Annotated in this window: 53 protein-coding genes, 1 tRNA gene and 1 pseudogene; 34 read left to right on the top strand and 21 right to left on the bottom strand. The window is 68.1% G+C overall.

Annotated features, from left to right (window positions below; translation table 11 throughout):
* Positions 1–119: 119 nt before the first annotated feature.
* The 9 genes from A3Q37_RS22595 to A3Q37_RS36845 all read left to right on the top strand — a co-directional run bounded on the left by A3Q37_RS22595 (position 120) and on the right by A3Q37_RS36845 (position 5,307).
* Positions 120–452, top strand: a complete 333-nt coding sequence (locus tag A3Q37_RS22595; RefSeq protein WP_065487456.1) for a hypothetical protein — start codon at positions 120–122, stop codon at positions 450–452.
* Positions 453–695: a hypothetical protein gene (locus A3Q37_RS22590; RefSeq protein WP_065487455.1), complete on the top strand. Its 243-nt coding sequence runs from the start codon at positions 453–455 to the stop codon at positions 693–695.
* A gap of 5 nt (positions 696–700) precedes the next feature.
* Positions 701–835 carry a hypothetical protein gene (locus A3Q37_RS37945; protein WP_255311906.1) on the top strand — a complete coding sequence of 45 codons (135 nt, stop codon included), beginning with the start codon at positions 701–703 and terminating at the stop codon, positions 833–835.
* Positions 836–872: 37 nt separating this feature from the next.
* Complete coding sequence (locus tag A3Q37_RS22585; protein WP_065487454.1) at positions 873–1,094, top strand: hypothetical protein; 222 nt, start codon at positions 873–875, stop codon at positions 1,092–1,094.
* Positions 1,095–1,233: 139 nt separating this feature from the next.
* Positions 1,234–1,392 (top strand): hypothetical protein, encoded by a 159-nt coding sequence (locus A3Q37_RS37310; RefSeq protein WP_176711484.1) that lies wholly within the window; start codon positions 1,234–1,236, stop codon positions 1,390–1,392.
* Positions 1,393–1,398: 6 nt separating this feature from the next.
* Complete coding sequence (locus A3Q37_RS22580) at positions 1,399–3,597, top strand: type IV secretory system conjugative DNA transfer family protein (RefSeq protein WP_141693595.1); 2,199 nt, start codon at positions 1,399–1,401, stop codon at positions 3,595–3,597.
* A 124-nt stretch (positions 3,598–3,721) separates the two neighbouring features.
* Entirely contained in the window at positions 3,722–4,399 is a 678-nt protein-coding gene (locus A3Q37_RS35900; protein WP_079137934.1) for a replication-relaxation family protein, read from the top strand.
* 50 nt (positions 4,400–4,449) lie between these two features.
* A complete protein-coding gene (locus A3Q37_RS36850) occupies positions 4,450–4,785 on the top strand; it encodes a hypothetical protein (protein ID WP_141693594.1) in 336 nt (111 codons plus the stop codon).
* 3 nt (positions 4,786–4,788) lie between these two features.
* Positions 4,789–5,307: a hypothetical protein gene (locus tag A3Q37_RS36845; protein WP_141693593.1), complete on the top strand. Its 519-nt coding sequence runs from the start codon at positions 4,789–4,791 to the stop codon at positions 5,305–5,307.
* Here A3Q37_RS36845 and A3Q37_RS35895 read toward each other — a convergent pair.
* From A3Q37_RS35895 to A3Q37_RS22540, 8 genes are all read right to left on the bottom strand, one after another.
* Complete coding sequence (locus tag A3Q37_RS35895; RefSeq protein ID WP_079137933.1) at positions 5,291–6,685, bottom strand: site-specific integrase; 1,395 nt, start codon at positions 6,683–6,685, stop codon at positions 5,291–5,293. The two genes, A3Q37_RS36845 and A3Q37_RS35895, sit on opposite strands and share 17 nt — an antisense overlap.
* On the bottom strand, positions 6,685–6,912 hold the full coding sequence (locus tag A3Q37_RS22570) for a helix-turn-helix domain-containing protein (protein WP_065487451.1): 228 nt from the start codon (positions 6,910–6,912) through the stop codon (positions 6,685–6,687). The genes A3Q37_RS35895 and A3Q37_RS22570 overlap by 1 nt, the downstream gene beginning before the upstream one ends.
* 74 nt (positions 6,913–6,986) lie before the next feature.
* Positions 6,987–7,811 carry a replication-relaxation family protein gene (locus A3Q37_RS22565; protein WP_065487450.1) on the bottom strand — a complete coding sequence of 275 codons (825 nt, stop codon included), beginning with the start codon at positions 7,809–7,811 and terminating at the stop codon, positions 6,987–6,989.
* Positions 7,812–7,929: 118 nt separating this feature from the next.
* A complete protein-coding gene (locus tag A3Q37_RS22560) occupies positions 7,930–9,939 on the bottom strand; it encodes a type IV secretory system conjugative DNA transfer family protein (RefSeq protein WP_176711485.1) in 2,010 nt (669 codons plus the stop codon).
* Between the two features lie 962 nt (positions 9,940–10,901).
* A complete protein-coding gene (locus A3Q37_RS22555) occupies positions 10,902–12,344 on the bottom strand; it encodes an SGNH/GDSL hydrolase family protein (protein WP_141693592.1) in 1,443 nt (480 codons plus the stop codon).
* 241 nt (positions 12,345–12,585) lie between these two features.
* Positions 12,586–13,074, bottom strand: a complete 489-nt coding sequence (locus A3Q37_RS22550) for a DUF3846 domain-containing protein (RefSeq protein WP_065487448.1) — start codon at positions 13,072–13,074, stop codon at positions 12,586–12,588.
* 174 nt (positions 13,075–13,248) lie between these two features.
* Positions 13,249–13,575, bottom strand: coding sequence for a hypothetical protein (locus tag A3Q37_RS22545; RefSeq protein ID WP_141693591.1), 327 nt, complete (start codon positions 13,573–13,575; stop codon positions 13,249–13,251).
* 330 nt (positions 13,576–13,905) lie between these two features.
* Positions 13,906–15,456: a recombinase family protein gene (locus A3Q37_RS22540; RefSeq protein ID WP_141693590.1), complete on the bottom strand. Its 1,551-nt coding sequence runs from the start codon at positions 15,454–15,456 to the stop codon at positions 13,906–13,908.
* Positions 15,457–15,515: 59 nt separating this feature from the next.
* Between A3Q37_RS22540 and A3Q37_RS22535 the strand changes: the two are divergent.
* Positions 15,516–16,211 (top strand): annotated as a pseudogene (locus A3Q37_RS22535) (AAA family ATPase); the annotation flags it as partial.
* A gap of 114 nt (positions 16,212–16,325) precedes the next feature.
* On the top strand, positions 16,326–17,045 hold the full coding sequence (locus A3Q37_RS22530; RefSeq protein ID WP_065487445.1) for a DUF1707 domain-containing protein: 720 nt from the start codon (positions 16,326–16,328) through the stop codon (positions 17,043–17,045).
* Positions 17,046–17,132: 87 nt separating this feature from the next.
* On the opposite strand, the gene A3Q37_RS22525 is transcribed toward A3Q37_RS22530, so the two are convergent.
* The gene (locus A3Q37_RS22525; protein ID WP_065487444.1) at positions 17,133–18,380 is read right to left on the bottom strand and encodes an SGNH/GDSL hydrolase family protein; all 1,248 of its coding nucleotides are present in this window, start codon (positions 18,378–18,380) and stop codon (positions 17,133–17,135) included.
* Positions 18,381–18,522: 142 nt separating this feature from the next.
* Between A3Q37_RS22525 and A3Q37_RS22520 the strand changes: the two genes are divergently transcribed.
* The gene (locus A3Q37_RS22520) at positions 18,523–19,908 is read left to right on the top strand and encodes a DUF445 domain-containing protein (protein WP_255311905.1); all 1,386 of its coding nucleotides are present in this window, start codon (positions 18,523–18,525) and stop codon (positions 19,906–19,908) included.
* Between the two features lie 260 nt (positions 19,909–20,168).
* On the opposite strand, the gene A3Q37_RS22515 is transcribed toward A3Q37_RS22520, so the two are convergent.
* Positions 20,169–20,480, bottom strand: a complete 312-nt coding sequence (locus A3Q37_RS22515) for a hypothetical protein (RefSeq protein WP_065487541.1) — start codon at positions 20,478–20,480, stop codon at positions 20,169–20,171.
* A 163-nt stretch (positions 20,481–20,643) separates the two neighbouring features.
* Here A3Q37_RS22515 and A3Q37_RS22510 point away from each other — a divergent pair, with 163 nt between their 5' ends.
* Positions 20,644–21,465: an alpha/beta fold hydrolase gene (locus A3Q37_RS22510; protein WP_255311904.1), complete on the top strand. Its 822-nt coding sequence runs from the start codon at positions 20,644–20,646 to the stop codon at positions 21,463–21,465.
* 19 nt (positions 21,466–21,484) lie between these two features.
* Here the strand turns inward: A3Q37_RS22510 and A3Q37_RS22505 are convergent, their stop codons facing one another.
* Both A3Q37_RS22505 and A3Q37_RS22500 read right to left on the bottom strand, forming a co-directional pair.
* A complete protein-coding gene (locus tag A3Q37_RS22505) occupies positions 21,485–21,901 on the bottom strand; it encodes an Ig-like domain-containing protein (protein ID WP_255311903.1) in 417 nt (138 codons plus the stop codon).
* A gap of 489 nt (positions 21,902–22,390) precedes the next feature.
* On the bottom strand, positions 22,391–23,380 hold the full coding sequence (locus tag A3Q37_RS22500) for an endonuclease/exonuclease/phosphatase family protein (RefSeq protein ID WP_079137930.1): 990 nt from the start codon (positions 23,378–23,380) through the stop codon (positions 22,391–22,393).
* A gap of 155 nt (positions 23,381–23,535) precedes the next feature.
* Here A3Q37_RS22500 and A3Q37_RS22495 point away from each other — a divergent pair, with 155 nt between their 5' ends.
* From A3Q37_RS22495 to A3Q37_RS22485, 3 genes are all read left to right on the top strand, one after another.
* A complete protein-coding gene (locus A3Q37_RS22495) occupies positions 23,536–25,041 on the top strand; it encodes a hypothetical protein (protein WP_065487539.1) in 1,506 nt (501 codons plus the stop codon).
* 91 nt (positions 25,042–25,132) lie between these two features.
* On the top strand, positions 25,133–25,624 hold the full coding sequence (locus A3Q37_RS22490) for a DUF2975 domain-containing protein (protein WP_065487440.1): 492 nt from the start codon (positions 25,133–25,135) through the stop codon (positions 25,622–25,624).
* Positions 25,624–25,917 carry a helix-turn-helix transcriptional regulator gene (locus tag A3Q37_RS22485; protein ID WP_255311902.1) on the top strand — a complete coding sequence of 98 codons (294 nt, stop codon included), beginning with the start codon at positions 25,624–25,626 and terminating at the stop codon, positions 25,915–25,917. The genes A3Q37_RS22490 and A3Q37_RS22485 overlap by 1 nt, the downstream gene beginning before the upstream one ends.
* A gap of 238 nt (positions 25,918–26,155) precedes the next feature.
* On the opposite strand, the gene A3Q37_RS22480 is transcribed toward A3Q37_RS22485, so the two are convergent.
* From A3Q37_RS22480 to A3Q37_RS22465, 4 genes are all read right to left on the bottom strand, one after another.
* Positions 26,156–26,704: a hypothetical protein gene (locus A3Q37_RS22480; RefSeq protein ID WP_141693589.1), complete on the bottom strand. Its 549-nt coding sequence runs from the start codon at positions 26,702–26,704 to the stop codon at positions 26,156–26,158.
* A 22-nt stretch (positions 26,705–26,726) separates the two neighbouring features.
* Positions 26,727–27,317 (bottom strand): matrixin family metalloprotease, encoded by a 591-nt coding sequence (locus A3Q37_RS35885; RefSeq protein ID WP_079137929.1) that lies wholly within the window; start codon positions 27,315–27,317, stop codon positions 26,727–26,729.
* Between the two features lie 342 nt (positions 27,318–27,659).
* On the bottom strand, positions 27,660–30,797 hold the full coding sequence (locus tag A3Q37_RS22470; protein ID WP_065487437.1) for a DUF3427 domain-containing protein: 3,138 nt from the start codon (positions 30,795–30,797) through the stop codon (positions 27,660–27,662).
* Between the two features lie 151 nt (positions 30,798–30,948).
* The gene (locus tag A3Q37_RS22465) at positions 30,949–31,953 is read right to left on the bottom strand and encodes an SEC-C domain-containing protein (protein WP_065487436.1); all 1,005 of its coding nucleotides are present in this window, start codon (positions 31,951–31,953) and stop codon (positions 30,949–30,951) included.
* 326 nt (positions 31,954–32,279) lie between these two features.
* Between A3Q37_RS22465 and A3Q37_RS22460 the strand changes: the two genes are divergently transcribed.
* The 4 genes from A3Q37_RS22460 to A3Q37_RS22445 all read left to right on the top strand — a co-directional run bounded on the left by A3Q37_RS22460 (position 32,280) and on the right by A3Q37_RS22445 (position 35,347).
* Complete coding sequence (locus tag A3Q37_RS22460; RefSeq protein ID WP_079137928.1) at positions 32,280–33,002, top strand: class E sortase; 723 nt, start codon at positions 32,280–32,282, stop codon at positions 33,000–33,002.
* A 113-nt stretch (positions 33,003–33,115) separates the two neighbouring features.
* Complete coding sequence (locus A3Q37_RS22455; protein ID WP_065487538.1) at positions 33,116–33,448, top strand: DUF6412 domain-containing protein; 333 nt, start codon at positions 33,116–33,118, stop codon at positions 33,446–33,448.
* Positions 33,449–33,577: 129 nt separating this feature from the next.
* Positions 33,578–34,348 carry a YidC/Oxa1 family membrane protein insertase gene (locus tag A3Q37_RS22450; protein ID WP_065487434.1) on the top strand — a complete coding sequence of 257 codons (771 nt, stop codon included), beginning with the start codon at positions 33,578–33,580 and terminating at the stop codon, positions 34,346–34,348.
* A gap of 138 nt (positions 34,349–34,486) precedes the next feature.
* Positions 34,487–35,347 carry a fumarylacetoacetate hydrolase family protein gene (locus A3Q37_RS22445; RefSeq protein WP_065487433.1) on the top strand — a complete coding sequence of 287 codons (861 nt, stop codon included), beginning with the start codon at positions 34,487–34,489 and terminating at the stop codon, positions 35,345–35,347.
* A gap of 102 nt (positions 35,348–35,449) precedes the next feature.
* Here A3Q37_RS22445 and A3Q37_RS22440 read toward each other — a convergent pair whose 3' ends face one another.
* Complete coding sequence (locus tag A3Q37_RS22440; RefSeq protein ID WP_065487432.1) at positions 35,450–35,929, bottom strand: heme-degrading domain-containing protein; 480 nt, start codon at positions 35,927–35,929, stop codon at positions 35,450–35,452.
* On the bottom strand, positions 35,926–37,071 hold the full coding sequence (locus A3Q37_RS22435) for a Gfo/Idh/MocA family oxidoreductase (protein ID WP_065487431.1): 1,146 nt from the start codon (positions 37,069–37,071) through the stop codon (positions 35,926–35,928). The genes A3Q37_RS22440 and A3Q37_RS22435 overlap by 4 nt, the downstream gene beginning before the upstream one ends.
* 73 nt (positions 37,072–37,144) lie before the next feature.
* Between A3Q37_RS22435 and A3Q37_RS22430 the strand changes: the two genes are divergently transcribed.
* From A3Q37_RS22430 to A3Q37_RS22365, 14 genes are all read left to right on the top strand, one after another.
* Positions 37,145–38,254 (top strand): ROK family transcriptional regulator, encoded by a 1,110-nt coding sequence (locus A3Q37_RS22430; RefSeq protein WP_065487430.1) that lies wholly within the window; start codon positions 37,145–37,147, stop codon positions 38,252–38,254.
* A gap of 367 nt (positions 38,255–38,621) precedes the next feature.
* Complete coding sequence (locus tag A3Q37_RS22425) at positions 38,622–39,752, top strand: peptidase (protein WP_065487429.1); 1,131 nt, start codon at positions 38,622–38,624, stop codon at positions 39,750–39,752.
* Positions 39,753–39,922: 170 nt separating this feature from the next.
* Positions 39,923–40,693 carry a GntR family transcriptional regulator gene (locus A3Q37_RS22420; protein ID WP_065487428.1) on the top strand — a complete coding sequence of 257 codons (771 nt, stop codon included), beginning with the start codon at positions 39,923–39,925 and terminating at the stop codon, positions 40,691–40,693.
* A gap of 164 nt (positions 40,694–40,857) precedes the next feature.
* Positions 40,858–41,982 (top strand): TIGR03364 family FAD-dependent oxidoreductase, encoded by a 1,125-nt coding sequence (locus A3Q37_RS22415; protein ID WP_065487537.1) that lies wholly within the window; start codon positions 40,858–40,860, stop codon positions 41,980–41,982.
* 5 nt (positions 41,983–41,987) lie between these two features.
* Positions 41,988–42,719, top strand: coding sequence for a phosphonatase-like hydrolase (locus A3Q37_RS22410; RefSeq protein ID WP_065487427.1), 732 nt, complete (start codon positions 41,988–41,990; stop codon positions 42,717–42,719).
* The gene (locus tag A3Q37_RS22405; RefSeq protein WP_065487426.1) at positions 42,716–43,834 is read left to right on the top strand and encodes an ABC transporter ATP-binding protein; all 1,119 of its coding nucleotides are present in this window, start codon (positions 42,716–42,718) and stop codon (positions 43,832–43,834) included. Before A3Q37_RS22410 ends, A3Q37_RS22405 begins: the two co-directional genes overlap by 4 nt.
* Complete coding sequence (locus A3Q37_RS22400) at positions 43,831–44,763, top strand: 2-aminoethylphosphonate ABC transporter permease subunit (protein WP_065487425.1); 933 nt, start codon at positions 43,831–43,833, stop codon at positions 44,761–44,763. Before A3Q37_RS22405 ends, A3Q37_RS22400 begins: the two co-directional genes overlap by 4 nt.
* On the top strand, positions 44,750–45,547 hold the full coding sequence (locus tag A3Q37_RS22395) for an ABC transporter permease (RefSeq protein WP_065487424.1): 798 nt from the start codon (positions 44,750–44,752) through the stop codon (positions 45,545–45,547). Before A3Q37_RS22400 ends, A3Q37_RS22395 begins: the two co-directional genes overlap by 14 nt.
* A 27-nt stretch (positions 45,548–45,574) precedes the next feature.
* Complete coding sequence (locus A3Q37_RS22390; protein WP_065487423.1) at positions 45,575–46,654, top strand: 2-aminoethylphosphonate ABC transporter substrate-binding protein; 1,080 nt, start codon at positions 45,575–45,577, stop codon at positions 46,652–46,654.
* A gap of 144 nt (positions 46,655–46,798) precedes the next feature.
* On the top strand, positions 46,799–48,340 hold the full coding sequence (locus A3Q37_RS22385) for an alkaline phosphatase family protein (RefSeq protein WP_065487536.1): 1,542 nt from the start codon (positions 46,799–46,801) through the stop codon (positions 48,338–48,340).
* Positions 48,341–48,414: 74 nt separating this feature from the next.
* Complete coding sequence (locus A3Q37_RS22380) at positions 48,415–49,248, top strand: HAD-IIA family hydrolase (RefSeq protein ID WP_065487422.1); 834 nt, start codon at positions 48,415–48,417, stop codon at positions 49,246–49,248.
* 91 nt (positions 49,249–49,339) lie between these two features.
* On the top strand, positions 49,340–49,897 hold the full coding sequence (locus A3Q37_RS22375; protein WP_065487421.1) for a hypothetical protein: 558 nt from the start codon (positions 49,340–49,342) through the stop codon (positions 49,895–49,897).
* 1 nt (position 49,898) lies between these two features.
* Positions 49,899–50,630, top strand: a complete 732-nt coding sequence (locus A3Q37_RS22370; RefSeq protein WP_065487420.1) for a class F sortase — start codon at positions 49,899–49,901, stop codon at positions 50,628–50,630.
* 339 nt (positions 50,631–50,969) lie between these two features.
* Positions 50,970–52,016 carry a glycoside hydrolase family 6 protein gene (locus A3Q37_RS22365; RefSeq protein WP_065487419.1) on the top strand — a complete coding sequence of 349 codons (1,047 nt, stop codon included), beginning with the start codon at positions 50,970–50,972 and terminating at the stop codon, positions 52,014–52,016.
* A gap of 81 nt (positions 52,017–52,097) precedes the next feature.
* On the opposite strand, the gene A3Q37_RS22360 is transcribed toward A3Q37_RS22365, so the two are convergent.
* From A3Q37_RS22360 to A3Q37_RS22350, 3 genes are all read right to left on the bottom strand, one after another.
* Positions 52,098–54,035 (bottom strand): kelch motif-containing protein, encoded by a 1,938-nt coding sequence (locus A3Q37_RS22360; protein WP_065487418.1) that lies wholly within the window; start codon positions 54,033–54,035, stop codon positions 52,098–52,100.
* Positions 54,032–55,963, bottom strand: coding sequence for a glycosyltransferase family 2 protein (locus tag A3Q37_RS22355; RefSeq protein WP_065487417.1), 1,932 nt, complete (start codon positions 55,961–55,963; stop codon positions 54,032–54,034). Before A3Q37_RS22355 ends, A3Q37_RS22360 begins: the two co-directional genes overlap by 4 nt.
* Positions 55,964–56,422: 459 nt before the next feature.
* A tRNA-Lys gene (locus A3Q37_RS22350) sits at positions 56,423–56,496 on the bottom strand.
* Positions 56,497–56,851 lie beyond the last annotated feature (355 nt).

The raw sequence follows: 56,851 nt of genomic DNA, 5'->3' as shown, positions 1-56,851 counted from the left end.
GGACACCAGAGGACAAAGGAAGTGTCCGTCCTGCTGTCCTGTACTGTCCTCCGCCCTCCGTCACACCTTGATGACGCAGGCACGCACGTGCCCGCGAAGAGAACAAGGAGGCGGCGGTCATGGGTAACGAACTGGCTCTCTTCGGAGGTGGCGGAGGACGCCGGGGCGAGATGGCCCGGCGTCCGACCAGGCGGCAGCGGGCGGCCGTAGAACGGGCGGACATCGAGCTGTTCCAGCTTGCGGCGCACGGTCAGCACGAGGAGCTGAAGGCCATGCTCCGCAAGAAGCTGACCGAGGACGGGATGCAGGACGTCACCGACGTGGCCAACCTCGCCCGTGAACTGGCGGGCGAAGACCAGTACGTTGCGTCTCTCCTGATCCCGATCGTCCAGGAGTACGCCCGCACCACGGCCCGCGACATCCGGGATTTCGGCCGGGGCCGGAGTCGGTAGATGTCCTTCTCCGACGTGATCGGCAGCGTGGCGCTGTTCGCTCTCGTCCTTCTTCCGCTCGGAGTGGCGTGGATCGTCGTCACCCTCTCCGAGCGGAAGGAACGTAAGGACGAGGCAGGGCCAACGCCGCTGGAGATGTACGCCGAGATGCGCGCTCGTAAGAACGACACGATGCGCCAAATGCGGGCCGTGGCCCGAAAGAACCGAGGCACCACTTCAAAGCACGACCGCAGTAGGAGGTAGTCGTCATGACGTGGAGGTACTGGGCGCTCATTCTGCGGCCCTGGTTCGTGCGGTACGTGCTGCACAGCCAGACCAGAAGGACCGTGCGCTACGGCCGGGGCGGCAATTCGTTCTGCCGCACCTGCTACGTGGCGGCATGAAGCTCTCGAATACCAACAACCAGAAGGAGCAGGGGTCATGGCGTGGTTGGGATTCATCTGGGTGCTCGTCATCCTCGGAACGCCGGTCGGCATCGGGGCGTACGTCTTCTACCGGCGCGGCGGTGCTGGAGGAGCCGAGCACCGCCGCCGGGCGCGGCTGATCGAGAGGGACGTCCGCAATTACCTCCACGACAACGAGGTGATGGACGACGTCGTGTACCGGATCGCACAGGAACGACAGGGCTACCCCCGCCGGTGAAGGTGCGAACGAGGAAGGCAGCCGCGAGGCCGAAGCCACCTCGACCACCAGAAGGGGGCGTGTCGCCAAGATGCGCCCCCTTCTAACTGCCCGCCGGCGGGTGTGTTTGGTCGGCGGCACCAACTCCCAGGAGGGAAACGTGAAGAAAGCCCGGAGCATATTGCTCACCCTGCTACTGGCCGCCCTGACGTTCCGCGTCTTGTGGTGGGCCGTTCAACCGCTCGTGCCGTACCTCGTCAGCGCCACCGCCGTCGTGCTGGTGCTCGGCTTCATCTACTACCGCATGTTCAAGTGGTGAAAGGGAGTGACCATCATGGCACCGCGGCCCGCAGACCGACGCAGCTTTCATCTGAGCTTCCCGGCCAACCTTGAAGCCGACGCCATCTCGACGTGGCTGCGCTCGGTGAGCGGCACGCTTCTCACCGGGCCGCGGCGCCTGCTTGGTGTGCCGAGCCTTGTCTTCGAGGTCCGGGCGGATGAGTTCGGCATCTCTTACCGGCTCCGCGCACCAGGAGGTCTGGCCGACTTCGTCGTCCCGCAGCTGCGCTCCCTTATCCCCGGTTCTACGGCTACGCCGGCGGGCGAGGAGGAACCGCTCGACCAATGGACGGCCGCGGTGGAGCTAGGTCAGCAGGACCCGCGACGCGGGCTCGGTGTCGTGAGTGCCGAGGGTCTTTCGACGTCCATTTTGGCGAGCCTGCAAGGGCTGCGCGGCGGTGAAGCGGTGCTTCTTCAGTGGGTGGTCTCGCCCGCGCTCCGTGAGCGATCACCGGCACCACCAAGGAAGCGAGAACACGGAGTTATTGGGCTGTTGCAAGGCGACGGTAGGTGGGACGAAATCACCGACCGCCGCGACAAGCTGAGCGAGCCGAACTTCCTCGCGCTGCTGCGCGTTGCCGTGAAGGCCGCCAACCAGGACGAGGCCGGCCGGTTGCTTGGGAGAGTGCGGACCAGCCTCTCCGGCGCGGGCACGGCTTCCAACAGACTCAAGAAACGCGTTGGGCTCCCGAGCCGGATCGTACAGCGGGTCCAGTCCGCCGAGGCACCGACGCTCTTTCCAATGCAGCTCGCCGCGTCGGAGCTGGCCGCACTTCTGGCGTGGCCGCTCGGTTCACCGCATGTGGCCGGACTTCCGGGGCGGCGCACGCGCCAGCTCGTTGCCGCTGCTTCGATTCCTAGGCGGGGCAGGGTGATCGGGCGATCCAACTTCCCTGGAGCGGAACGACTGGTCGCGCTCGACTACGTGGAGTCGGCCAAACACCTGCATGTCGTCGGCCCAACTGGCAGCGGGAAGACGGTACTTCTCGCCAACCTGATAGCTCAGGACATGGAGGCGGGCCGGGGAATCATCCTTATCGAGAGTAAAGGTGACCTCTTCGCCGAAGCTCTGGCCCGCGTTCCGGAACATCGCGTGAAGGACGTCGTCCTCCTGGACGTGACCGACACCAAAAACCCAGTGGGCTTCAACATCTTGCAGGGCAGCCCGTACGTGGTGGCCGCCGACATGCAGCGGCTATTCGACCATCTGTATCCGCAGGACGCCCGAGGCGTCCGCGTGCGACAGGGCTTCTACCACCTGGTGCTCACGCTCATGATGACCACCGGCATCACGGAGAAACTGACGTTCGCGGATATCCAACCGCTGGCCGTGCCGACGGCGACGCAACAGGAGTTTTCGGATCGGGTCATCGAGGGTGTGTCGGAGGTCGAGGAGCTGGCGTCGTGGTGGGCAGACATTCGAGCTATGCCGAAGTCGAAGCGGGATTTCTACTTCAAGCCGCTCATGGATCGGACGTGGCAGCTCACGTCTCGGCGGTCGCTGCGGAACATCATCGGACAGAGCATGAGCACGGTGGACATCCGGACCATCATCCGCAAGGAGAAGATTCTTCTCGTCAACCTCGGCCAGGCCGTCGAGGGAAAGGACACGGCCGGACTGCTCGGCAGCCTGCTCCTTAACTCAGTTTGGAGCACGGTGCAGGGCGGGGCCGCTAATCCCGCTCGTCCAACCATGCTGTATCTGGACGAGTTTCAGGATTTTCTGGCACTGCCCATCGCTCCGGCCGACATGTTCGCCCAGGCCCGTTCGCTCGGCCTTGCCATGACCGTAGCTCATCAGTACCTCGGGCAGCTCGGCCGTGAACTCCAAGACGCAACGGACGCTAATGCCCGCTCGAAGATTGCGTTCCAATCGTCTGGCGACGAGGCCAAGAACCTTGCTCGCGGGTTCGGCGGCAGTGTGACCGAAGACGACATCATCCACCTGGGCCGCTTTGAAGTGATCGCCAAGCTCGCCACTCACTCCGGCGTCAGCGCTCCCCTTACTGCGGTCACACAGCTACCGGTAGAAGAAACCGGCTTCGCTGACGAAGCACGCGCCCACTCCCAGGAAACCTACGGCCGCCCAGTAAGCGCAGTAGAAGCCGAGATCCAACAGCGCCGCGGCGCCAGGCCGGCCTCGACTCGATCTACCCGCAGGCCCCGGTTCGGTGGACCCCGCTAATCATTCACCAGTACCCCACGACCGTAGGCGAACCCCGTAGGCCAGCCGTAGGCGTACGCCTATACCTGCGCCACCTCTGACCTGCGGGAGTACCGGCCCTTATCACTGCGAGGAGGACCCACCCATGCAGCTCACTACCCGAGACATTGAAGTCGTGCGGCTGGTTGAGCAGTTCTCTCAACTCGCCTCGACCCACATAAGCGAACTCGTCTTTGCCGACCGGTCCCACAGCGTGCCGGACCGAGTGCTTTCCCGGCTGGTTCGACTCGGCTATCTCGCACGGGTCGGCAGGAGAAGTAGCGGCGACCAAGGAGGCGCCGGCGCCTACGTCTATCAGCTCGGCAGATATGGCCGCGTTCTAGTCGGCGCAGAAAGCCGCCCAGCGCCGAACGTCAGTAATCACGCGCTTCTGATCGCAGATACGTACGTCTCCTTGCGGCAGGCCGAAAGGGCAGGTGTCTTGAGCTTCAAGGAATGGGCGGTAGAAGTCTCAGTTCCTCCAGTGCGGGCTGACCTGTTCGTTTCCTTGGACTTCCCAGGACAGCAGCGGAGCGGCAGCTACTTCCTGGAAGCCGACCTTGGCTCAGAACGACCTCAGCGGATCACGGAGAAGCTGAACGGCTATTGGCAGGCCGCATTGGCGAGTGAAGAGGAGTTCTTCCCGTATGTGGTGTTCGTGGTGGTGCATCCTGGCCGTAGGACAGAGCTGGAGCGACTGTTCCGGCGACTCCCTGAAGAGCGGCGCGAGATGGTGCGGGTGTTTATGTTTAGCGAACTTGTACCAGCATTGATGAGGTTGTGAATGCATGTCGATTCATTAACGAGACGCAGCAATGTGTCATAATAAACGGCATGATACTTACGCTCTTAATCATATCAATCGTGATCCTGGCGTGGCTTTATAAGAAACATCAGGACTGGCGCTTAACGCACGCCACAATGGATGCCTTTTCGATGGCGTTAATTGAAGAAGTGGGCACGAGGCGGGCATTGGATGCTTTCTTTCATGTCCTAGATACGCAGTACGACTACCGACAATCGAAGCGCATTACCGACATGTTTATGCGGGGATTAGGCATGCGTGGTCAGCTTGACGCAATTGGCAACTATGATGACGAGAGCATAGAAGCTCTCAAAGAGGCCATAGTTCAAGTTATGGGCGAGCGGCCTGGGCGGAGAACAAAATAGACGATGCCCCTGAGTGATCCATTATCTTTAGAACAGGCTGCCGCGACTCAATACAAGATGCTTGAGCGCGAGTATGAGATGTTCAGCTCGGAGAATAAGATGATTCTCGCGCAGGAGGTCTCACTCATCAGAGATATGAGCACCTTCAGTCTCGCACTCTTAGCGGCAAGCCTGACAGCTCTCCAACTTCACCTATCAACTGACATATGGATCTACGCTTCTACTCTCATGTCTGGTCTTGCTCTCCACTTTAGCTATCTCACACGACTGGAACTCATCGGCCAGGCCATGCAACGTGAGACATTTCTTAAAGGTAGACATCTCGACATCCTGCTCCTTGGTGATGAGCTAGCGGAAATGAAACCACAACAACACAGCAAGCTGACAGAATACCGACTGAAGCATCCTCTAGAGTTCCCGAAGTCGGGTTGGTTGCGGGAGTACGGAAGACCCACCGCCTGGATACTCATTTGGACGAGCTTTATTTGTCTTGCCGCAGCCGTATTTACTTCAAAATTTTGACGGCTAAGTTGACGGCAACTACACCCAACATCCACGCCCTTTTGCGTGCTTCCAAAGTTCGCTTCACCTCTGTTGCACGCTGAAGGGCACTGCCGTGATTTGTTATGGCATGGAAGAGGTCATCGGTTCGAATCCGATATGCTCCACCAAAGTTATCTGTTGTATCTCCGTCAACAAGATTGTTGAATTGACGGCTAAGTCGACGGCTACCGTTGCCGTCAATGAAACTCCACGGCAGTCCAGGACGAACGTCCCGGGCTGCTTTTGTGTGAGTGGGGTCTAGAAGAGAACCGGCGAGGCCCTGCAAGGCTGCGCGACGTGATTCATCATCGTCGTGCTGATACACCTCTTGAGTCGTGACAATGCGAGAGTGCCCCAAGATTAACTGGATGTCTCGGTCTGGCACACGGCGACTCTTGAGGAGGGTTGCAACTGTGTGACGAATAGTATGAACGGAGATGACACGAAGATCATGGTTTCCACAGATCCTCTTGAAATCGCGCAGGAAGTTGCCGGGATCTATCGGACCTCCCTCGGTCGTTGTGAAGACTAAGTCGGCTCCCTCTATCGCGTACTTTTCGTAGTATGCGGCGAGTGCTTGTTTCACAGGCTCTAACAGAGGCAAGTCACGTCGGCTCTTGGTTGTCTTCAGGGGGCCGATAAGAATCTCTCGCCCCACACGCTGTAACTGCTGCCGTATGTGGATCTTTGAGTTGGCAACATCTATGTCCTGCCAACGCAGGCCGAGAAGCTCTCCTTTCCTTAATCCATAGAAGAGCATCAGGTATGCGGCGTATAGACGATGGGAGCTTACGGCTTCTAGAAACCGACTGACTTCCTCCGCACTCCACGGTTTAACGTCCTTCCGCTCTTCAGGTGGCAGCTCGACCAGACGGGCTACGTTGCGCGCAATCAGCTCTTCGCGTTCGGCCCGCGTCAAAGCCGCGCTGAGAACCTTGCGGATAACGTGAATCTTTGAGACCGAGTGCCCTCCGCCAAGCAGTTCATTAACCCAGCGCTGCACAAGGGCGACAGACAACCTATTGATGGGGTTCTTGCCGAGTCCTGGCTTTATATATAGCCGAACGATCGTCTCGCACTGAGCGTACGTTGCGGGGCGTCGGTTAGGTTTGACTACGGCCTTTAACCAGTAGTCAAGATAGTCGCCGAGCATCCAGGGTTTATCACTGACTGGGATGCTCTGGTCATTCTTAGCCTTAGCTTCGGTTAGCTTCCTGCTTACCTCGGCGCGGGTCGCGCCGTAGACGCGCACCCGCTTCCGTGTTCCGCTAGTAGTGAGGACGTAGACCGCACCGTCATACCGCCCATCCTTACGCCGGTAGATAGTGCCCTCGCCGTTGGAGTTACGGCGAGCCATCAGGCCATAGACTCCCGCGTGATTCGCTGGATGTATGCCTGGAGAGCAGCAGGCGTAACGAACCGTCGCTTACCAATCTGCACCGAGTCGATGAGTCGGCGGCGGAACAGGTCGTAGAGCTTCCACTTACTGATCCGTAGTCTGAGGTACGTTTCCCGCACGGTAAGAAGCTCGGGTTCTAAGCCCGTGGCCGGCTGTTGGTTGGTCTGTAAGTTCTTTTCCTCCATATGTTCCTCCTTCTGTTGTAACTCAATTTGTGCTGCTTGTGAATGCCCAGGTGGGCCGCGACCCCTGTGGAAAATCACGTACATAGTGGGCACTCCTCCGTTCCGGCGAGTGTCTTCGCCGCCTTGTCGATGAGACCGACGTGGAAGAGTTCGCGGGTGTCGGTGGCGAGCTTCCCGATGGCGTCCCGGATCTTGTGGCCCCGCTGGACGTTCTGGACGAGCCAGACAACGCGCGGGAAGACGCCGTGCCGTTGCTGCTCGACACCAGAACGCCAGTAATCCACATACCGGCCGTTCTTCTTGTGGATGGTCGGCAGTGCCTCGGTAGTCATATCCACCTCGACAAACGCGCTGCGTTCAACGGCGGCCGTGCCGAGCTTCACGTAGGCGTCCGGCTTGACGACGACCAGCTCGCCGCCGGGACCGGTGAAGTGCCGCCAGGCTGACGGCTCAGCGTCGAAGGCGAGTAGTTCGCCGTGACCTTCGCGGTGCTGCTCGACGGTTTGAACGTAGAGTTCAGCGACGGCCAGCATGTGGTCTTGGAAGTACGGCTTGGTGTCCCAGACACGGCGGCGCTTGCCTCCGGCCGGGCCGCCGACACCGAGGACGGCTTGACCAAGCCCGCTCAGTCCGTAGATGTAGCCGGACGAGCCAGCCCGTATCCCTCCGATGGTCCGGGAGAACCTGACCACGACGCCGAGCTTGGTAAGCCGGGTCATCCAAAGCTGCGTGCGCCGAGTCCGGGCAGCGGGCGAACCATCTGCAACAAGCAGGCGCTGTATCTGCCGCAGACTCAGGATGCGCACGCGGTGAAGGGCGCCGAGCAGCGACGCGTCGCGCTCGCTGAGTCGCCGTCGCAGCCGCTCGACCTGGCCGCCGGTAGAACGAGCTGACCTCATCGTGAGATACCTCGTAACGGTGAGAGTTTCCTTGGCACAAACGGGACGACGACAGAGGAGAAGCGGCTACCGCGACCAACGCGGAACGAAGGTCGAGGCGAAGCAGGCGACCAGCCCGTCATGCCTGCCTCCGTGGCTTCTGGCCGATAGGTGCGTCGGGCGTGGTGGGTTGTCCTTGCCAGCGTTGGCGTAGCTCGTCGTCCAGGGCCGGGCCGTCCGTGCCGAACCGTGCCGCGCTCTCGCGGCGTAGAAGGGCAGGATCACTGGCCGCCGCGGTGCGCGGTGGAAGCGTCCGAACCAGGAACGGCCGGCGGGGAGTGTGGGACGTCAGCACGTCGGCGTACGCCTCGTGCGCCTGGAGTAGCGCGAGATCCTGCGCGCTCAGCTCGCCACCGAGCGCGGCGGCCAACGGCGCTCCGTCCTCGACGCTGGGGCGGAAGACCACGCGGTTCCGGGCGTTGGCGAGGATGCCCGCCTTCATGCGGGCGGGAAGCTGGGCGAGGTGCTGGTGAGCAACCGTCAGGCCGACGCCAAGGCCGCGCGCCTGGGCGAACATGTCGCCCAGGTCCACCGGTAAGTGGAGGTAGTTCTGTACCTCGTCGATTACGGCCATGACCGGGCGGCGGTTGACGGCCGGGGTCAACGCCTGGCGCTGCATCGCTTCCCAGAACTGCGTCAGCAGGAGCGCGCCGATCAGGGCGGCCGTCTCCTCCCCGATGACGCCGGTGTTCAGGTTCACCACGACGATGCGCGGTCGAGTGAACAACTCGTCCATAGAGAAGCGCGGGGTGGCCTGGCCGAGTAAGCGGCGGATGGCGGTGCGGGTCAAGAACGCCCGTGTCTTGTTCAGCACGGGCGCGATGACTTGTTGGCGCTCTGCCTCGGAGAGCGTGTCGTACCAGGCGAAGAAGGGCGCGAGGACGAGCGGGTCTGAGACCTCCGCGAGTATGCGGCGGCGGAAAGCTGCGTTGGTCAGCAGGACCGGAACGTCCGCAAGCGTGCCGTTGGTGCTTCGGGCCAACGCGATGAACGCGTGCAGGAGAACGTCACTGCTCCTCGGGCCGATGCTGCGGTCGTAGAGCGCGTGGAACAGGTGCAGCAGGTGATCGGCGCGGGCCTCGGCGTCCTCGGCTCGTCCGCGGAGCGGGTTGAAGCCGACGACCTGAGCCGACCGGCCCGGCTCGATGATGACGACGTCCTGGCGCCGCGCCGGCGGGACGGCTTGAAGCACGTCTTCTACGAGGTCCCCGCGGGGCTCGATGACCAGCACGCTCTTCCCGGCCTCCATGTCCGCCGTGATGAGCCGGGCGAGCAGGGTGGACTTACCGCTTCCTGTCGGCCCGACGACGTGCAGATGGTGAAGGGCGCTCTCCGTCGGCAGCGTGACCAGTTGATCCGGCTGACTTGGGTGCAGGCCGGCGCCGAGCACCCGGTCCGCGCGTGGAACTGGCGCACCCACCGGCACGAGCAGATCGGAAGGTGCCGGGTACTGGCGTCCGCGCAGCGTGCGTAGTGCTCCGGCTCCTTCTACCGGCCAGCCGAGCACGGCCGCCAGCTCCGCCACGTTGAGCGTTCCGGACCACCGGATACCTCGACCGCTTACGTGGTCGAGCTGGTGCGCGTCACGAGGGCTGGGACGATGAACGGCAAGTTCAGCATTGCCGCTGCCGACCAGTTGCAGCGACTCGCCCAGCGTGCGCACGATCGCACTTGCCATACCCGGTGTCGCGGCTCGCGCGGCGATGGTTCCTCGGACAGCAAGCAGCGGCTCAGCGGCCTTGCTCCGCCACTCCTTACGGTCCTGAGCCGTCACCTGAGCCACGGCGACCATTCCCAGAGCACGGGCCACGCTGAACGGCTCCGGACGCGTCACGCGCTGCTGCGCTGGGCCGACAACCCATTGCACGACGGCGCTTTCCCCGCGCCGTAAACCGCTCACGGCTTCGGCCAGTCCGGCGCTCACGCTGGATGCCATGTCCACACGGAGCGGCCGGGTAAGGCTGGTCGGCCGAACCTTCGCGGCGACGGTGGTTGAACCGGGCCGTCCTTTCGGCAGGGGCACGAGGACCAGGCCGGGAAGCTGGGCTTGCAACTGGCCGGGTAGTTCCTCGCTGATGCGCTCGTCCATGCCGACCAGCCAGCGCAGCGAACGGGACGTCGCTCGGAGTTCAAAGACGACGACCGGTGTTTTTCTGCTCCATCCGACATGAGGACGGTAGGCGAGTGGTTGAAGTCCTCGGACAACGTCTGCCCTGCTCAACTCGCGGTCAAAGTAAATTTCGGACCAGCGGAGGCCGGTAGGTGGCGCTCCTCTGGCTCGTGGGTTCTTATCGTTAGTAGGCATATCTCCCTCCTTTCGGTTTGGATTGACTTCCGAAAGTGGGCACTACTAAGCCAGCCTGACGAGGGATCTCGTCGGCGGAATGCTTTGCACTGCACACTGGTGACGGGGAAGTGAGCGTTCCCGTACACGGCGTTCACCGCCGTACGTACGCGCTCTTACTTCTCACTATGGACACGTAGCACAGTTCGTTCAACAGATTAAGCGCAAGCTACAACACCGAAGCGAATGGTTTCGCCCGGGGAGTTCATGACAGTGAAACGACTGTCGGCGTAAAGACGAACGGCTCGAATGGCCCATACCTAATGATGACACAGAATGCTTGAACTGTTCAACTGCTGAGGAGCTAAGGCATTTCACAGAAGCGAGGAGGCATACGACAAGAGAGGTCTAACCGAAAGCCATCACACTTCCATCCCACTAACGGGCGCGGCGCGCCATATTACTTTTCCCCGAAAGGAAGCCTAGAACTTATAACTCTTGAAGAAGTCTCGAAATAGCAGGTTATCGATTGACCACTTGACGGCGAAGTATAGGACAATGAGGATAATGATTACTAGTGCATACAGGAGAACGATGTCACGCTTCGATCGTTTTTTGAGTTTTTTGTCTGTCGTGCTATTCACCATACTCCATCAATAATAACATTACGGCTTCTAAAAATGAAACCTTGATGCTATAGCATGAAGATGCCCCCAAGTTTCCCTGGGGGCGTGGCTCTTCAGGGAACCGCAGGTTCACTTGCGGATCTACGAGAAGCTGTTCACCTCCGCTTCAATGACGCTTGCGTACGCCGTCTGGCCGGACGCGTTGGGGTGGTAGGACCCCCTCTGGTAGACCGTGTCGAGGTTTGGAATCACGTTGTAGAGCCACGGATTCGATCGACACAATTCGTGTCCGGCGAATGCAGATGAGGGGTCCACGTAGTGAACGTGGTCATCATTTGTCGCCGAGACCGCATCCGCGATCGTAGCGTTGAGATCGTCGTGCAACTGTCGCGCTGCCTGGACCTCGTCGCTCGCAACCGTTCGTCCCGAGGTGCTCGGATATCCATCTCCCCACACACAGGTTCCCGTGATGTCGGTGAACTCAGGGAGCAGGTTGGGGTAGCCCGCCACGACGACCTGGAGATTCGAGCCACCGAGCGACCGGATTCCCGAGAACATCGTTTCGAGCTTGGATTGAAGGGCGGCACTACTCGCGGCAGTCTGCGCATCTTCGATCGCCTGGATGCATGCATCGTGTTCGATCTGATGCTTTTCTTCTGTCGTCCCAGACTCAGTCGTCGACAGTGTGCACGTTGCGAGCACGTCGCCGAATCCGACGTCATTGCCACCTATGGTGATGGTGACGAGCTGGGTACTGCTGGACACGAACGCCGCTTGCGGCAGTTCTGTGTTCTCCTGGTTGTACTCGTTGATGATGTAGTCCGACACCGCCCCCGAGCACGCCACGAACGCCGTAGCTCCGAGGTTGAAAGTGTTCTGAACTTGACGGGGGTAAGCTGTCATGCTGCGGTGGCAGAGATTGGAGTTGTCCCGATCCGTGCCAGCCTCATAGGGCGAGTTGCCCTCTCCACTCGAATACGAGTCCCCCATGGCGACGTACTTTGCCGGGGGCGGACCCGTCGGAATGGGCTCGCCTTCGTAGCCCGGCGCGCTTGTGTTGGGGTAGGTGCTGAACACTAGTCCCGTGCGCGGGATCGGACTCGGCTTGTTGCCGAGATAGATGACATTCTGCCCGGCCTGGTTCAAGAATGATGTCTGTGAAACGACACCGTTCTGTGCGCTGAGCCGAATGACGTTCCACGTGTTGCTTGAGCCGGGTGCTATGCCCCATGAGGGCTGACCGTAGGCGTAAAAGAACGACGTGGAGACGGACGGGTCAGTGCTCCAGATGATGGACAGGTCGTCCTGACCGTTGACCAACATCCAGTGGCCGCCGTTGTCGCGAGCGTCATCGAGCGAGTCTTTCGCGGCGCCCGTCTGAACGTAGTTGTACCAGTTCGAGGAAACATCGAGATACTCGTACTGGTTGTTGACCCAATTCGGAATCTCTATCTGCTCCTTGGCGTACACGACGTTGTCGTAGTCGCTGGAGGCGAACGCTGCGGTCGGGGTGATGACCCCGAGCAGCGATGCGACCAACACCAGTAGTACGAGGACTGCTGGTCTGCGTGATGCTTGACGCACCGCGCTTCACCTTCTTTCTGCGAACTTCGATTCGGATTTTGAACGTGCGGAGACGCAAAAAAGGGCGGCTCAGCCGGATTACGGCGAACCACCCTCGGTGTCTCTTATTTCTCTTGAAGAGCCAAATTGTTTATAACATAAAGGTTCGAATAAATACAGCATAAGGGGTATGCGTGCAATTAAAAAGGAGAACCCGCTACCGGATAGGTAGCGGGCAATCCCTCGATGCAACTGCGACTTTCTACGCCCGCACCACCCGCACATCCGTCAGGTGCATGAACCGACGAACCAAGGTGAGTGCGTATTCATACGCATCCGGCCACTCGGTGAAGGTGAGCATGTCCCGGATGTAGGGGCTCCGCGGGTTGTTCAGGAACTCCACCGCGTACGCTTCGGTTTCGAGGAGCAGGCTCACCATGCCATCAGGCACGGACTTGGTGATACCCCGCCTATCAGCGGGACCGGTGAGGAGAGCATCCCCGCCGATTACCGCTGCCGTGCGGTAGTGCTTGGCGTGCAGCCACAGGAGGTACGAAGCGCGGCGGTTGAGCGGCAGTCCTTTGACGCTCCATTCGTCGTTGTAGAACAGCGAGGCCGGCGGGGTGCTGGTGTTCAGCACATGAAACTGTCCACCAAGCAGTTCTTGCATGTCCTCGACGCTCTCCGCGTCGATCTCGATGGACCGGACTTCCTTTGTCTCGTCCTCGGGGACGAAGATTCCCGTTATCACGCGACCACATACCTTCTCGCTCGTGGGACTGATTCACCGGAGCGCCGAATTGCGCTCCGGTGGGCAGCTCACGAAAGAGGTGAGTAAGCCTCGCCCTGATGACCTGCACGGTCACCAGGGCGAGGGGTTCCGCCTCAACCGCCGGGAGCGTTGGCGGGAGGCGGAGGAATGGGATTACCCGTTGCCGTTGCCGACACGGGTTCCGGGCAGCCGACCGCGCGTGCCTCGGGCGTTCTTCAGGACCTCGCTCATGTTGGGGGCGGCCTTGTTGAACTCCTCCAGGGACACGTACACGTCCTGCTTGCTGCCGTTGGGCATGGAGATCTCCAGGATCACCAGGTCCGCGCCGATGTCCGGGAACTGCTTGAGTTCCGGCACCAGCACGTCCAGCGCCTTCGGCTGGTCGATCTCCGGGTGCTGTCGGACGACGACCGCAGCGAACTGCTTGTCGTCACCCTGCTTACCGCTGAGGTCTGAGACCTTCTGGCTTACGATAGCCACTTTCTGCTCCACTCGGTTTTGTAGGTTCCGGGCCGGTCTTTGTTCCTGGCCCTGCATCCATTTATGCGCTTTCATAAGGGGTTAATCCATAGAGTTTGATGGAACTACAACACCGAAACGAACACAAAAAACGGAGAGGGGAGTACAATGAGAACATAAGCGGAGAACATTCAATGCCAAGCACAAAACTCGAAAGTCAGTCATCGGCGAAGCATCAATCGCGGAGCATAAAAAAATCCAGTCCCCGGCCGATGAAGGCAGAGGACTGGATCGCTTTGCAGCTTGCCCGAGCGCCGAAGCTTTCAGGTAAGCGCTGGCAGCGCGTCGCCACTATTCTTGGTGGTAAATAACCTCCAGGCGCTCAGGGTTGAAGCGGTTGCTCCCCTTCTTGGCTCGATGCAGGATGACCGACTGGAAAACCTCGGCGATGAGCGCGTGTCGCTGCTCCAGTTCAAGCCCAGGCCACCGCTCAACGGCGTTTGTGATGGACGGTGCTGTGTGCTTGCGGTCGTGCGCCGTCTTTTCCTTGCGGAGTTTCCTGATCTGTTCGTCCTTCTCGCCCACGAGCGGCCACACGTACGCTGCCTGCTTCGGGAACTCTTTTGCCTGTTGAAGCAGCGCGTTCTTTTCTTCCTCCAGCTCGCGTAGCTCGTCGGCTTTCTCCCACTCCTTGGCTTCTACCTTGACGGAGCGCTGCGACAGGACGCCCAGGACTATAGGGGTCAGAAGATCGTCGATTGCGTTACCGCTTCCTGCGACCTTGCCGCACCCAGGGTTCTTGCAGGCGTAGTCGAAGCGGTTATTTTCCTTCGCCTGTCCGCTGATTCGTCCGCCGCACTCACCGCAGCGCAGGGCAAGCGAGTACAGGTACTTAACGGCTCCCTGATACTGACCGGCGAATGGACGGTCTTCGCTCGTAAGGAGCGAGACAAGTTTCTGCCACCTTTCCCATTCAAGGATGGCGTCCCACTGGCCCTTTACCGGGTTGCCGTCGCCGTCGAGGAGGTAGCGCTCCCACAGCGGCTTGTCCGGCTGCCGGTAGGTGCGGATTCCAGCGATGCGCGGATTCAGGAGGATGTTCTTGATGGTCTTCTTCGGGATGCACCCGCCCTTGGAGGTACGGAACCCAGCATCGAACCACTTCTGTTCGACGGTGTGCATGTTCAGCTTGTCTTCGAGCAGCCAACCCGCCGTCGTCTTGAGGTGCTTGGACTCGTCCTCTTTGTGCGTCCGCTTGTCTTCCATGAAGCCGAACGGCCGTTGACCGCCCGCCGGAATACCGGCGCGTGCCCGTGACTTGTGGCTGATCTTGCCTTTCATGGAGATGGCTTTGGAGTACCGCGCCGACGCTTGGACGATGTACGGCGCGGCTTCACGGCCGCCCTCGGTGAGCAGATCGAGCAGACCGCTCACGTCGATGATGGGGCGGTCGTGGTATTCAACGACCTCTTTGGCGTCTTCCATGTGTCGGGGGTCTCGCGCCAAGCGGTCGTCAGCGATGACGGCCAGACCATGAATCGGTTCGCCGGTGGGAGCGAGACCCTTCTTCAGGTCTCGGATTGCGCCGTCAAAGACGGGCCGATCTACGAGCCATTTCACCGTGCCGTCCGGCTGTGGGATAGGCTTTTTCTTCCACGCGGACGTGTGCGGCTCGTCGTAGATGTGGACGACCTTGCCGCCGCGCTCCTCGATGTAGTCGGTGGCGATCCTGACCTGTTCGAGGCGGTTATTGATTTCCGCGCCGCGCGTAGGTGAAGCCTTGTAGTCGGTGCCCTTCTTTGCCTCGAACGACAGGCGCACGAGGACGCCGAAATTCATCCCCGTATAGTCGTGGCGGAGGGCTTGTTCTACGTAACCGGTGGTTGATGCGACCTGCTGCACTGCGTGATTCCTTCGTTACTAATTGTAACACGAAACCACTTCGCAAGTGCATTTTTTGTGGCCAGCGGACGACCCTCTGGTGGGACCTGCCGCTGCGTGACTCGTACCGGCTGATGCACCGCATGTACCGCATCCCCGACCGGCGTTACCGGGAGAATCTGGAGCGCTGCGTCGAACTCCTCGATCTGGGCGAGCTGTTGGAGGTCCCCGTACGTCAGCTCTCGCTCGGTCAGCGGATGCGCGGGGACATCGCGGCGGCGCTGCTGCACGATCCGGAGGTGCTGTACCTGGACGAGCCGACGATCGGTCTCGACGTGATCTCCAAGGCCAAAGTGCGGCAGTTCCTGAAGGAGTTGAACGCCGAGCGCGGGACGACGGTCCTGCTGACGACGCACGACCTCACCGACATCGAGCAGCTGTGCAACCGGGTGATGGTGATCGACCACGGCCGTCTGATGTACGACGGTTCGGTCGCCGGACTCCATGAGGCGGGGGAGAGCGAACGCATGCTGGTGGTGGACCTGGAGAGCGAACTCCCCCCGATCCAGCTGGAGTCGGCGGACGGGGCGGGCCAACCCGCCCTGCGCGCGGTGAAGGTGGAGGGCCCGCGCCAGTGGCTGGCGTTCCCCGCCGCGGCGTCGGCGGCCCCGCTGGTGGCGCGGATCGCGGCGGACTACCCGCTGGTGGACCTGTCGGTACGGGAGCCGGACATCGAGGCCGTGATCGCGAGGATGTACGAGTCGGCGGCGCCGTGACGCGGCCCCTCACCGGCCCGTCCGGGCGGCGCGCGCAGGTCGTGGGCCTGCGGGTCTGTGCCGGGAACGGGTGTGTTCAATAGGCTGCGCGGTATGACAAGTGAACGTCCGGACATGCGCGCCTCCGATACCGAGCGCGAGCGGATCGCGGAACTGCTGCGCGAGGCCGTGGCCGAGGGCCGACTGGATATGGACGAGTTCGACCAGCGCCTCGAAAAGGCCTACAAGGCCCGTACGCACGGGGAGTTGGAGCCGCTGGTCCAGGACCTGCCCGCGCCGGGCTCGGCGGTCGCTCCCGTCGGCTCGTCCGCGCCCGCCCCACTGCGGGGCTCCGCCGCGAACTGGCCCGCGCGGGTCGGCGGAGCCGCCACCTCGAAGGGAGCGTTCGCCTTCTGGGGCGGCTTCAACCGGAAGGGCCGCTGGACGGTGGCCCGGAAGTTCACCGCGTTCGCGATGTGGGGCGGCGGCGAGATCGATCTGCGCGAGGCGCACTTCGAGGACCGCGAGATCGTGATCCGCTGCTGCACGATCATGGGCGGCATCCATGTGACCGCGCCGCCGGAGCTGAACGTCGAGGTCAGAGGCATCGGCATCATGGGCGGCTTCGGCGAGGGCTCCAACGAGGACGGGGAGATCGCCCCGGACTCCCCGAGGGTGCGGATCACCGGATTCGCCCTGATGGGCGGCGTCGGCGTGGAGCGCAAGCGGACGAAGGCGGAGCGCCGTCGGCTGAAGGAGGCCAAGGAGGCGGAGCTGGAGGCGCGCCGCCGACGCGAGCTGGAGGGCCCGGACGACGACGGAGGCGGCTCCGGCGGCGGCCGCAAGCGCCTCTGAGAGCGCCCTCGGGCTCCGCAAGCGCCTCTGGAGAGAGCCCTCGGGCCCCGCAAGCGGCTCTGGGGCCCTCCGGCTCTCCTCAGCGGGTCACAGCGCGTCGGACCGGGGCGCGCGGGCCCGGTCCAGGGATTTCAGGTCCACCCGGTCGCCGAACGCGCGGTACCCGTCGTCGTTGAGGTGCAGGTGGTCGCCGGAGTCGTACGCGGCGAGCAGCCGGTTCGGCGCGGCGGGGTCGCGTACCGCCGCGTCGAAGTCGACGTACGCGTCGAAGACCGTGCCCGAGCGGATCTGCTCGTTGACCGCGTGGCGTACGGCGTCGCGCTGGGGCGTCCAGGTGAGGAAGCCCTCGAACGGGGTCAGCGTCGCGCCGACGACCCGGAGCCCGCGGGCGTGCGCCCGGTCGGTGAGGGCGCGCAGGCTGTCCACGATGCGCTGGGGGTCGGCCTCCTGTGGGCTCTGCTGTACGTCGTTGATGCCGAGCGCGATGACGACGGTCCGGGCCCCGGCGACCCCGAGGACGTCCCGGTCGAGCCGGTCCGTGCCCGACTGGCCGCCGGTGCCGCGGCCGACGCCCACGACCCGGTTGCCCGCGATGCCCGCGTTGGCGACCCCGTACCGGCCGCCCAGCCGGTCGGCGAGGACGTCGGTCCAGCGGGCGTTGGCGTCGGTGCTGGAGCCGCTGCCCGCGGTGAGGGAGTCCCCGAGGGCGACGACCGCGCCGAGCGCCTGCTCGCTGCGGACGTCCACGGCGGTCAGATAGCGCCAGTGGGTGGTGGAGAAGGTGCCGCGGTCGTCGATCAGGTACGACGTCTGGTGGGTGTAGGGGTGGTACGTGACCGGCCCGCCGCCCCGCGGGGTACGGAAGCTGACCTGGAGGTCGGAGTCGGGGGCCACGGGCACGACGACCGGGTCGCTGACGACCCGTCCGCCCACGGCGACGGTGACGGTGGCGGCGCCCTTGAAGGTCACCGGCCGGGTGTTGACGGTGGCCTGGTCGACGACCAGGGGGGTCGTGCCGAAGAGGTTGGACAGCGTGATGCGGGCGGCGTCCCCGCCGATGCTGGTGTGCACGACGTTACGGACGGTACGCCCGGGGAGCCCGCCCTCGGTGCCCGGTTCGCCGCCGACGGGGGCGGCGGTCCAGGTGGCGACCCACGAGGGGCCCGAGGCGGCGGGGTCGACCGGGTTACGGGCCGCGGCCTGGGTCTCGGCGGGCGGGAGCGGCGTCGACCGGGGGCCGGAGAGCAGCGTCGTTGCGAAGGCGACGGCGGCGGCGAGCGCGGCGGTGCCCGCCACGAGGGCGATGAGCAGGGCGTACCCCTGGCGCCTTGGCATGTGCGGTGGTTCTCCTTGTGATGATCGTGCTGGTCCCATGATGCGACAGGCCGTCGGGAACTCCACATGCGGCCCAGGAGTAGGGGAGGTAGGGACAATGCGTACGTCACGGGGGCGAGGCGTACGCGGACGGGTGGAGCGGATGGAACGGACCGGATCCGACGAGCAGGCGCAGGAGCAGGACGCGGTGGCGGCGCTGCCACCGGGACAGGGGCAGGGGCGGGAACAGGAGCCGGGGGCGGGGGCGGGCGCGGGCCCGCTGGCCTCGTTCGCGTACACCGCAGCCGACGAGGAGAAGCAGCGCGGCGTACGGCGCATGAAACTCACGGCGACCGGCCTCCTTCTGCTCGTCGCGCTCGTCTACGTCCTGGCCACCTGGGCGAAGAACTCGGGTGTGGGGGGCTGGCCGGGCTACGTCGCAGCGGCTGCCGAGGCGGGGATGGTGGGCGCGCTGGCGGACTGGTTCGCGGTGACGGCGCTCTTCCGGCGCCCGCTGGGTCTGCCCATTCCGCACACGGCCATCATCCCCACCAAGAAGGATCAGCTAGGACAGTCCCTCGGTTCCTTCGTTGGCGAGAACTTTCTCTCCGGAGACGTCATTCGTGACCGAATTCACGCTCTGGGGGTCGGCCGGCGGCTCGGTGTGTGGCTCGCGGAGCCGGCCCACGCGGACCGGGTCACCGCCGAGCTGGCGACGGCGCTGCGCGGCGCGCTGACGGTCCTTCGGGATTCGGACGTCCAGGCGGTGGTGGGCGAGGCGATCACCCGGCGGGCGAACGCCGTGGAGGTCGGCCCGGGCCTCGGCAAGATGCTGGAGAAGGTCGTCACGGACGGCGGCCACCGCAAGGTCGTCGACCTCATCTGCGTACGGGCGCACGACTGGCTGGTGGAGCACGGCGACTCGGTGATGAACGCGGTGCAGGGCGGCGCTCCCGGCTGGACGCCGAGGTTCGTGGACAAGCGGGTCGGGGAGCGGGTCTACAAGGAGCTGCTGCGGTTCGTCACGGAGATGCGGGACATGCCGGAGCACCCGGCGCGCGGCTCGATCGACACGTTCCTGACCGACTTCGCGGCCGACCTCCAGACCGACGCCGACACCCGGGCCCGGGTGGAGCGCCTGAAGTCGGAGATCCTGGGCCGGAGCGAGGTCCAGGACGTGATCGCCTCGGCCTGGTCGTCGGTCCGCACGATGATCCTCTCGGCGGCGGAGGACGAGCGCAGCGAACTGCGGCTGCGGGCGCGCGCCTCGCTGATGTCGCTGGGAGCGCGGCTGGCGAGCGACGAACGGCTCCAGGGCAAGCTGGACGGCTGGCTGGAGGACGCGGCGGTGTACGTGGTGACGACGTACCGCGCGGAGATCACGTCACTGATCAGCGACACGGTCGCGAGCTGGGACGCGGACCAGACGTCGAAGAAGATCGAGGCCCACATCGGCCGCGACCTCCAGTTCATCCGGATCAACGGCACGGTGGTGGGGGCGCTGGCGGGCCTGGCGATCTACACGGTGTCGCATGCGCTGGGGGGTTGAGGGGGCCGAGGGGGGCTCCTCGCAGGGGCCTTGGCGGCCTCTGGGGCCCGCCGCTCCGGGGGCGCACCCGTACGGTCCTGTCGTGTCCGGTACGGGTACGCACCCGGCCTACGCGGGGGAGTTGCAAGGGAGTACGGGTGCGGGGCGGCGGGCGTTCAGTCGGGGCCGGGTTTTCTTCGGCGTGGGGCGGGCTCGGCGGTGGGCGGCCGCCGGGCGCGGCCGGCGCTCAGCGGGGCGGCCCGCCGGATACGGGTCGGCGCTCAGCGCTGGGCGGCGGCCCGGCGGGTGACGGCCCAGGAGGCGGTGGCCACGCCGCCCGCGACGGCGAAGACGGCGGGCCAGGCGCCGACCTTCTTGGCGAGCGGATGGGACCCGGCGAAGGCGGCGACATAGGCGACGCTCAGCCCGGCGGCGGCACGCGGCCCGGCCTGCCGGTTCCACTCGTACGCGGCCATCGCCCCGGCGGCGGCGAGAGCGACACCACCGAGCGGCCGCTTCCGGGTCCACCGGGCGACGCCGTACCCCCCGACGAGCCCGCTCGCCGCCACCGCCGCTGCCGGAACCTTGGCCATCGCCGCCACCATCGCTTTCTGTGAGCCGTCTGTGGGTATTTCCGTGGTTCGGTACTCAGCCCGAGGCTAGCGTTCGGGGCGACGCGGCCGGAGGGCGGTACGGGGAGACGGAGAGGCTGGGGTCCGAGTGGGGGCAGCGAGCACGAGGGCGACCACGGTGACGGTGACGGTCACGGACGCAGAAGAGGCGTACGGGCCTGGCTCCGGCCCCGTACGCCTCTTCTGCACCGACCACGGCGGAGACGGCCCGCCCCTGCTCCTGCTGCACGGGCTGGCCGGGCACTGCGGCGAGTGGGAGGCGCTGGCGGCCCGGTTCGCGGCCACGCACCGGGTGATCGCCTTCGACGCGCGCGGCAGCGGGGCGAGCACGCGCCGCCCCGGGGACGTGACGCGGGCGGCGCACGTCCGTGACGTACGGGCAGTGGCGCACCGGTTCGGTCTGGCCGGAGAGGACACGGTGCTGGTCGGCCAGTCGATGGGCGGGCTTACCGCGTTGCTGACGGCGGCGGCCCACCCGGAGGTGTGCCGCGCGCTGGTTCTGATCGAGGCGGGTCCGGCGGGCCCGGCCCCGGAGCTGCCGGAGCAGATCGGGCGCTGGCTGGACTCCTGGCCGGTGCCGTTCCCGGACGTGGAGGCGGCCGAGGCGTTCTTCGGCGGCGGCCCGGCGGGCCGGGCTTGGGCGGCGGGCCTCGCACCGGGCCCCGGTGGACTGCACCCCCGCGTCGACCGGGACGTGATGGTGGCCACGGTCCAGGAGAACGCGCACCGCGACTACTGGGACGCCTGGGACCGGGTCCGCTGCCCGGCGCTGGTGCTGCGGGGCGAGAACGGCACGATGAAGCCGGACGAGGCGGACCGGATGCGGGACCGGCACCCCGCGACGCGGATCGCCGTGATCCCGGGGGCGGGGCATGACGCCCATCTGGACAACTCGGCGGCGGTGTACAGGGAGATGGCGCGTTACTTGCGCGATCTCCAGCAGTGACACCGGGCCCGGGCCCCGGTCAGGAAGCGGGCGCGCTGACGGTGATGCGGACGACGGCGGTGGCGGCGGGAACCTCGGTGCCCTTCACGCGGACCTCGTAGGTCAGCTCGTCCTCGCCGGCGTACCCGTCCCTGGCGGTGTACGTCACCGTGGCCCCGGACACCGACGCGGACCCGTGGCTGGGATCGGTGTCGATGGTCAGGGTCAGTTCGGCGGGGTCGTAGGCGTCGAGCAGGCCCGCCCGTTCGCCGCTCTCCAGGGTGATGGAGTCGTTGTCGAGGACCTCCACGTCCAGGCTGTCGCCCGCGTCCACGCTCTGCTGGTCGTCCATGAGCGCCAGGGTCCGCTTGACGGAGGATTCCTTCGCGCCGTCGTCGCTTCCACCGCACCCGGTCAGGACCAGGAGAAGCGCGCCCGCTCCCACCGCTACGCGCATCCGGAGGGCTCCGCGCAAGGACTGCCGAGACTGCTTCCCCGTCTGCATGGTTTGCCCCCAAGGCCGAACTAGGTGCGGTGGAGCAGCCGATGCTCGCAGCGCGTACGGGCGCACATCAGGGGCATGCGGGAAGCGAAGCGGAATTGTGATGAGAGCGTGTACAAGACGTGGAGGGCTCCAGCTGTCGGCCCACCGCCCTGTCGGCTTCCTGCGCCATCGCCTGATCCAGAAATGCCCGGTGACTCCGGTGCCGGTTCCGCCTCTGCCGGCCCCGGTCAGGGAGCTGATGGCGTGCGCGGGCCCGGGGGAGGAGCATGTGTTCCGCCCGCTGGGCGACGAGGCGGAGTGCGCGGACTGCCGCAGGGCGACGGCGTACGCGAGTTGGATGGTCGACACGGACACGTACGAGTTCCCCGAGGACATGACCTGGCCTGGCGGCAACGCGTGGCAGCCGTACGGAAGGCGGACGCGCTACGGACCGCCGGACGCTCACCCCAGGGCGACGCGGGCGACGACGGGCAGATGGTCGCTGCCGGTGGCGGGCAGGGTACGGATGTGGCCCACGGTGGCGGAACGGGCCATGACCTGGTCGATCCGGGCCACCGGGAAGGCGGCGGGGAAACTGAAGGCGAACCCGCGCTCGGCGACGCCCAACTGTGAGGTGAGAGGCCCCAACCCCCGATCCTCCACAACGCCGTTGAGATCCCCGAGCAGGACGACCGCCTCGACGCTCTCGTCGGCGATGGCGCGCCCCAGCAACGCGGCGCTCTCGTCCCGCCGCTGGGACGCGAGCCCGCCGGCGCCGACCCGGACGGAGGGGAGGTGGGCGACGTACGCGGCGACGTCTCCGTACGGAGAATGGACCACGGCCCGCACGCCCCGACTCCACCCCTCCTCGATGCTCGGGGGCTTGATGTCCACCACCTGCTCACCGCTGAGCGGATGCTTGGACCAGAGCCCGACGGAGCCCCGGACGAAGTGATGCGGATAGTCGGCGGCGAGGCTCTTCTCGTACACCGCCAACTGCGGATCCACCAGCTCCTCCAACGCAATGAGATCGGCCCCGACCGCACTCAACGCCCGGGCGGTCCCGGCGGGATCCCGGTTCTCATCGCTGACGTTGTGCTGCACGACGACAAGCTCCCGCCCACCGCTCTCCCCACCGGGCAGAAGCAACCCACCAAAGGCATGCACCCAAGCGCCCACCGGCAGCAGCAGAGCGACGAGGGCAACGGCGGACCGCCGAACGAGGGCGGCGACGAGCAGGACGATAACGAGGAGCCCGACCCAGGGCAGAAAGGACTCCAGCAAACTCCCAAGCCGCCCGGGCCAGTTGGGCACCAGGCGATGGAACCCCAACACCCCACCCACGACCACGGCAACCCCGGCGATCACCCACCCCCGCCGGTTCCCCGCCCCAGGTACGACCGACGTCTCCGCCGCCACTGCTCCGCCGCCGCTGCCTGTCCGTTCCACCATGTCTTTCCGTCCACTCGGCCCTGCCCCGTAGGACGAGTGGACGGAAGGATCAGTTGCCGGACAGCCCGAGGCGCCCAGTCTTGCGGCTGTGCGTGGCGGATAGAGTCGTGGACCGCGTCTCCACCAGGCGGGTCGACACCTTGGGGGTACCAGGCATGGCTACGCCTGAGCAGATCTGGGCGGACGCTGTTCTCCCCACCCGTCGGCTCGCCGGGCTCGCGCTCAACCCGTCCGTGCCGGAGAGCGTCCTGCTGCGGTTGCTCTTGGAAGCCCCGCTCGCCGCACGGATGGTGCTGTGCCGGGACCGGGCCCTGCCCGAGGCCGTCGTCGATGCTGTGATCCAGCACCCCGACACCCGCACCCGCAGCTTCTTCGCGCGCAACCCCCATGTCGATCCGGCCCAGCGAGTTCGGCTCGTGGATGATCCCGAGTGGTTTGTCCGCGCCCACCTTGCCGAGGGGCCGCAGGCGGCCGCCCTCGCCCGGCCCAGGCCGCTGCCCGACGAGGCTGTCGTCCACATGATCAGCACCTACGACGACGAACTCCTGGGCGGCTCCTTCTACCAGCAGATCTCCGCCGGGCTGCGTCGGTCCATGCCCACCCATCCTGTCGCGAAGGTCCGCCGCTGGGGGGTCGGCGAGTGGACGTCCCTGTCCGCGGACACCCGAGCCGCTCTCCTCGCAGACCCCGACGCCGAGGTGCGGGGAGCGGCTCAGCGGCATGCCCGCTACGAGGATCCGGCGTGGGTGGAGAGCACGCTTCCTGACCGACCGTGCCACGCCCGCACCGACCTGCTGCTCCACCGCCCCCTCACCCGGGCTGTGGTGGAGAGCGTCCTTTCCCGGCCCGTGGGCAAGGAGGACAAGGCGATGATCGCCGTCAACCCCACCCTCCCTCCCGACGTGGTGGTTCTCCTGGCCGCCGATCCGGACCCGGCGATACGGGTCCGGATCGCGCAACGCACAGACCTCGGACCCGCCGAGCGCCGCACGCTCATGACGGACCCCCACCCTGGCGTCCGACTGGCCGTTTCCGTCCATCCCGCGCTGAGCGAGGAGGAACGGGTCCGGATCGACTACCAGGTCCCCATGGACGACTTCTTCATCCACCACCCTGCGCCAGAGGTGCCCCGGGATCCCAGGACCGTCCGGCGCAACGCACTCTCCCACCACCCGCTGCTGCGCCGGCGGGCGGCCAAGGACCACCTGTTGACACCGGACCTCGTCGCACGCCTGGCCTCGGACGACGACCTCGGCGTACGCGTCCTGCTGGCACAGAACCACCCGGACGCCCCTGCATCACTTCTGCTGCGCAGCTTCCTCGAGTACGTAGGCCCCGAGCGCAGCCACCTCACCACCCGGCCGAACTTCCCCACCGACGGACTGGCCGTCTTCGCCGACCACGAAGACCCCGAGGTCCGGGCCTTGGCCGCCCGCGCCCCCGAAACCGACCCGACAACCGTGGCTCGGCTCACCGAGGACCCGGACCCCACCGTGAGGGCTGCGGCGGCGCGTCACCCGAATCTTCCGCAGCCCCGGCTGGCGGCACTCCTCGACGACGAGGAGTTGGCCCACCATGCGGCGGCGAACGCGGCACTCCCCCCGGACACGATCCGCCGACTCCTACAGACGAGCGGACGGCGGGCAAGGCCGCCGGAGTAGAGAAGCTCCCGCCCCGCGTCCGGCCCACCATTGCCCATCCTATCGAAATTCGATAGATTACCATCGTGGTTCGATAGGAGAGGGATAGGCCATGGGAAAGCTGACAGTGCGGGCGCTGCGCGCCGTGCTCGTGGTGGTGCTCGCCGGCACCGTGTTTGTACAGGCCCTGATGGCGTGGGCGCTGATCATCGGGAACGACCCGGAGGACGGTTCGCTGCCGCTGACCCCGCTGCGGGTGATCACGATCCTGGGCATCGGGACGGCCCAGGTCGCCATGGTCTGCGTCTGGCGGTTGGTGACGATGGTGCGACGCGGAACCGTGTTCTCCCACGCCGCCTTCCGGTACGTGGACGCCATCATCGGCGCGATCGTCGCGGCCGCTCTCGTGTGGTTCGCCGTCACGGCCCTGAACGCCCCCGGCCAGCGGGACGACCCGGGCGTCACCCTCATCATGGGCGGGGTGGGTCTGGCCATCCTGGGAATCGCGCTCATCGTGCTCGTCCTGCGGATGCTGCTCGCCCAGGCCGTCGCCCGCGATGTCGAAGCGGCGGAGATGCAGGCCGAGTTGGACGAGGTGATCTGATGCCGATCGTCGTCGACATCGACGTGATGCTGGCCCGGCGGAAGATGTCGGTGGGCGAACTCGCGGACCGCGTGGGGATCACCCCAGCCAACCTGGCGGTACTGAAGAATGGCCGAGCGAAGGCGGTGCGCTTCTCGACGCTGGCCGCCCTCTGTGAGGTGCTGGCGTGCCAGCCGGGGGACCTGCTCCGCTGGGAGGCGGAGGACGTCGAGGGTGCCGAGGGTGTTGCGAGCGAAGGAACAACCGCACCCGCCGACGCGCCCGGGGCGGCAACACCCCGGCCGCCGAGGTAGGGCACGAACGGTCCGCTTCCATCACGGGTCGGCGCCGCATCGGCGTCCAGCGCCGAGCCCGGGACGGTGCCCACCACCCACTCGGCCTCGATGGCGAGGTGTATCCGTATCTCGGGAGCGCGCGCTGAGTCGGCGGCAGCGTCCTTCGGCCGGACAGACCCGAAGGACGACCGCCGCCCAGCCGTTCAGCACCGCGTTCGACGACGCCCGAACGGGTCATAGCCGTGCTGGGCGATGCCTACCTGGCGACGATGTCTGCCTGATGGGAGGTGAACCGCTCCGGGAGCCGCGGGTGTCCACCGCCTGCGAAGGCGTAACCCCCGCCCTCCCCATCGAAGCGATAGACCCCCTGGCTACCCGTGATCTGGTACAGGCCCGTGGCCTCTCCGGGCTTCAGGTGGAAAGGCTTGACGAAGAGGATGTAGCGCTGCCCCTTCACCAGGATCGCGCCAGTGTCCTCAAGGTCCATTCCTGCCCTTCCGAGCTGAAGGACCGGAAAGGACTTCGCCGGCGACTTGCCCCACAGCACCTCGTCGACTGTCACGGTAGTGACGCTGGTGGGCACCTCGTTGAGGGCCTCCTCCTCATTGCCCTTCACGGTCACTTTGACGGCTGCGATGCTGTCCTGTCTCAGCTCGGCGAACGAGTCGTAGTCCTTGACCCGGCTGACGTGCAGCGCCGAACGACTGGCTTCCTGTGCATCGCCCCCCGACCCTACGGCGCCACATCCGGTCGCGAGCAGCGCTGTTGCGCAGACCGACAGCGCAATAGCCTTCACAGATTTCATTTTCCCTCCCCTGGGTTCGTGGTCAGTAGAGTGCGTTGGCGCCGTTGATGTCGTCCTGGGCAGGTGTGGACCGCCCGCATTCGTCGTACCGAACGCTGGTCGTCGGATGCATGATGACGCAGGAAGACCTGTGGGCGAGGCCGAGCGCGTGCCCGACTTCGTGCACGTAGACGGACTGCTTCTTCGCTCCGGAATAGCTGTCCGTGTAGTACCGGTTCAGCCATGCCGTGTTGGTTTCTGCCCAGTACCCGTTACGGCACTTGAGCAGGGGGTTGTCAGACGTTGGGTTGACCCCGGATGCATCGAGGAGGATTCCATCGAAGCCGGTGTTGCCGAAGTTCCCGTCGGCGAGGCGCAGATTCGCCCCGGAGCTCACGGCGGCGAAGTTGAACTGCGTCGAGGTGGAGTTCCATCTCGATATGGCCCACTGGGCCGGATTTGAATACTCGTTCCGGGATGTGGTGTCGGTCCACCTGAGCGAGTTTCCAGCCGTGTTGTACTTGCAGCCGATCAAATTGTAGGCAGAAACCTCGGTTGAGACCATCGCCAGCGATCCCAGCGCCACAGAAGTCACGACGATCCCGCGGAACGCCAGATTGAACGCCCTTCTCATTTCCCCTCCCACTGCCGTGTTTCGACTCGATTCGATCGCGTGAATGCTAGATGCAGATTCAGGTGAAGGGGCCCTGGAAAGTTTTAGGTTGCGCCGAGCGAGACGTGTACCGCGGCGGCGCGCATCTCGCTGTAATCTTTGAATTCACTTCGATTCAATCTTCCATCCTCCCGGAGTGAAGAGCGGCAGCGGTATCTAGCAGTACCCATTGCCCTGGCGGCCTCCGTCGGGGGCGAGCTCTCCGCGCAGCCGAACGCGGCCGCCCGCTTGCCGTCCCAACTCTCGATGTGAGGCACTGCTCAGGTGGGCGCGATCCGCCGGAGCCGGGACGGCAAGAGGCTGTCAGCCGGCGGCGATTGCCGAGTAGGTCAACACGTCGGCCGGGATCTGATGGAAGAGCTTCCACTCGATCGCCATCGGATTGCTGCCTGTGTGCTTGACGTACTCCGCTGGCCCCATAAGCATCCACGGCTGGGGTCCACCGATATCCGTCTGCTTGTATCGGCGTACGAAGAGCAGGACGTGAGTGCCCTTCTCCTTGTGGGTCTGGTAGCGGATGCCGGTGGGTGAGCGCTCCGAGGTCTGGTTCTGTGACTCCCAGTGGAACAAGGAGTCATTGAGGGCGTAGTCCCTGTAACGGGTCTCGGGTGAGAAGTCCTTCTCGTCCTTTTCCAGGGTGACGAGCAGGGCATCGGTCTGGATGTTCTCGCACCACTTCACACCTTCGCGGAAGTGCCCCGGCTTTCGACCATCCACGGAGGCCTGGCCCAGGGCGGGCAGAATCTCTTCGCGGCTGTACGAAGCGTGGATGGTCAGCGGGATGCCCGCGTGCGCCCCGAGGAGCGGCACGGGTACGTGGTCGGCCTGCTGTAGGACGTGAGCCAGTACCTGACGCAACTCGTCCCGGAACGCATGCTGATCGCGCAGTGAGTCCAGCCCAGCTTGGTAGCTGGGGAAGTCTCCGCCCAGCGGCCAGAGCGAGAAGAAGAACATGCGGGCGTACCCCTGTTCCTGCTCGCTGAGCTCGTCGTAGTTAGGAGCGTCGTCGGCCAGCAACTTGCTGTACGCCGCAACGCGCAGCGGGTCATCGACGTGCAAGAAGGCCGAGACCCGCTTGAGGAGGGGCAACTCGCCTTCAGGACCGACCGCGTCCAGGAGCTTCGCCCGACGCAGGAGACCTGTCCATGAGTTTCCGTTGCCTCGGTAGAGCTCCTTGAGCTCCCGACCGCTTTCCCTGAGGAAGTCCGCAAGCCGTGGCTTCGCGTAGGAAGCCACCTCGCGGGCCAACTGCGTGACATTGACCGCGATCTGCGTGCGGATGTTGTCGATGATCAGGTCCTTGGCCTTCGTTTCAAGGATGATCTGGCAGCCAGAGGGGAGCTGAGGGAAGTCCTGCTCGATGCTGTCGAGAAGGCGGTTGCGCGTCAGGTTCGTCAGCGCGCGGAACTGTTCTTCGAACCGGAACTCCTTGCGGTGCTGACCGATGAAGTCCAAGACGGTGAGGACTGCCTTGTCCTCGGTGCGACGCAATCCCCGCCCCAACTGCTGGAGGAAGACCGTGGCGCTGGAGGTGGGGCGCAGCAGGAGCAAGGTGTCGACGTCGGGGATGTCGAGTCCCTCGTTGAACAGGTCTACGGAGAAGATGACTTGGAGTGCTCCCGAGCGCAGGTCATCGAGTGCTGCCTTGCGGTCGGATGCAGGAGTCTCACCAGAGAGGGCGACTGCGTTGAGGCCTGCCCGTCGGAAGAAGTCGGCCATGAAGTGTGCGTGCGCGACCGACACGCAGAACCCCAGGGCACGCATCGAGTCAGGGTCGGTGACCTTGTCCTTCACCGCTTGCACCACGAGCCGAGCTCGTGCGTCGTTGCCCGTGAACAGGTTGCTCAGCGCTGTCGAGTCGTAGGCTCCACGCTTCCACGTGACAGCGCTCATGTCCGTGTTGTCAGTGACGCCGAAATAGTGGAAGGGGCTCAGGAGCTCGTTCTCCAGTGCCTCCCAGAGCCGCATCTCCGCCGCGATCCGACCGTCGAAGAACTCGTCCTGGATGTTCAAGCCATCCATGCGTTCCGGGGTCGCCGTCAGCCCCAAGAGTTCCTGGGGCTGGAAGTGGTCCACGATCTTGCGGTAGGTGGGTGACGTGCCGTGATGGAACTCGTCGATCACGATGACGTCGAAGTGATCCGGGGCGATACGGTCCAGAGCCTGCGTCGTGAGCGACTGGACGCTGGCGAACACGTGGGTCCATCGGCTGGGGATCTCGCCACTGAACAACAACTCACCGAAGTTCGCATCGATGAGAACGTTCTGGTAGACGCGCAAGGACTGCTCCAGAATCTCCTTGCGATGCGCCACGAAGAGCAGACGTGGGTCACGGTCGAGGGTCTGACGCAGACGCTTGAAGTCCAGCGCCGCCATGACGGTCTTCCCCGTACCCGTAGCCGCGACGAGAAGATTGCGGTGTCGGTCGTGCACCGTGCGCTCGACTTCGAGGCGTTCGAGCATGTCCCGCTGGTGTGGGTACGGGCGTACCTCCAGGCCGGAAAGAGTGATGCTCGTAGATCCGGGGCGGCCACTGCCACCAGCCCGGGACAGGGCATCGTCCAGCCGCTGGGCGTCCCTGTCAGGGGCGTACGACTCGAAAGCCGGCTCACTCCAGTAGGCGTCGAAGGTCGCCTCGAACTTGCGGATCACCGAGGGCGTTGCGACGGAGGAGAGCCGGACGTTCCATTCGAGCCCGTCGAGGAGGGCGGCCTTGGAGAGGTTTGAGCTGCCGACGTACGCCGTGTCGAAACCGCTGTCACGGCGGAAGAGCCACGCCTTGGCGTGAAGACGGGTCGAGCGAAGCTCGTAGTTGACCTTCACCTCGGCGCCGAAGTCTCGCACTAGCCGGTCCAGAGCGCGGCGCTCGGTGGCGCCGATGTACGTAGTCGTGAGTACACGGATGGGAATGCCGCGCTCACGCGCCGACGACAGGGACTTTTCCAAGACGCGGAGTCCGTGCCACTTCACGAATGCGCAGAGGAGGTCGACTCGGTCGGCGGTGGCCAGCTCGGAGCGCAGCTCGAAGCCGAGACTGGGGTCCTCGGGAGAGTTCGTGATGAGCGCCGTCTCGGACAGCGGGGTCGCTGGGCGTATGGCGTAGACGCCGGGCGCCTCCTGCTCCGCGACGGCCAACAGCTGTCGCGGCCCATCGGTGACGAGGTCGACCCACTCTGTCGCGCCTTCGATCGTATTCAGCGATTCCAGTATGTGATTGGCCGCAATCACCTGCTCGGCAGGGGTGAGGCCTTGGAGCACCCGGCGCACTGTGGCACCGATATGGCGGGAGAGGACATGGGGCGCCGATTCTGTGCCAACTGAGGCTTCGACGGAGTGCCAGCCCGCGGAGTCGAGCTGCTTCATCCGCTCAGCGAGCCGATGCGTGATGAGCGATTCATAGAGCCCAGCAACCGGCGCTTCAACCGAAAAGTCGTTGGGCATGCCCCGAGTCCCCCTCATTTGGCTGCGTTCTGCATATGCAGTTGTATCAAGGAGGTCTGACAGCCGGGCCCGATGGCTGGCGAAAGCAGCAGGGGCTGCCGCCCGAGAAGTCGTGGGCGGCAGCCCCTGCCAGGGATGTGACGCAGAGGCCTCAGCCCCCGTGGCACCCCCCATAAGCCTCCCCCGACCCGCACCAGCAGGCGGCCGTGCGGGACGGGGGCCATGGGGTTGCGCGGCCTCGGGCGGCGAGGGTTGTGGCGTATTGGGGGAGCAGGCCCGGGTCGGACGGGGAGGCGGCCTCCGAGGCGGCGAATGCCTCGTACGAGGGGACCGTGCCCGTGACGATGCCCAGGTTCGGGGTGCCCGTCGCCTGGAGGTCGCGCAGGGACGCCTCCAGGCGGGCCAGGTGGGTCGTGTGGTCCACGTACTCCTCGGTCAACTCCGGGTACGTCGTGAGCAGTTCGCGGAGCTCCTGTTCCGGCCAGTGCAGTACCGCCACCGGGAACGGGCGGGACAGCGCCGTGCGGTACGTGCCCAGCTCCGCGCGCAGCCGGGCGATCTCGGCCTTCAGCTCCACCGGGTCCGATGAGCCCAGCGACCACAGGCGCTTCGGGTCGTGCAGTTCGTCCAGCGGCACCGGGGCCGTGTGCAGCTCGCCCGCCAGCTCGTCCCAGGCGTCGTGCCCCAGGCCCATCAGCCTGCGCACCCGGTGGCGGCCGGTCAGCAGGGACTGCGTGGCGTACGGGACCTCCTCGCCCGGGGCCAGCAGCAGAGTCAGCGCGGTCGAGAAGAAGTCGTGCGCCGACTCCAGCTCGTCGTGCGCCTCCAGGGTCTCCGCGGCCACCTGCCACGGCGCGGCGTTCAGCGGGCCGGCGGTTCGGATGCCGTCGATGATCGCCCGGGCCTCGGCCTCGTGACCGTACTCCCAGAGATTGGCCGCTTTCAGGGCCTTGATCAGGTGCGGGTTGTCGACGGTCGCCTCGGGGGCGGCGAGCAGGTCGTCGTAGAGCGTGCTCGCGCGGGCGCGGTCGCCCGCGAGTTCCAGGTGGGCCGCGGCCTGGAGGATCAGCGGTTCGTGGTCCTCGGGGTACTGCGCCGCGGTGCGGAGCAGACGCTCGGCTTCGGTCGTGTGGTCGGCAGGCGTGTCGGGGCGCATGGATCACACGGTACTGCCGGACGGTGACGGCGGGGAGAAGAGGGCGGAGGAGGAGAAGCGGGAGAAGTCTGGAGAGTTGTGAGGTTTGCCCCTACCGTGCGCCCCGAGTTTTCACCCGAGTCTTCAACGGTGTGCGGTCGTGCGCCCCGAGGCTTGCGGTGTGGTGCGGTGCGGGAGGGGCGATGACGGTGACGTCGATGCGGAGGCGGGGAGCCGGGCGAGGGTGGGGGGTGTTGGCCGGTGTGCGTGGCCGGGGACGTGGGGTGTTGGCCGGGGTGCGTGGCCCCGGCCGTGGTGGTTCCTATCTTCTTGCCCGTGGGCTCTGGGTGTCCGCCGAAGTCGTCGTCACCCTTGGTCTCGTCCTGCTTCTCTTCGTCGTCCATCAGCTCTGGTGGACCAACCGCGAGGCCCGCGCCGACGCCGGCCGTGCCGTCCAGAGCCTTCAGCGGGAGTGGGACGAGCCTCCCGCCGAGCCCGCCCCCGTCCCCGCCCCGGGTGGTCGTGAGGGCGCGCTCGACGCGGGGCCTCGTCCTTCGGCCTCCGGTCGTGGGGCCGAGGCCGACCCGGCCGCCCGGCCCCGTACCGCCGCCCCGCGCTGGGACCAGGCGTACGCCGTCCTCCGCATCCCCCGGATCGGGCTCACCGTCCCCGTCGCCGAGGGCACCAGCAAGGGCGGGGTGCTCGACCGGGGGTACGTCGGGCACTACACCCGTACCGCACAGGCCGGGCAGGCCGGGAACTTCGCGCTCGCCGGGCACCGCAACACCCACGGCGAACCCTTCCGGCGCATCGACCGGTTGCGCGGCGGTGACCGGATCACCGTCGAGACCCGGGACGCCGTCTACACGTACACCGTCGGCAAACGCCTCGCCCGCACCGCACCCTCCGACAGCGGCGTCATCGCGCCCGTGCCGCGCAGCAACATCACCACCTCCGTCGGCTACGGCGAGCCCGGCTACTACCTCACCCTCACCACCTGCACCCCCGAGTTCAGCTCCCGCTACCGCCTCGTCGTCTGGGGGAAGCTCACCGCCATGCGACCCCGCTGACGGTCCTGGGAACCTGAAGGCCGCTCCGGCGCATCGTGTATAACGAAAGAGTGCCGTTCACTCCTATCGGTGGCACATCGCAGAACGTTTACGAGGAAGCGGAGGTGTACAGCGTGCGGGACACCAACCCCCTGCGCCGCGCCTTCGCCCGGCTGCTCCGGCCCGCCGGACTCCTTCTCCTCTTCCTCACCGAGATCCTCCTCGCCGAAGGCGGCAGCCTTTCCGCCGCCGTCGCGCTCGCCGCCACCGCCGCGGCCGGTTCCGCCCTCCTCGCCTGCGCCGTCATCAGCGCCCGCAGCGCGCCCCCGGTGCCCCGCACCCGGGTCCGTACGGCCATCAGAGACCGCGAGCGGCGCACCGCGTTCCTTCCGCAACGCGACCCCGACGCCCGCGGCCGCACCAGGCCCCGCGCGCCCGGGCATGCCCTCCTGACGGCCGCCGCGTAGCGCACCTCCGCCTCTCCGCACCACCTTTCGTACGTGTCGTACGCGCGGTGGGTCCCCGCGCCGGTCGTCCTGCCGCCGAGCAACCACCCCGTACCTCCCGGCACGACGAGACCCCCGGAGGGCTCACCCATGTCCGCCTTCATGTCCGCTTTCGCGAGCCTGGTCGGCTCCCTCGCCGACCTGCTCCAGCCGCTCTTCCAGACCGCGTCCACCGCCGCCGCGATCATCCTGTTCACCGCGCTCGTCCGGCTCGCCGTCCACCCGCTCTCCCGGGCCGCCGCACGCGGGCAGAAGGCCCGCAGCCGGCTCCAGCCGCAGATCGCCGAGATCAGGAAGAAGCACGGCAAGAATCCTGAGCGGATGCAGAAGGCGATCATGGAGCTGCACGCCGCCGAGAAGGTGTCGCCGCTCTCCGGCTGCCTGCCGAGCCTGCTCCAGATGCCCGCGTTCTTCCTGCTCTACCACCTGTTCTCCAGCAGCTCGATCGGCGGCGAGCCCAACGCGCTGCTCAGCCACGATCTGCTCGGCGCACCGCTCGGCGGGCGCTGGCACGACGCGCTCGCGCACGGCGGGATGTTCGGCGGGCAGGGGCTGGTCTACCTGGGGCTCTTCGTGATCGTCGCCGCCGTCGCCACGTTCAATTACGGACGCACCAAGCGGCAGATGGCCGCCAACCCGATGACACCCGCCGCCGGCCCGGACGGACAGCCCGTGCCCGGTATGGGCGCGATGACCAGGCTCATGCCGCTGCTGTCCTTCTTCACCCTGATCACCGTGGCCGTCGTCCCGCTGGCCGCCGCCCTGTACGTCGTCACCACGACCACCTGGACCGCCGTCGAGCGGGCGTGGCTCTACCGCGACATGCCCGTCGCCGGTGGCGCCATGGCCACCGCGGCGTAATCGGCGCGGCCGATGCGCCGGTCCAGTGTGTGAACGAGGTCTTGCGGAGTGATCCGATCTCTTGGACGATCAGCCAAGCCCCTCGGCGGCCGCACCCCGCCGGCGGGCTCTCCACCTCGATCAAGAGGAGTTGGACCGTTGAAGCTGCTTCGAGTCGGTACGGCGGGCGCCGAGCGCCCCGCACTTCTCGACCGCGACGGGACTCTGCGTGATCTGTCGGGAATCGTCCCCGACATCGACGGCGAACTGCTCGCCGACGCCTCCGCGCTCGCCCGCGTACGGGCGGCCGCCGAGACCCCCGCTGTGCTGCCCGCCCTGGATGCGACGGGGCTGCGGATCGGTCCGCCGCTGGGGCGCATCGGCAAGATCGTGTGCATCGGGCTGAACTACCACGACCACGCCGCCGAGACGGGCGCGCAGATCCCGGCCGAGCCGATCCTCTTCTTCAAAGCCCCCGACACCGTCGTCGGGCCCGACGACACCGTCCTCGTACCGCGCGGCAGCCGCAAGACCGACTGGGAGGTCGAGCTCGCCGTCGTCATCGGGCGCACCGCCCGCTATCTGGAGTCGGCGGAGGAGGGCCTCGCACACATCGCCGGGTACGCCACCGCCCACGACGTCTCCGAGCGCGAGTTCCAGATCGAGCGCGGCGGCACCTGGGACAAGGGCAAGAACTGCGAGACGTTCAACCCGCTGGGGCCCTGGCTGGTCACCGCCGACGAGGTCCCCGACCCGCAGGCCCTGCCGCTGCGCCTCTGGGTCAACGGCGAGCTGAAGCAGAACGGCACCACGGCCGAGCAGATCTTCCCGGTCGGCGAGGTCGTCCGCTACCTCAGCCACTTCATGACCCTCTACCCCGGCGACATCATCAACACCGGTACGCCCGCCGGGGTCGCCATGGGGCAGCCCGAGCCCAAGCCGTACCTGAAGGCGGGCGATGTGGTGGAGCTGGAGGTGGAAGGGCTCGGCCGGCAGCGGCAGGAGCTGAAGGGCGCGTAGCCGGGGGAGGGGGTGCCGTCGGCCTGCGTACGGCCGTCGCCCTGCGTACGTACGAGGCGGTGCTCTGCGTACGTATGTGACGGCGCCCCCCGCCTGCAATCCTCAAGCCCCCGGCGTCGCCGCGAACTGTTCCAGCGCCTCGACCACCATCGCGTGGTCCTCCGCCTGCGGCAGCCCGGACACCGTGACCGTGCCGATCACGCCCGCGCCCGCCACCGCGATCGGGAACGAACCGCCGTGCGCGGCGTACGTGTCCGGGTCCAGGCGGGACGACTCCTCGAACGTCGTGCCCTTCGCGCGGAAGCGGGTGCCCACCAGGTACGAGCTCTCGCCGTACCGCTCGACCACCTTCCGCTTGCGGTCGATCCACGCGTCGTTGTCCGCGCTCGAACCCGGCAGCGCCGCGTGGAACAGCTGCTGCGCCCCGCGCCGGATGTCGATCGCGACCGGCGCGTGCCGCTCCCGGGCCAGCTCGACCAGCAGGCTGCCCAGCGCGAACGCGTCGTCGTGGGAGAAGCGCGGGAGGGTGAGCCGGCGCTCCTGGGCGATCAGCTCGGAGATGGTGGGGGAGGTGGTCGTCATGCGCGCCGCTCCTCTTCGTCGGGGTGGGGGAGAAGGGTGACCGAGACGCCTTCGCGCGCCGAGCGGCGGGCCGCTTCCAGGACGTCCAGGGCCGCGGCCGCCTGGAGCGCGGTGACCGGGTTGGCGCCGGTGCCGCGGATCGCGGCGGCGACGGCGGCGTAGTACGCGGGGTAGTCGCCGGGCAGCGTACGGACCGGGGTGCCGCCGCCGGTCAGCGGGGACTCGCCGGAGCCGATGCGGCCCCACAGCTCCTCCACCTCCTCGCCCCACGGCCGGCCGGCCGCCGGGCGCAGCCCCTCGCGCAGGGCCGCCTCCTGCGGGTCCAGGCCGTACTTCACATAGCCCGCCGCCGAGCCGAGCACCCGGAAGCGCGGGCCGAGCTGGGCCGTGGTGGCGCTGACGTACAGATGCGAGCGGACCCCGTTCGCGTGCGTGATCGCGATGAACGTGTCGTCGTCCGCCGCCGCACCCGGACGCCGTACGTCGGACTCCGCGTACACCTGGACGGCCGGGCCGAACAGCACCAGCGCCTGGTCGACGACATGGCTGCCCAGGTCGTACAGCAGACCGCCGATCTCGTCCGGGTCGCCCGACTCGCGCCAGCCGCCCTTCAGCTGCGGCCGCCAGCGCTCGAACCGGGACTCGAAGCGCTGCACCTCACCCAGCTCGCCGTCGGCGATCAGCGCGGCCAGGGTGCGGAAGTCGTTGTCCCAGCGGCGGTTCTGGAAGACCGAGAGCAGCAGCCCGCGCTCCTCGGCGAGGGCCGCCAGCTCGCGCGCCTCGGCGGCGGTCCCGGCGATCGGCTTGTCCACGACGACGGGGAGACCGGCCTTGAGCGCGGCCGTAGCCAGCGGGACATGCGTCCTGTTCGGGGAGGCGATCACGACCAGGTCCAGCTCGTCCGCGCGCTCCCACAGCTCGTCCGGCGAGGCGGCGAACCGGAGGTCCGGATACGCGGCGCGGGCCTCCGCCCGGCGCTCCTCGTTCGCCGTGACGACCGTGTCGAGGACCAGGCCTTCGGTCGCGGAGACCAGCGGGGCGTGGAAGACGGAGCCGGCCAGTCCGTAACCGACGAGGGCGACGCGGAGCGGGGCGTCGATGGCGCCGGTGACGTTGGAGGCGGCGGGGGCGTTGGGGGTCATGCGATCCACTTAAGCAACGCTGTTGCCAAAGTGCAAGCGACCGGCACAATGGGACGGTGAAGAGGAGTGAGCCGTGAACGGGAGCCGCACGAGGACCCAGGCCGGGGTCAACCTGCCGGCCCTGCGCCACCACAACGCCGCGCTGGTGCTGGACCTGCTGCGCGCGGCCGGTGCGGAGGGCATCAGCCGGCTGGAGCTCGCCGAGGGCACCGGCCTCACCCCGCAGGCCGTCAGCAAGATCACCGCCCGGCTGCGCGAGGACGGGCTCGCCGTCGGCGCGGGCCTGCGCCCCTCCACCGGCGGCAAACCGCGTACGGTGCTGCGCCTCGTCCCCGACGCCCAGTTCGCCGTCGGCCTGCACCTGGACCGCGACGGGCTCACCGCCGTCCTCGTCGATCTCGCCGGCCGGCCGGTCGCGGTCACCACCGCCCCGCTCGACCTCGGTGCTCCGGCGGAGCGGGTCCTCGCGGACGCCGCCGACGCCGTACGGGACCTGAGCGCGGCCGAACCGCACAAGCCGGTGCTCGGGGTGGGCGTCGCGGTGCCCGGACCGCTCGACCACCGGGACGGCGTCCTGCACCGGGTCACCGGATTCCCGCAGTGGGACGGGTACCCGCTGCGTGCAGCCCTCGCCGAGCGGACCGGGCTGCCGGTGGTCCTGGACAAGGACACCAACGCCGCCGCCCTGACCCTTTCGCTGAGTGAACCGCCGGGCGACTTCGCCTACCTCCACCTCGGTACGGGGCTGGGAGCCGGCCTGGTCCTCGGCGGCGAGGTGCACCGGGGGGCGCGGACGGGGGCCGGTGAGTTCGGGCACCAGACCCTCCAGCTGGACGGCCCGCTGTGCGGCTGCGGCGGGCGCGGCTGCATCGAGGCCCTGTGCCTGGCCGCCGAGGCGCGCGGCGACCGGGGCGAGGCGGCCCGGGTGCTGGGCACAGGCGCGGCGAACCTGGTCGGCCTGCTCGACATCGACCGGGTCGTCCTGGGTGGCCGGACGGTGGCGGCCGACGAGGACGCGTACGTACGGGGCGTCCGGGCCGTGATCGAGGAGCGGGCCGCCCGGGGCGGGGCGGGCGCGGGCGTGACCGTCACGGTCGCCGGGGGCGGGGACCGGCCGGTCGCGGAGGGCGCGGCGCAGCTGGTGCTCGCGCCGGTGTTCGGGCGGGTGGGGGAGCGGGGGTAGGGCCTCGTCGGGTCCCGCTCCGGCCTGGCCGGTTCCCGTCCCGGGTCTGGCCGGTTGCCACTCCGGGTCTGGCCGGTTGCCACTCCGGGCCTGGCCGGTTGCCACTCCGGGCCTGGCCGGTTGCCGCTCCGGGCCTGGCGGAGTCCCGCTCCGGGCCTCGCCGGCTCCCGCCCCAAGCCTCGTCGGCTGTCGCCCCTGTCGCCCTGTCGCCCCTGTCGTTCCAGGGAGGTGCAGTCGGGTGATCCTATTAATCGTGTCGGCATGTCGACTCTCTGAGTTCGCGCGCGCGTGATGACGTCGGAGGTCACCACCGGCGGCCCCCGCCAGGGCCCCGGTCGTCCGCGAGCAGCGAAGGGTGACCCTCCCCATGCCCCCCAACTCCTCCGCGCGGCTGCGTGACGCCCGTGCGCTGGCCGCCCTCGGGCTGGCCGCCGGGATCACGGTGCCCGCCGCGCTCCTGGGCGGTCCGCAGGCCGCCGCCCTGCAACCCGCCCCCGCACCCGCCTCCTTAGCCGCAGCCGCAGACGTACGCCTTACGGACGCACGCGCCGCAGCCGTGAACGCCGACGACGAGCAGCCCGTGTGCGGGGACCCGAAGGCCAAGGACTTCCCCATCGAGACCCGGATCAAGGACGCCCCGGACCGGTACGCCTCCGGTGGCGGCTACGGCACCTGGTACCTCGACCTCACCAACACCACCGACACGTCCTGCCAGGCCCTGCACCCGGTCCTCGTGCTCGCCGACCGCGACCGCAGGCTGACGTCGGACCAGATCCAGCTGGAGTTCTCCGAGCCCGGCAACCCGGAGAAGGAGCACCGGGTCACCTGGGAGACCACCGACCGCGACGAGCAGGTCGGCGTCTTCGGCGACCCGTTCCCCGGGGTCACCGTTCCCGCCGGGGAGACCGTCTCCGTACGCGTCCGGATGGCCTTCACCTCCGACACCGCCCCCGGCCCGGTCACCGCGCACGTGGCCGTCGTCCAGCGCCACCGGGACCGGGCGAAGGGCGGCGGACGCGAGGACGGCGAGTGGGTGGGGGAGTCGAAGGACTACCCCTTCGTGATCGTCGACGGTGCCACGGGCGGCATCCGCGAGCCGGACGGCCCGCGCACCGAGCGCCCCGACCCGGGGCGCACCGCCCCCGGCACCGGCACCCGCACCGAACGGCCCGGCGATCCCGACCGCCTCCGTACGGACGACGGCCCCGGTCTCCGTACGGACGCCCCCGGTACGGGCCGGGACCCGGCCCCGGACGGTGACTCCAGCTCCGGTCCGCCGACCCGGCCGGGCACAGGGGAGGGGGAGGGGGAGGGAGGCGACGGCGGCAAGGAGAGCCCCGGGCTGCCGGCTCGCGACGGACTCGGCCGCCCGCTCCCCGAACTCGCCCGCACCGGACCGGCGTCGACGGCCTGGACCGGGGCCGCCGCCGGGGCGTTCCTGCTGGCCGGGGCCGCCCTGCTCCGGCACGCCCGCCGGGCCCGCCGCAGGGGGCACTGAGCCGGAGGCCCCGGGCGGTGGGCCACCGCCCGGCGGACTGAGCCGGCGGGACTCCGGGGCGGCGGCCCGCCGCAGGGGGCACTGAGGGCTGAGCCGCAGGGACGCGCCTGGCGGTACGGGGTCGTGGCCCCGTACCGCCCCCGTTCACCCGCGTCTGCCACCATCGGGCGGTGGACTACCCGAACGACCAGGCACCTGGCGCACCGATCCGCTCCGGCATCCCCGAGCACGGCCGTATCCCGAAGTACTACGCGGTCAAGGCCCGCATCGCGGTCCTGCTGGACGAACTGGGCGAGGGCGGACTCCTGCCCACCGAGCGGGAGCTCGCCCAGCTGCACGAGGTCTCGCGCGAGACCGTCCGCCAGGCCCTGCGCGAACTCCTCCTGGAAGGGCGGCTGCGCCGGCAGGGGCGCGGCACCGTCGTCGCCGGGCCCAAGCTGGAGCAGCCGCTCTCGCTCGCCAGCTACACCGAGGGCGTCCGCCGCCAGGGCCTGCGGCCCGGGCGCAACCTCATCGGCCTCGACCGCTTCCCCTGCCCCGAAGTGCTCGCCGCCGAGGTAGGCGTCGGGCGGGGCGAGCCGGTCTGGCACCTGGAGCGGGTGCTGCTCGCCGACGACGAGCGCGTCGGCCTGGAGAGCACGTACGTCGCCGTCGCCCGAGTCCCGCACCTGGACACGGAGTTCGACCCGGACTCCTCCTTCTACGCCTACCTCCGCGACTCCCTCGGGATCGCCTTCGGCGACGCCGACGAGCGGATCGAGACCGTGCTCGCTACCCCCCGCGAGGCCCTGCTCATCGGGACCCCGCCCGCCCTGCCGATGCTCCTGATCCACCGCCTCTCCCGGGACACCGACGGCCGGCCGCTGGAGCGCGTGCGCACGCTGTTCCGGGGCGACCGGTTCTCCTTCTCCGCCCATCTGCGGGGCGAAGGGCAGGGCTGAGGCGAAGGGCGGGGCTGAGGCGGGGGCCGGCTCGCCGCCCGCCGCGCACCCCACCCTTTCGGTCACGGAAAGATAACGGGTCTGGTCCAAACTTGCGGGGTCGTTCACCGTCCCGTCGACGACCGGACGCGTCCGGGACACCCGCCCCCAGGAGCGTGGCCGACGTGAGAGTCATCGTCGTAGGAGCCGGCGTGGTGGGAACCATGCACGCCTGGCACGCAGTCAGCCGCGGCCACGAGGTCGTACAGATCGAGCGCGAGAGCGAGGCGCGCGGGGCATCGCTCCGCAATTTCGGACAGATATGGATCAGCGGCCGGGCCGGTGGCGAGGAGCTGGAAACCGCCCTGCGCGCCCGTGAGTTGTGGGAGTCCGTCGGCGAGCGGGTGCCCGGGCTCGGCTTCCGCGCCTGCGGTTCGCTCACCCCGCTGCGTACCGCACGCGAGGTCGCCGTCGCCGAGGCGGCCGCCGCCAGGCCCGACGCGGCGGCGCGCGGCTACAAGCTGCTCACCGCCGACGAGGCCCGCGCGGTCAACCCGGCCCTGCGCGGGGAGTTCACCGCCGCCCTGTGGTGCGAGCGGGACGCGGCCGTAGAGCCCCGCACCGCCCAACTCGCCCTCAAGCAAGAGCTGCTGGCCTCCGGGCGGTACACCTACCTCGGCGGCCGTGAGGTCCGCGAGGTCGTCGGGACCGCATCCGTGCGCGACGACCACGGGGACGTCCACACGGGCGACGCCGTCATCCTCGCCACCGGCGCCTGGCTCGGCGGGCTCGTCCGCGAACTCGCCGGGCCCGAACTGCCCGTGCGCCGCGTCCGCCTCCAGATGATGCAGACCGACCCGCTCGGCGAACCCCTCACCACCTCCGTCGCCGACGCCGACAGCTTCCGCTACTACCCCGCCTACCGGGGCGAGGCGCTCGACGCCCTCAACGCCGGACAGGCCCAGGACCCCGTCGCCGCCGAGCACCGCATGCAGCTCCTCATGGTGCAGCGCCGCGACGGCGGGCTGACCATCGGCGACACCCACGAGTACGAGCACCCCTTCGCCTTCGACACCGTCGAGGAGCCGTACGAGCACCTCACCCGGGTCGTCGAGGCCTTCCTCGGCCGCCCGCTGCCGCGTATCCGCCACCGCTGGGCGGGCGTCTACGCCCAGTGCACCGACACCGCACGCGTCGTCCACCGGCAGCAGGTGCGCGACGGGGTCTGGCTCGTCACCGGACCCGGCGGGCGCGGCATGACGTGCTCGCCCGCCATCGCCGAAACGACCGCCGACCAACTGGGCTGGTGAACCACATGACTTCCCCGACCGATACGACGCCCCCGACCGCCATCACCCGCGACCCCTACAACCTCGTCGTCCTCGACATGGCCGGCACCACCGTCGCCGACGGCGGCCTCGTCGAGCAGGCCTTCTCCGCCGCCGCCCAACGCCTCGGCGTACGACCCGGATCCGACGAGCATGATCGCCAACTCGCCTACGTACGCGCCACCATGGGCGAGTCGAAGATCTCCGTCTTCCGGCATCTGTTCGATGACGAGGACCGGGCGCAGTACGCCAACACCGCCTTCGAGGAGGCGTACGGGGAACTCGTCGACGGCGGCCGCATCGCCCCGCTCCCCGGCGCCCGCGAGGCCGTCGAGCGGCTCACCGCCGAAGGCCGTACCGTCGTCCTGACCACCGGCTTCGCCCGCACCACCCAGGACGCCATCCTCGCCGCCCTCGGCTGGCAGGACCTCGTCCCGCTCACCCTCTGCCCCGCCGACGCGGGCGGCCGGGGCCGGCCCTTCCCGGACATGGTGCTGGCCGCCTTCCTGCGCACCGGGGCCGTGGCCGACGTCCGCCGGACCGTGGTGGCCGGCGACACCTCGTACGACATGCTCAGCGGCGTACGCTCCGGCGCCGGGATCGTCGCCGGGGTCCTCACCGGCGCCCACGACAAGGACCAGCTCGCCCGGCACGGCGCGACCCACGTCCTCGGGTCCGTCGCCGAACTGCCGGACCTCATCGCGCGGGCCGAGGCATGAGCGCACCCGCCCCCGGCGCAGCCCCCGCCCCCGCCCCCAGCGGCATCCGCTTCGACGGCGTCACCGTCTCCTACGGCGGCACCGTCGTCCTCGACCGGCTCGACCTCACCGTCGAACCCGGCGAGGTGATGGCCCTCCTCGGGCCCTCCGGCTCGGGCAAGACCACCGCCCTGCGCGCCGTCGCCGGGTTCGTCCGGCCCGCCGCCGGGCGGGTGTTCCTCGGTGGCCGGGACGTCACCCAACTCCCGCCCCACCGAAGGGGCATCGGCATGGTCGTCCAGAGTTACGCCCTCTTCCCGCACCTCAAGGTCAAGGACAACGTGGCCTTCGGGCTCAAGGCCCACCGCACCCCGAAGGCCGAGATCCCCGGCCGGGTCACCGAGGCCCTGGAACTCGTCGGCATGGCCGCGTACGCGGAGCGCCACCCCCGCGAACTCTCCGGCGGCCAGCAGCAGCGCGTCGCGATCGCCCGCGCGCTGGCCATCCGGCCCGGGGTGCTGCTCCTGGACGAACCGCTCTCCGCCCTCGACGCCCGCCTCCGCTCCGGAATGCTCGCCGAACTGGCCCGGCTCCACCGCGAGTTGCCGGACGTCTCCATCCTGTACGTCACCCACGACCAGGTCGAGGCGCTCACCCTCGCCGACCGGATCGCCGTCATGGACCGCTCCCGGCTCCAGGACTGCGGCACCCCCGAAGAGCTCTACCGCCGACCCCGTACGGAGTTCACCGCCTCGTTCGTCGGGAACGCCAACCTCCTCCCGGTGACGGTCACGGGCGACGGCACGGTGGACCTCGACGACCACCCCCTCGCCGTTCCCACGGACACCGCCGCTCCCGGCGCCACCGCCACCCTCTGCGTCCGGCCGCACCTGGTCGGCCTCGGCGACGGGCCCAACGCGCTCACCGGCAGCGTCACCGAGGTCCAGTGGCGCGGCTCCACCCACCGTGTCCACGCCGACGTCGACGGCCACCGCGTCATGGCCGACCTCCGCGAACTGCGCGAGCCCCCGGCCATCGGCGACCCCGTCACCCTGCACTTCGCCACCGAGGACGCGGTACTGCTCCCGGCGGGAGCGGGGGCGGGGGCCGGAGACCCGGCGGGGGTCGGCCCATGACCGCCACCAAAGCCGCCACAGCCACCACAGCCCCCGCGGCCACGGCCGGCGCCACCTCAGCCACCAAAGCCGCCCCCGGCCCTACCCCCACCCCCGCCCGCTCCCGTGCCGTCCCCGCCTGGGTCTGGGCGCTGCCGCCCGTCGCCGTCCTCGCCCTCGCGTTCCTCTACCCGCTGGCCCTCGTCGGCCGGCAGTCCGTCACCCCGGACGACGGCGGCGGCGTCTCCCTCGACCCGTACGCCGAGGTCTTCGCCTCCGAGGTCTTCCGCGACGCGCTCACCACCACCGTGTGGCTCGCCGTCGGATCGACCGTGGGCTGCCTGGTCCTCGGGTTCGTCCTCGCGCTGGTCATCGCGTTCGTCCCGTTCCCCGGCGGGAAGGCGGTCGCCCGGTTCGTCGACGTCTTCCTCTCCTTCCCGTCCTTCCTCATCACGCTCGCCCTGCTCTTCATCTACGGCTCGGTCGGCATGGCCAACGGGCTGTGGACCGACGTCACCGGGGCGGCCGACGGGCCCTTCCACTTCCTGACCACCCCCTGGGGCGTCCTGCTCGCGGAGATCACCTACTTCACGCCGTTCGTGATGCGCCCGCTGCTCGCCGCGTTCTCCCAACTCGACACCGGGCAGCTGGAAGTGGCCTCCTCGCTCGGCGCCGGGCCGGTCCGGATCGTCCGGCAGGTGATCCTGCCCGAGGCGCTTCCCGCGCTCGCGGCGGGCGGCAGCCTCGTGCTGGTGATGTGCCTCAACGAGTTCGGGATCGTCCTGTTCACCGGGGCGAAGGACGTCACCACGCTGCCGATGCTCGTCTACAGCAAGGCGATCCTGGAGTCGGACTACCCGGCCGCCTGTGTCGTCGCCGTCGTCAACATCGCGATCTCCGTGGGCCTTTACGGCCTCTACCGGGTGGTGAGCCGTCGTGCTGGTGCATAGCCGGGCCGGGAAGTGGGCCACCTGGGCCGTCTTCCTGCTCCTCTTCGTCCCGCTGTTCGCGGTGCCGCTGCTCGTCATCCTCGCCGCGTCCCTCGCCACCAACTGGTCCGGGGCCTTCCCCTCCGGGCCCACCGTCGAGCGCTATGCCACCGCCACGAGCGGCGACTCGCTCCAGGCGCTGACCACCAGCCTGGTCACGGCTCTCGCCGCGAGCGTGCTGGCCCTCACCCTCGGCGGCTGGGCCGCGCTCGCCGCAGCCTCTCTCCGTACCCGCGGAAAGCGGCTCCTGGACGCCCTGTTCATCCTGCCGGTCGCCGTGCCCTCGGTGGTCGTCGGACTCGCGGTGCTGGTGGCCTACAGCCAACCGCCCGTGCTGCTCAACGGGACGCGGTGGATCGTGATCCTCGCCCACACCGTCCTGGTCACCGCGTTCGCGTACCAGTCGGTCGCCGCCGCCGTACGCCGACTCGACCCGATGTACGAACAGGCCGCCGCCGGTCTCGGCGCGAGCCCCGCACGGGTTCTGTGGCGGGTGAAGCTGCCGCTCCTGCTGCCCTCGCTCACCTCGGCCGTCGGGCTCTGCTTCGCCCTGTCCATGGGGGAGTTGAGCGCCACGATGATGCTCTACCCGCCGGACTGGACCCCGTTGCCCGTGCAGATCTTCGCCGCCACCGACCGGGGCTCGCTCTTCACCGGCGCCGCCCTCGCCGTGGTCCTGATGACGTCGACGCTCCTCGTCCTGGCCGCCGTCTCCCGCATCCGGACCCGCGCCTCCTACCGCTGATCCCCACCACCTCCCCGGAGAAATCCCATGAACAACCCTGCCCGCATCCCCGCCCGCATCCCCGCCCGCACCCTCGCCCTCCCCCTGGCCGCACTCACCGCCCTCACCCTCACCGCCTGCGGCGGCTCCTCCGCCGCGTCCGACGAGAAGTCCGTCACCGTCTACAGCGCCGACGGCCTCAAGGGCGAGAACGGCGACGGCTGGTACGACAAGGTCTTCAAGGACTTCGAGAAGCAGACCGGCATCAAGGTGAAGTACGTCGAGGGCGGCTCCGGCGAGATGGTGCAGCGCGCCGCCCGCGAGAAGTCCAACACCCAGGCCGACGTGCTCGTCACCCTCCCGCCCTTCATCCAGCAGGCCGACAAGAAGGGGCTGTTGACCGCGTACGAGCCCAAGGGCGCCGACCAGGTCGACGGCGCCGACCGGGCGGCCGACGGCAAGTGGACCTCCGTCGTGAACAACTACTTCGGCTTCATCCACAACAAGAAGGAGCTGAAGGACCCGCCGCGCACTTGGGAGGAGCTGCTCGACCCTTCGTACAAGGAGAAGGTCCAGTACTCCACCCCCGGTGTCGCGGGCGACGGCACCGCCGTCCTCATCAAGGCCATGCACGACTTCGGCGGGCAGGAGCCGGCCATGGCGTACCTGAAGAAGCTCCAGACCAACAACGTCGGCCCGTCCGCCTCCACCGGCAAGCTCGCCCCCAAGGTCGACAAGGGTGAACTCCTCGTCGCCAACGGGGACGTCCAGATGAACTTCGCCCAGTCCAAGGACATGCCCAACCTCGCCATCTGGTTCCCCGCCAAGGGCGACGGAAAGCCCACCAGCTTCGCTCTGCCGTACGCGGCCGGGCTCGTCGCGAAGGCCCCGCACAGCGAGAACGGCAAGAAGCTGCTCGACTTCATGCTCTCCGAGCAGGCCCAGCGCGACGTCAGCGCGATCGGCGGGGGCTTCGCCGCCCGCAAGGACGTCAAGGCCACCGACGCCAACGCCGTCCGACTGGCCGGGCTGATGGAGGGCGTGGAGATCTTCGAGCCCGACTGGGCGGACATCGGCGCCAACCTGGACACGTACATCGACGCCTGGAAGTCGGCCACCGGAAGCTGACCGGCCACCTCTCGGCCACGGATTCCTGCGAAAGTCTGGACCCGGCCCGGATATCTCGTAAGAGTAACGGGTCTGGTCCAGACGGACGTTCATCTCCAGCCCGCTCGACCCGCCCCCCCATCGGAGGATCACGTGTCCCGGTCCCTGTCCTCACCCGTCTCCCGGCGCTCCGTACTCGCCACCACCGCCGCCGCGGCCACGGCCGCCGCCGTCGCCCCGCTCGCCACCGCCACCTCCGCGTACGCCGCGCCCACGCTCCCGAACGGCACCAGCAAGGACAAGGTGCTCGTCGTCGGCATGGACGGGCTGCGCCACGACGTCATCGCCGCCGCCGACGCCCCGCACCTGAAGTCGATGATGGCGAACGGGACGTACGGCACCTCCCTGCTGTACGCCAACCCGATGGCCGCCACCTCCTCGGGCCCCGGCTGGTCGACGATCTCCACCGGCGTCTGGCCCGACAAGCACGGCGTCAAGGAGAACTCCTTCGCCGGGAAGAACTACACGCAGTACCCCGGCTTCCTCGCCCGCCTCGCCCAGGTCCGCCCCCAGCTCTCCACCTACGCCGCCGTCGACTGGAAGCCCCTGGACGCCCAGGGCACCGTCACCCCGGGCGCCGACGCCAAGCTCGTCCTCGACGGCGACCGCGACGGCTACACCGGGCACGACGCCACCATCGCCGCCGAGACCGAGTCGATCCTCCGCGACCAGAACCCGGACGTGCTCTTCGTCTACTTCGGCCAGACCGACATCGCCGGCCACAACTCCGGTGCCGCCAGCGCCGCCTACCGCCAGGCCATCGCCGTCCAGGACGGCTACCTCGGCCGCCTCCTGACCGCGATCCGGGCCCGTCCCTCGTACGCCACCGAACGCTGGACGATCATCGTCGCCACCGACCACGGCCACACCGACTCCGGCGGCCACGGCGGCAGCGCCATCGAGGAACGCCGCACCTTCGTCCTCGCCCAGGGCCCCGGCATCGCGGCCGGCGCCCGCCCCGCCGACACCCGGCTCGTGGACGTCGCCGCCACCGTCTTCAAGCAGCTCGGCATCGTCCCCGACCCGGCCTGGGGCCTGGACGGCAAGCCGATCCAGGAGCGCTCCACCGACCCGTTCGAATCCCTCCACCCCGCCCTGTCCGCCCGCGTCGACGAGACCGGCATCCCGGCGGACGTCCTCGGCTGGACCCACACCGCGCCCAGCGGCTGGTCCGTCGTGAACTCCGCGATGGGCACCGGCGGCGTCACCGAATGGCGCGGCTGGTCCTTCGCCACCGACGAGTTCTGGAGCCGCAGCCAGCGCGACCAGTCCCGTGAACTGAACGTCCGCTCGCGCGGCGTCTTCGCGGTTGCCGACTCCGACGAGTGGGACGACAAGGCGTCCTCCGGACCGTACGACTCCACGCTCGTCACCCCGGCGTACGCCGTCGCGGGCAAGTCCACCGTGACCCTCGGCCTCACCACCCTCTACCGGCAGGAGGGCAGCCAGACCGCCCGGATCCTCGCCTCCTGGAACGGCGGAACGCCCGTCGAGGTGAAGCGCTACACCTCCGACGTGATCTCCCAGCCCCAGTCGCTGACCCTGAACGTCCCGTCCGGGGCCGCCAACGTGAGCTTCCGGTTCCACTACACCGGCAGCAACAACTGGTACTGGGTGATCGACGGGGTCACAGTCACCGCCTCCTAATTATGCTGGGGGTGCACGGACGGCGTGGTCCGGGCACCCCCAGCACGCAGTGCGTACGGCAGGAGTCCCGACACATGGCAGAGCGCAAGCCCATCACTTCCTGGCTCACCGACATGGACGGCGTCCTCATCCACGAGGGCACCCCCATCCCCGGCGCCGATGCCTTCATCAAGCGGCTGCGGGATTCCGGGCTGCCCTTCCTCGTCCTCACCAACAACTCCATCTACACCGCGCGCGACCTGCACGCCCGCCTCCAGCGCATGGGCCTGGACGTGCCCGTGGAGAACATCTGGACCTCCGCGCTCGCCACCGCCCAGTTCCTCGACGACCAGCGCCCCGGCGGCACGGCGTACGTCATCGGCGAGGCCGGCCTCACCACCGCCCTGCACGACATCGGGTACGTCCTCACCGACCACGACCCGGACTACGTGGTGCTCGGCGAGACCCGTACGTACAGCTTCGAGGCGCTCACCAAGGCGATCCGGCTGATCAACGCGGGCGCCCGGTTCATCTGCACCAACCCCGACGAGACCGGCCCGTCCGCCGAGGGCCCGCTGCCCGCCACCGGCTCCGTCGCCGCCCTCATCACCAAGGCCACCGGCAAGGACCCCTACTTCGCGGGCAAGCCCAACCCCCTGATGATGCGGACCGGCCTCAACGCCATCGGCGCGCACTCCGAGACCAGCGCCATGATCGGCGACCGGATGGACACCGACGTCCTGGCGGGCCTGGAAGCGGGCATGCAGACCTTCCTCGTGCTCACCGGACTCACCACCGTCGCCGACGTCGACCGCTACCCGTTCGGCCCGTCCCACGTCGTCGAGTCCATCGCCGACCTGGTCGACCTCATCGACCTGCCGGACCAGGCCGACCAGGCGGAGAAGCCCGCCCCGGCCGAACGCGGCTGACCTGCGCGGAGCGCATCCGCGGTCGCCCGAATGGGGGACTGCGGATGCGGGCCGCCGCCGCAGCCGTGAACCTTCCCGTAGGAGGTTCACGATGCGTTCCATACCCCTCACGTTCTGTGCCGCGGCGGCGGCCGCGCTCATAGCCGTACCCGCCCCCGTCGCGCTGGCCGCCCCGGCCGGGGACGACGACCGGCGCACCGGCACCGTCTCCATCACCCCGTCCACGATCGCCCCGGGCGGGCAGGTGGAACTGTGGGTCGACGTCTGCGGCAAGGGCCGCCGGGCCAAGGGCAACTCCGACGCCTTCACCTCGGTCGCCCACTTCCGCCCGGCCGACGACAAAGGCCTCTTCGCCGAGGCCCGGATCCGGTCCGACGCCGAACCCCGCTCCTACGACGTCTGGGTGACGTGCGAGGACAGCGACGGCAAGGCCACCGGCACCCTCACCGTCATCCACCACAACCGGCCCTCGCCCGCCGCACCCGTCAAGGCGGGCGGCGGAGGCACCGCCACCCTCGCCGAACGGTCCGCCGAGGGCCAGGGCCCCGGCACCCGGCACGCGGTGACCGGCCTGGTGCTCGCCGCCGTCGCGGCCGTCGCCGTCGCCCTGCGCAGCTCGCGCCGGCGTCGCGGCCCGGCCGGCAGCTGACATGGCGGCCCCGGACCGCCCGGCAGGCAACGGGCGACTGCTCACCGGAGTGACCTGGGCCGTGCTGCTGCTCGGTCTGTGGCTCTGGGGCAAGGAGGCCGGCGGCGGGCTCGGCGGTCTGTCGGGCCCCACCACCGGCGACGTGGCCGCGGTCGGCCGTCCCTTCGGGGCCTCGCTGCCCCCGGCGCACGAGCCGCTCGACGGGGCCGCCCCCGAGCGCGTCGAGGTCCCCTCCGTCGGGATCGAGGCCCCCGTCATCGCACGCGGCCTCGACCGCGACGGGGCCATCGACCCGCCCCCGTACGGGATGCCGAGGACCGCCGGCTGGTACGGCGACGGCACCCGGCCCGGAGCGAAGGGCACGGCCCTGTTCGTCGGCCATGTCGACACCGACACCAAGCCCGCCGTCTTCTACGGGCTCAGCGCGGTGAAGCCGGGCGCCCGCATCGACGTCGCCCGGACCGACGGCAGCGTCGCCGAGTTCACCGTGGACGACGTCCAACTCGTCACCCGCGAACGCTTCGACGCGCAGAAGGCGTACGGGCCCCGCGAGGACGGCCGGGCCGAACTGCGGCTGATCACCTGCGGCGGTACGTACGACCACGAGACCCGCTCCTACACGGCGAACGTGGTGGTCTCCGCCTACCTCACCGGCGCGCGGGACGCGGCAAAGGATCCCGGGGAGCGCGTCCAGGCGGTGGCCCACGGCCCGGCGGCCCACGGCCGCGGCTGACCCGGCAGGCTCATCGGCTCAACCCGGCCCGGCGTGGCCGCCTCTCACGGGGCGCGCCCGCCGGGCCGGTCCTCGACCGCGTGCGCCCGGCCGCGGGAGTCGCCCGGCGCGGTACGGGAGGTCGGTGCGGTGGGAAAGCCCCGGCCCTCGCCACTGTAGGGGGACCGGCCGGGCGGATGACCGGCTTTCGAACAGGATGTCCGGAACCGGTGCCCGGGTGCGTGCGTTGTACGGGTGCAAGCGTGGACGCCCGGCCGCTGTGCCAGGATGGATCGGACCGGCAGCACATCGGTGCAACCAGTGATGAACAGTGCAGGCAGTGCACCCAAGGGGGAGTGGATGTACGGCAGTTACACCGGCCGGTCCCGGACGCGCAGGCGCGTGGCGGGCCTGCGGACGACCGGTACGGCGGCGGCGCTCGGGGCGGCCCTGCTGCTGGCGGGCTGCTCCGGCGACGGGGACGGCGGCGACAAGAAGAGCGCGCCGACCGTCGAACAGCAGCCCAAGGACAAGGACCCGTACTGGGTCAACCCCGACGGCAACGCGGCCCGCCAGGTCGCCGCGTACACGAAGGACGGCGACGACGAGAAGGCGGCGCTGATCCGGAAGATCGCGCAGCAGCCCGTCGGCGAGTGGGTCACCCCGGACAACCCGGAGTCCCAGGTGCGGGGCATCACCGAGGCCGCCGCCGCTGCCGACCGGGACGCCCTGCTCGTCCTCTACAACATCCCCCACCGCGACTGCGGCCAGTTCTCCAAGGGCGGCGCCGCCGACGGCAACGCCTACCGCTCCTGGCTGGACGGTGTCGCCAAGGGCATCGGGGACCGCAGCGCGACCGTGATCCTGGAGCCGGACGCCCTGCTCCACCTGGTCGACGGCTGCACACCCCAGGAGTTCCACGAGGAGCGCTACGACCTCCTCAAGGGCGCCATCCAGCGGCTGAAGCAGCAGCCCGCCACCAAGGTCTACCTGGACGCGGGCAATGCCGGCTGGCAGTCGCCCGACGCGCTGTTCCAGCCGCTCCAGCGGGCCGGGATCGCCGAGGCCGACGGCTTCTCGCTCAACGTCTCCAACTTCCAGACGACGGCCGTCTCCACGGAGTTCGGCAAGAAGCTGTCGGAGAAGATCGGCAACAAGCCCTTCGTCATCGACACCAGCCGCAACGGCAACGGCCCCTACACCGGCGGCGACCCGGCCGAGAGCTGGTGCAACCCCCCGGGCCGCGCCCTGGGCGAGGCCCCGACCACGAAGACGGGCGACGAGCTGGTCGACGCCTATCTGTGGATCAAGCGCCCCGGCGAGTCCGACGGCGACTGCAAGGGCGGCCCCAAGGCCGGCGACTGGTGGCCGGAGTACGCCCTGGGCCTGGCCGGCGCCACGAAGTAGCGGAAACGACCGAAGGCCGCGCGCCGGGAGATCAGCTCTCCCGGCGCGCGGCCTTCGCCGTGTGCGTACGCGCTCGCGCCCCTACTCGGGCACCTCCACCCACATGCCCTCGGACGGGGTGCCCTGGTCGTCGGTGACGAACAGCATGTACCAGCCGGCCGGCACCAGCGCCGGGTTGTCCGGCACCGTGACGGTGATCCCGTCCTTCGACTTCTTCATCTCCAGCGCGATCGTGCGCTGATCGGTGTCGGTGACATGGGTGACCGCCGAGGGCCGCATCAGCTTCGCCGAGGTGATCTTCGAGGCGTGCTGCGTGGTGAACAGGCCCGTGGAGCCACGCTCGATCTTCTTCGGCCCGGCCGTCAGCTCCGGCCGGGAGTCCCGGTAGAGGTAGGGCGGGGTGTAGATCTCGATGCGCTGTTCGAAGACGCCGGGCCGCGTGTTGGCCTTGTCGGAGAAGAGCGAGTCCGAACCGAAGATCATGACCCGGCCGTCCGGCAGCAGCACCGAACCCGAGTGGTAGTTCCGGCCGACCGCCGGGTCCGCGACCTTCTTGTACGTGTCGGTCTTCGCGTCGTACAGCCGGGCCTGGAGCACGTCCGAGCCGCCGCGCCCCCGGTAGTCGCTGGAGCCGCCGGTGACCAGCAGCGAGTCGTCGGGCAGCAGGGAGGCGCTGGGGTAGCGGGTGCCCTCGGAGAGGGACGCGCCGTCGGTGAACTTCGGGTTCTTCTGCTGGAGGTCGACCAGCCGGGACTTCTCGCTGGCCTTCTCCGACTCGCCGACGCCGCCGCCGCCGATCACCATGAACTTCTCGTCCTGGGCCGGGGGCAGCCGCACGGTGGCGGAGGTCTCCATCTGGTCCGGGTCGCTGAGCCCGGGGATCTTCGTGAACTTGTTCGTCGCGAGGTCCCAGACGCCCGGGTCGCGGCCCACGTCCGCCGGACCGTATCCGGCGTTGGAGCCGGAGTAGAACAGCTTGCCGTCGTTCAGCAGGAAGACCGCCGGGTAGGTGGGGAACTTCCGGACGATGCCGGTGTACTCCCACTCCTTGGTCGCCGGGTCGTAGATCTCGTCCTTGCCGGGGACGATCTGCCCGATCTCGTCCAGCCCCGACAGGGCGAGGACCTTGCCGTCCTCCAGCGTCGTCAGGGTCGGGTACCAGCGGGCCTCGTTCATCGGGTCGACGGGTATGTACTTCTCCGCGACCGGGTCGAACTCGAAGGCCTCCTTGATCCCCTGGAAGTCCTTCTTGTCCAGGGCCAGCTTCTGCGCGATGCCGTAGACGTTGCGGGTGTCCGAGCCGGTCAGGCCCGCCACCCGGTAGTTGTCCTCGGTGCCGGTCTCGTACTTCTTGCCGGTCTTCTGCGCCTCGACGTAGATCCGGCCGAGGCCGGGGTCGTTACGGAGGAACGCGCCGGTCTCCTTGTCGAAGACCTTGGTGGCCTTCTCGACCAGGATCGGGTCCTTGGAGACGAACGTCTTGCCGTTCTTCTTCCCCGTGAACCGGGTGCCCGCGGGCAGGGTGATCGGCTTGTCCGGGTCCTCGTTGTGGACGATCATCAGGCCGCCGGCCTTGGTGACATCGCCCTGGAGCTTCTCGTACCGCTTGGTGCCGCCGGCTATGAGGAGCTTGCCGTCGGGCAGCTGTGTGTGCCCGGCGCAGAACATGTCCTTGGGGGTGGCGATGTCCTTGAAGACGTTCGTCTTCGGGTCCCACAGCACCGAGCGGAAGCTCTTCGCGTCGAAGTTCTTCTGGTTGTTCCCGGAGCCCGCGACGAGCAGCACCTTGCCGGTGTGCAGCAGCGCCGCGTGGATCGTGTTGATCCGGTGCTCGGAGGGCACGTCCAGGAAGTCCCAGTGGCCGTTGGCCGCCTTGTACTCCGGCTGGTTGATCTTGTACTCGTGGTAGCGCTCGGTGCTGAAGCGGTACAGCCACGGCCCGTTCGCCCCCGCGAGCGCGAGAACCACCGCCGTACTGATCGCCAGGCGGCGGGTACGGCGGCTCGGACGGTACTTCATTTCTTACGTCCCCCAAGGGCGATCTGAGCGATCTGCATGGTCTGGTCGTTGCCCGGCGCACCGGGCAGGGGCTGGGGCCTCGGCTCGGGGGCCGGCCCGCCGCTGCGGTGCGATCCTCCGCCCGACCGGCGTTTCTTCTTCTCGGCGCGGATCGTGTACCGCCAGCCGATGATCGGCGCCGCGGTGATGAGCAGCGCCAGGGTGGCCCAGGTGACCATCGCGGGGTGGCTGTGGCCGAGAAAGAAGGAGGAGATCATCGAGGCGCCGAAGACGACGATGAAGAACAGATGGATGCGGAAGGTGCCGAAGAGGGTGTCCGGGCTGGACGAGTCGCCCTTGGGGGTCACCACGAACGAGCTCTTGCGGCGCAGCACCGCGTCCATCAGCGAGCGGGCGTAGATCGGCGCGGAGAGCGCGGACATCACCATGCCGGCCAGACCGCCGGAGCCCTCGGGCTCGTGCGGCGAGACGTTGTGGCGGCGGTTCCAGATGTACAGGCCGATCTGGAGCGCGGAGGCGTTGCCGTACAGCATCATCCAGATCGTCGGGTCGATCTGGACACCGGAGGCGCCCATGCCGAGGAAGAGCGCGCAGCTGAGCGCCGCGAGGATCCAGTTCAGCGCCGACATCGGGTAGAAGATGATCATCATCGTGTAGTTGAAGAGCTTGCCGGGCGGCATGGACCCGAAGCCCTTCCAGAACTGGCCGATGATCGTCTCGTACGTGCCCCGCGACCAGCGCAGCTGCTGGGTGAAGAAGTCCGTCCACGCGGTCGGGCCCTCGCCGACGGCGAGTACGTCCGGGGTGTAGACCGAGCGCCACTTCTTGCCCGTGGCGGGGTTGCGGTGGCGGTGGATCTCGAAGCCGGTGGCCATGTCCTCGGTGATCGAGTCGTACAGACCGCCGATCTGCTTGAGCGCCGAGATACGGACCGCGTTGCTGGTGCCGACGAACATGGGGGCGCCGTAGCGGTTGCCCGCGCGCTGGATGAGCGCGTGGAAGAGGAACTGCTGCGACTCGGCGGCCTTGGTGACGAAGGTGTCGTAGTTGCCGTAGACCTGCGGGCCGATGACGAAGCCGACGTCCGGGTCGCGGAAGTAGCCGAGCATCCGCTCCAGGTAGTTCGGCAGCGGGATGTGGTCGGTGTCGACCGAGGCGAAGAAGTCGTAGTCGCCGCCGTGCGCGTCCAGCCAGGCGTTGTAGTTGCCGTGCTTGGTCTTGGCGCGGTGCGGGCCCTTGGCCTGGTTCCAGTGGGCGACGCCCTTGCGGGAGAAGTGGTGCACGCCGAGCCGGGCGCAGACCTCCTTGACCGCCGGGTCGTCGCCCTCGTCCAGCAGCCAGACGTGCATCAGACCGCGGTGGCGGATCCTGACGGCCGCCTCCAGGGTCTTCGTCACCATCTCCAGCGGCTCCTTGCCGGGGACGAAGGAGGTGAGGAAGGCGACCTTGGTGCCGGACTCCGGGACCACGGGGACCGGGTCGCGGGCGACGAGGGTGGCGTGCGCGTTGGAGAGGACGTTCATCGTGCGGAACAGCTCGATCAGACCGATCGAGACGAGCATGATCACGTCGAGAACGAGCAGCAGGTCGTTGTCGAGGTTCGGATCGCGGTCGGTCCAGTGGCTCGGCTGCATCAGCCAGGCGAAGAGACCGAGCGAGACGAGGGGAGCCGCGCCGAGCAGGAGCGCCGCGCGCACGCGGTGCGGCTCCTGCGAGATGAGCGAGCGGTACTGGACCTTGTACGGCTTGCCCGCGGGGGGCTGCGTCAGCGGCCCGGCGAGCCGGCTGTAGTGCTCGTAGTCGTAGCGGGGCAGCTCTTTCCTGGCACGCCGCCGCGCCGCGCCGGCCCGCAGCTGCGCCGGTATCCGGAGCTGCGTCGTCCGGGAAGCGTCGTTCTCCTGCCGGTCGCCTGGCGGCGTCGACGTCATGGGTACATCCCCCCGCACGCACACGGGTGCGTGCCTGTTCGGTCTCGTCGTGCGCGGTGGGCCCCGTTCTTCACCGGGCACGCACACGGTGGCAAGCCACCGTTCCCACAGACATGGATCGGCAGCCTTCCGGTTGCATGATGCCCCCTCGGTGTCCGCCCCCGAGCGGGACCCCCACCCCGCGGCACGGACAACCGGAACGTCACGCTCTGCTGTGCCAACTGTACGGATCGGCACCCCTCTTGGTGCCCCGTCGGGCCCCCAGACAGATTGTCCGACACCGAACGGGATCGCAAGGGTGAAACAGACTGTTTACCGGTCATACGCACGATTTGGCCCCAGGTTGTGGAGGGGGTGTGACGAAGTGCGTATACGCGCTCGTACGCCTGGTGTCGCCGGATGCCGGACGGGGAATGATCAAAGCCCCCTCACGGAACGTGAGGGGGCTTTGACTGTGCGTGCGCCGTCAGGGACTCGAACCCCGGACCCGCTGATTAAGAGTCAGCTGCTCTAACCAACTGAGCTAACGGCGCCTGCTGACCTGGAGAACTCTACCCGACGCGCCGGGGTGCTCCGAACCATTTACCGGCCGCCACGCCCCGTCAGATAGTCGTTTTTTTCCTTTGTTCCGTCAAAATGCGATATGTCAGGAGAGTTTAAGACGCCGACGTCCGTTGCGGCTGCGCCCAAAGATCTTGACGAATGACGAGTGCGGAGGGGAATCGCATGACTGTTCCGGTCTTCGAGGAGTACGAACCCGCCATCGACTGCGGATGCGCGGGATGCGCGGTACGGCGGCGCTCCGCCGCGCGGGCCCTGCCGGTGCGGCGCGGCGGCCACCCCGCCGCGCACGGAGCGCGGCGCGCCCTGGTGCTGGCCACGGCCGCC

This window comes from Streptomyces sp. PTY087I2, from assembly GCF_001687325.1.
Lineage (GTDB): Bacteria > Actinomycetota > Actinomycetes > Streptomycetales > Streptomycetaceae > Streptomyces.
Note: the sequence above shows the minus strand (reverse complement) of the source record. Positions and strands in the feature narration are given on the sequence as shown.

Coding starts and splice junctions, on each gene's coding strand:
- A3Q37_RS22525 (WP_065487444.1), bottom strand. CDS start 18,380: ATGCCAAGGCGCCAGGGGTACGCCCTGCTCATCGCCCTCGTGGCGGGC.
- A3Q37_RS22400 (WP_065487425.1), top strand. CDS start 43,831: ATGACCGCCACCAAAGCCGCCACAGCCACCACAGCCCCCGCGGCCACG.
- A3Q37_RS36850 (WP_141693594.1), top strand. CDS start 4,450: ATGATACTTACGCTCTTAATCATATCAATCGTGATCCTGGCGTGGCTT.
- A3Q37_RS22505 (WP_255311903.1), bottom strand. CDS start 21,901: ATGCGCGTAGCGGTGGGAGCGGGCGCGCTTCTCCTGGTCCTGACCGGG.
- A3Q37_RS37945 (WP_255311906.1), top strand. CDS start 701: ATGACGTGGAGGTACTGGGCGCTCATTCTGCGGCCCTGGTTCGTGCGG.
- A3Q37_RS22485 (WP_255311902.1), top strand. CDS start 25,624: ATGCCGATCGTCGTCGACATCGACGTGATGCTGGCCCGGCGGAAGATG.
- A3Q37_RS22450 (WP_065487434.1), top strand. CDS start 33,578: ATGTCCGCCTTCATGTCCGCTTTCGCGAGCCTGGTCGGCTCCCTCGCC.
- A3Q37_RS22390 (WP_065487423.1), top strand. CDS start 45,575: ATGAACAACCCTGCCCGCATCCCCGCCCGCATCCCCGCCCGCACCCTC.
- A3Q37_RS22405 (WP_065487426.1), top strand. CDS start 42,716: ATGAGCGCACCCGCCCCCGGCGCAGCCCCCGCCCCCGCCCCCAGCGGC.
- A3Q37_RS22530 (WP_065487445.1), top strand. CDS start 16,326: ATGCGCGCCTCCGATACCGAGCGCGAGCGGATCGCGGAACTGCTGCGC.
- A3Q37_RS22435 (WP_065487431.1), bottom strand. CDS start 37,071: ATGACCCCCAACGCCCCCGCCGCCTCCAACGTCACCGGCGCCATCGAC.
- A3Q37_RS22465 (WP_065487436.1), bottom strand. CDS start 31,953: ATGCGCCCCGACACGCCTGCCGACCACACGACCGAAGCCGAGCGTCTG.
- A3Q37_RS22515 (WP_065487541.1), bottom strand. CDS start 20,480: ATGGCCAAGGTTCCGGCAGCGGCGGTGGCGGCGAGCGGGCTCGTCGGG.
- A3Q37_RS22490 (WP_065487440.1), top strand. CDS start 25,133: ATGGGAAAGCTGACAGTGCGGGCGCTGCGCGCCGTGCTCGTGGTGGTG.
- A3Q37_RS22520 (WP_255311905.1), top strand. CDS start 18,523: ATGGAACGGACCGGATCCGACGAGCAGGCGCAGGAGCAGGACGCGGTG.
- A3Q37_RS35885 (WP_079137929.1), bottom strand. CDS start 27,317: ATGAGAAGGGCGTTCAATCTGGCGTTCCGCGGGATCGTCGTGACTTCT.
- A3Q37_RS22570 (WP_065487451.1), bottom strand. CDS start 6,912: ATGGAGGAAAAGAACTTACAGACCAACCAACAGCCGGCCACGGGCTTA.
- A3Q37_RS22585 (WP_065487454.1), top strand. CDS start 873: ATGGCGTGGTTGGGATTCATCTGGGTGCTCGTCATCCTCGGAACGCCG.
- A3Q37_RS22365 (WP_065487419.1), top strand. CDS start 50,970: ATGTACGGCAGTTACACCGGCCGGTCCCGGACGCGCAGGCGCGTGGCG.
- A3Q37_RS22380 (WP_065487422.1), top strand. CDS start 48,415: ATGGCAGAGCGCAAGCCCATCACTTCCTGGCTCACCGACATGGACGGC.
- A3Q37_RS36845 (WP_141693593.1), top strand. CDS start 4,789: ATGCCCCTGAGTGATCCATTATCTTTAGAACAGGCTGCCGCGACTCAA.
- A3Q37_RS35895 (WP_079137933.1), bottom strand. CDS start 6,685: ATGGCTCGCCGTAACTCCAACGGCGAGGGCACTATCTACCGGCGTAAG.
- A3Q37_RS22440 (WP_065487432.1), bottom strand. CDS start 35,929: ATGACGACCACCTCCCCCACCATCTCCGAGCTGATCGCCCAGGAGCGC.
- A3Q37_RS22410 (WP_065487427.1), top strand. CDS start 41,988: ATGACTTCCCCGACCGATACGACGCCCCCGACCGCCATCACCCGCGAC.
- A3Q37_RS22595 (WP_065487456.1), top strand. CDS start 120: ATGGGTAACGAACTGGCTCTCTTCGGAGGTGGCGGAGGACGCCGGGGC.
- A3Q37_RS22360 (WP_065487418.1), bottom strand. CDS start 54,035: ATGAAGTACCGTCCGAGCCGCCGTACCCGCCGCCTGGCGATCAGTACG.
- A3Q37_RS22560 (WP_176711485.1), bottom strand. CDS start 9,939: ATGGACGAGCGCATCAGCGAGGAACTACCCGGCCAGTTGCAAGCCCAG.
- A3Q37_RS22590 (WP_065487455.1), top strand. CDS start 453: ATGTCCTTCTCCGACGTGATCGGCAGCGTGGCGCTGTTCGCTCTCGTC.
- A3Q37_RS22425 (WP_065487429.1), top strand. CDS start 38,622: ATGCCCCCCAACTCCTCCGCGCGGCTGCGTGACGCCCGTGCGCTGGCC.
- A3Q37_RS22500 (WP_079137930.1), bottom strand. CDS start 23,380: ATGGTGGAACGGACAGGCAGCGGCGGCGGAGCAGTGGCGGCGGAGACG.
- A3Q37_RS22565 (WP_065487450.1), bottom strand. CDS start 7,811: ATGAGGTCAGCTCGTTCTACCGGCGGCCAGGTCGAGCGGCTGCGACGG.
- A3Q37_RS22355 (WP_065487417.1), bottom strand. CDS start 55,963: ATGACGTCGACGCCGCCAGGCGACCGGCAGGAGAACGACGCTTCCCGG.
- A3Q37_RS22375 (WP_065487421.1), top strand. CDS start 49,340: ATGCGTTCCATACCCCTCACGTTCTGTGCCGCGGCGGCGGCCGCGCTC.
- A3Q37_RS22470 (WP_065487437.1), bottom strand. CDS start 30,797: ATGCCCAACGACTTTTCGGTTGAAGCGCCGGTTGCTGGGCTCTATGAA.
- A3Q37_RS35900 (WP_079137934.1), top strand. CDS start 3,722: ATGCAGCTCACTACCCGAGACATTGAAGTCGTGCGGCTGGTTGAGCAG.
- A3Q37_RS22370 (WP_065487420.1), top strand. CDS start 49,899: ATGGCGGCCCCGGACCGCCCGGCAGGCAACGGGCGACTGCTCACCGGA.
- A3Q37_RS22480 (WP_141693589.1), bottom strand. CDS start 26,704: ATGAAATCTGTGAAGGCTATTGCGCTGTCGGTCTGCGCAACAGCGCTG.
- A3Q37_RS22495 (WP_065487539.1), top strand. CDS start 23,536: ATGGCTACGCCTGAGCAGATCTGGGCGGACGCTGTTCTCCCCACCCGT.